This is a genomic window from Bradyrhizobium lablabi (genome assembly GCF_900141755.1).
GTDB classification, from domain to species: domain Bacteria; phylum Pseudomonadota; class Alphaproteobacteria; order Rhizobiales; family Xanthobacteraceae; genus Bradyrhizobium; species Bradyrhizobium lablabi_A.
Map to the genome: position 1 here is coordinate 1,368,270 of NZ_LT670844.1, position 57,671 is coordinate 1,425,940.

Genomic DNA, 57,671 nt, shown 5'->3' on the forward strand with positions numbered 1-57,671 from the left:
GTAGCGATAACCGGAGCGATCGGTGACCCAGCCGGCGCTGCCGCAATTTGTCATCGCCACCGACATCTGGTGGCCGCCCGGCGTCACCATGTGACGAAACGGCGCCTGCGCGACGATTGCGTGCAAGTCGGCGATCAACTCGGCTTCGAACGGCCGCGCAAACCCGCGCAGCAGCACGGCGCCCTCGGCTATCGCTTCCTGCGAGGGTTTTGTGTCGGCGGTGCTTTCAAACAAATCCGCAGTCAACGGGCCCGCGCTCACTTCGCATCATGAAAAATCACGCCGACGGTATGGCGGTGGCCGGAGCGGATCCGGCTCACGCCATGACGCAGATTAACGCGATAGACCCCGCGTGTCCCCTGCACAGGACGGTGATGCACGGCAAAGGCGACCGCATCGCCCTGGCCGAGCGGAACCACCTCGGGCCGCGACTGCATGCGCGGCCGCTGCTCGGTCAGTACAAATTCGCCGCCGGCAAAATCGCGGCCCGGTTCCGACAAGAGAATCGCGACCTGCAGCGGGAACACGTGTTCGCCATAGAGGTCCTGGTGCAGGCAGTTGTAGTCGCCGGCCTCGTATTGCAGCAACAGCGGCGTCGGCCGGGTCTGGCCGGCGGCATGGCAGCGCTTCAGGAAGGCGTCGTGGTTTTGCGGATAGCGGATATCGATGCCCATGGCCTCGTTCCAGCGATTGGCGACATCACGAAGCCGCGCATACAGCGCCGGCCGCAGTTGCGCGATCAGATCGGGCAGCGGATAGGAAAAATATTTGTACTCGCCGCGCCCAAACCCGTGGCGTCCCATCACGATGCGGCTGCGGAAATGGCTGTCGTCGGGATAGAGGGCAGCGAGTGCGTGGCACTCGTCGCGCGAAAGCAAGCTCTTCAGGACCGCGCAGCCCTGCGCGTCGAGCTCGCTCGTTGCTTGCGCCCAGTCGATCGCTTCGACGCGCGCGGCGATGTCGGGTGCGGATGGATGGATGATGTTTTTTGCGGTTGATCTCATGGCCGTGATTTTTGCAAATCGCGCCGGGTTGCGCCACCCGATTTCCGGGCAGAGCACGGGCAGACTCAACCTCTCCCCGTTCTTTTGTACGGGGAGAGGTCGGATCGTTCTTACGATCCGGGTGAGGGGCAAGGCACACTGCTAATCGCTACACCGCATTCACCGGAGAGAGGCCCCTCACCCCAACCCTCTCCCCGCGAAGAGCGGGGCGAGGGAGCGGACTGCCGTCGCAGCCACAGCTAGCACTTAGCCCAACACCGGCAGCACGATCACATCATAGGCGTGGCGGAGGCTGCGTTTCAGCACGGGGTCCTCGAGTTCGAATTCAAATCGGCTCGCCGGGCGGATGCCGCCAATGGCTGCAAAGGTGCCGCCGAACATGGCGTAGCCGTCTGGAAATCCCTTGCCGCCAAAACCGCGATGAATCAGTTCCTCGACCGGCAGCATGGCGTCGAGCGTGCCTTCCTGGTAGAGCACGCGCGCGCCGTCGATCCAGGCATGCGAACGTAGGATCATCTGGTCCCAGTGGGGGGCGACGTCCTCGTATTCCCACAATACCGACGCGATCGGCTTGTCGCACATCTGTTTTGACACGGTGACGCTGTAGGTTTCCACCTTGCGGTCGGTATGGTCGGAGCCGACGCCGACAAAGATGCGGCCCTGCCAGCCGATCAGCACGAATTCGACTTCGCCGCTCGACTCGCTGCCGCAGACTTCGATGCTGTCTTCTGTGGTCAGCCGCCGCGCCGAAACCCGGTAATAGATCGGCGTCGACGCCGGCCGGGCAATCCCGATCGCCTCCAGTTCGGCGATGTGCTTGTCGCGCGCCACCGGATCGCGGCCAGTCCAGCCGGCGATCACGGCATGATCGATCGGCAGCGTCAGCGGCACCGTCGTGTCCTGGCCGTCGATGGTGAATGTCAGATCAAACACGGATGACGCCCTCCATTGCGGCCGCAAGTTCGAAGATGCGCCGATCCGAACCGCCAGATGTCGCGAGCATCAGTCCGACCGGGACATCGCCCTCGCGATGGCAGGGGAGCGAAATTGCGCAGCCGTCGATCATGTTGATCAAGGTGCAATTGCGCAGCGAAAGCAAGTTCGCCTTGGTAAACGCCTTGTCGTCGGCAAGGTCCGCGATCCGTGGCGGCGTATTGGCGGTGGTCGGCATCACCAGCGCGTCATAGGGCGCAAGCCGAGCGGTGGTACGCGCGATCATCGAACGCCGCGTGGCCTGCAAATCGATATAGTCGGCGGCGCTAATGCTTTCCCCGCGCTGGATGCGCAGGTAGACACGGGGATCGTAGACGTCGCCATGGCTGACGATCAGGTAGCGATGCCATGCATAGCTTTCGGCGGCCGCAAAACCACCCTTGGTGTTCATGACGCCGACATCGAGGAATTCCGGCACCTCGATGCGCTCGATCAGCGCACCCCGGCGCGACAGCGTCTCCAGCGCGCGCTCAAACGTCCGCGCCACTTGATCCTCGAGTTCGTCGAGCGCGACCGTGGTCGGCACCGCCAGACGCATGCCTTTGATCGGACGCGGCTGCAGGCGAACGATGGGTTCATCGGCCAGCACGGCATCGAGCACCGCGCAGCAGCCTACCGTGCGCGCCAGCGGCCCAAAGCTGTCGAGCGTGAATGATAGCGGCACGCCACCCTCGAGCGGCACCCGCCGCTGCGTCGGCTTGAAGCCGACAATGCCGTTATAGGCCGCCGGAATCCGGCACGAACCGCCGGTGTCGGTGCCGAGCGCGCCATGCGCCATGAGGTCGACGACCGACACCGCCGCGCCCGAGGACGATCCGCCGGGCACATGGCCGACGCCGCGCTGCCAGGCGCCCTTCGGCGTGCCGTAATGCGGATTGATGCCGATCCCGGAATAGGCGAACTCGGTCATGTTGGTGCGGCCGATCACCACAAAACCGGCACGGCGCAGCCGCGCCACGACGGGCGCGTCGGCTTCCGCCGGAGCTGAATCCTCCAGCGCGCGTGAGCCGGCGCGGGTCACCTGCCCCTTGATGTCGAACAGATCCTTGATCGAGACGGGAATGCCGGCATAGCGCGACGGCGCCGCCTTCACCTCGCGGAGCCGGTCCATCGCCTCCGCCGCCTCGATGGCGGCTTCCGCATCGACATGAATGAAGGCGCGCGCGCCCTCGCCGGATGGGTCTGCGATCCGGGCCAGGCATTCGTCGACCAGCTTGCGGGCGCTGGTGCGGCCGCTCTCGAGATCATCGGCGAGTGAGGCGAGTGTTGGAACGTTCTTCGTCATCATTCTCTCCGTCATGGCCGGGCTTGTCCCGGCCATCCACGTCTTTCTCCATCCTCACGCTACTAAGACGTGGATGCCCGGGACAAGCCCGGGCATGACGACTATCTGGGCTCACCCTCAATCTCCAGATCGAGCAGCGCGGAGCTCAGCGATTTGCCGTGGGCATCGAGCGCCAGCGACCGCGTCACTCCACCGCCCAGCGTTTGGGTCATCACGAAATTCAGCGCTGATATGTTCGGTAGCTCATAGCGGACAACCTCGCCTTCGACAACACCGGCAAAATGCGCTTTGACCCTTGCGCTCGTGACTTGCGCGAGCAGCAGCGGATAATGTTTTGCCTCATAGGCGATCACCGAGATGTTGGAGGTGTTGCCCTTGTCGCCGGTGCGGGAATGGGCGATCTCGCGCAGTTTTGTCACGTCAGCCCCCCACAAACTGGATCGATGGCTTTGCCAGTTCGCGCGGCAGCAGCACCGACGCCACTGCGACGACATCGCGGGCCGATTTGAACGCGCCGCCGCCGGCCGCGGGGCCGTTGGTATAGAGCGTCTCGACCTCGTTGCCGATCCGTACCGCCTCGCGCAGGTTTTCGGTACGGCCGGTGACGCGGATGCGCACCTCATACGGCTCGTTGGCGTGGGCGGAGATTTGCGCGCCGTGCAGGGAATCGACGCCGATCAGGTCGAAGCGCAACTCGCTCGCCGCAACGCCTGTCAGCTTCAGCCGTTCACGAACGATTTCCAGCGCCAATTTTGCGCGCGCGAGCGCGCCGGGGCCGGCATAGGACATCTGCCCCTCGCCGATAAAACTGTCGACATAGCCGACCGAAACCTTCAGCGTCTCCGTGCGTTTTGTCCCGCGCCCGCCGCTGACGCGCACGCGATTTCGCGCAATCTCCGCGACCGCAACTTGCGAAAAATCCGCGACCACATCGGGCTGTAAATACTGTCTGGGATCGTGCACCTCGTAGAGCAGTTGCTCCTTGCAGGTCTGCGCCGTCACCGCGCCGCCGGACCCTTCGACTTTGGTGATGACAAGACTGCCGTCCTCACCGACTTCGCCGATCGGAAAGCCGAGCCGGGCCATGTCGGGAATGTCCTTGAAGCCGGGATCGGCAAAATAGCCGCCGGTGATTTGGCCCGCGCATTCGAGCAAATGCCCCGCGACGGTGCCCTTCCCCAAAAGATTCCAATCATCCATCGCCCAGCCGAAAGCGTGAATCATCGGCGCCAGGAACAGCGCGGGATCTGACGCCCGTCCGGTGATCACTATATCGGCGCCGGCCAAAAACGCTTCCGCCATCGGTTCGGCGCCGAGATACGCATTGGCCGACAACAGCCGGTTGCCAAGCTGCTTTATCGTGCCGTCGAATTCCATGATCGGCAGATCGCGCTCTTTGCAGGCGTCGAGCACGTCGTCGCCGACGATGGCCGCGATCTTCGGCGACGAAAGTCCCATCGACTTCGCGATCTCGGCGGTCTTGCGCGCCGCGGCGACCGGATTGGCCGCGCCCATATTGGTGACGATCTTGATTCCCTTGGCGGCGCAGGCCGGCAGTACCGCGCGCATCCGCTCTTCCAGCAGCGGATCGTAGCCGCTGTCGGGGTTTTTCATCCGCGCCTGCTGCGCCAGTGCGACGGTGCGCTCGCCCAAGCATTCGAACACCAGATACTGGATGTCGCCCCTTTCGGCGAGCTCGACCGCAGGCTCGATGCGATCGCCCGAATAGCCGGCGCCTGATCCGATCCTGATCGTCCGCATCACTTCAGTCCGAAATAGGCGCGCCGCAGCGCTTCGTTGTCGGTCATTTCCGCAACCGTCCCGGAAAAGCGGATGCGCCCGCCTTCCAGTACAAAGACCCGCGTCGCGACTTCGAGGAACCCGATATTCTGCTCCGCGATCAAAAGCGCAAGCCCCCGCCCGCGCAAATCGCTCAGGATTCGGATGACCTCCTTGACGAACAGCGGCGACAGCCCGGCCGACGGCTCATCCATCACCAGAAGCCGTGGCTCGGCAGCAAGCGCTTTTGCGATGCCGAGCATCTTGCGCTGGCCGCCGGAGAGGCTGGACGCCGGCGCGCGGCGTTTTTCGCGCAGCACCGGGAACAGGCCATAGAGCTCCGCGGCGCGGGCGCCGGGGTTGGCATGGCCGAGCGCCTGCGCGCCGACGCGGATGTTCTCCTCGATCGACAGGTCGGGAAAGACCGCGAGTTCGGACATGTAGGTCATGCCGAGCCGCATCCGGTCGCTGGAACGCATCCGCGTCACGTCTTCGCCGCCGAGTGTGATGCTGCCTTGCCGCGCCTCGATCAGGCCGACCAGCGATTTGAGAAACGTCGTCTTGCCGGCGCCGTTGGCCCCCAGCAGCAGCACGGTTTCGCCTGAGCGCACGTCGAGATCGACGCCCCACAATACCTGCATGGTGCCGTAACCGGCGTCGACGCCTTTGGCATGCAGCAGCGGCGCGGCGTCAGGCGGCATGTTCGCCTCCCAAAAACACTTCGATCACTTGCGGCACTTGCACCGCGACCGCGAGCTTGCCCTCAAAAATCTCCTTGCCGGCATTCATGACAATGACGCGGTCGGTGATGTGTTCAATGAATCCCATCAGATGCTCGACGACGATGATCGCTATCCCGGATTGCGCTAAGGCCTTGATGCGTTCGGCGATCCAGTCGAGCTCCGCCGGATTGAGGCCGGCGGCGAGTTCATCGAGCAGCAACAGCCGCGGGCGGGTAGCGAGCGCGCGCACCAGATCGAGCATTTTCTGCTGCGCGTTGTTCAGATCGGCCGCCGGACGGTCGGCGACATCGGTCAATCGATATTCGTCGAGCAGCGCGGCCATGGTCGGCGGCGCCACCGCAGCGCGCCCATAGGCCAGCGCGACCTCGATATTCTGGCGCACCGTCAGCGACAGAAATGGTTTTGGGATTTGAAAAGTGCGGTTGATGCCGCGATGGACCAGTTTGTGTGACGCAACCCCGCCGATCGACGTCCCGTCCAGCACCACCTCGCCGCCATCGGGCGCATAGAGGCCGGAGATCACGTTGATCGCGGTGGTCTTGCCGGAGCCGTTGGGGCCGACGAGTCCCAAAATTTCGCCGGATGCGACATGGAAGCTTAAACCGTCGAGCGCATGAAAACCGCCGAAGCGTTTTACCAGGTTCGTCACCTTGAGAATGGGCGCGGTTTCACGGGACATTCCAACCCCTCCGCGTTGCGAGCGAAACGAGGCCGGCGGGGAGAAACAGCACCAGCCCCATGATCAGCAGCCCGTAGATCAATTGAAAATATTGCGGCGTGGTGAAGCCGATCAGATTGTAGATGCCATAGAGGATGATGACGCCGACGATCGGACCGGTGATCGTGGCGACGCCGCCGAACAGCGCAAACACGATGGCGAAAATACTGAAATCGCCGGAAAAGACGTTGTCGGGATAGAACACCGAGACGTACCAAGCATAGACGCCGCCGGCGAGCCCGGCCACCAGCGCGGACGCCAGCCACGCGATCACACGCATCCTGACCACATTGACGCCAGCCATCGAGGCTGACACCGCATCCTCCCGCACCGCCTGCAGCGCCAGACCGAAGCGCGAGTTCTTCAGGAACACGACGGTTAAAAGCGTCAGCGCCAGCACGACGAGTGCGGCCGTATAAGCCTGCGTCGGATTGAAGGTGCCGGTGAGCGAGACGCCATAGGGCCCGCGCGTGATGTTTTCGAGCGCCGGATTGGCGACGAAGTGCAGCACCGCCAGCGAGGCCGCAAGATTGGCAATCGCAAAATAGGCGCCGGACAGACGCAGCAGCGGCGTCAGCAACAGCCCGAGCGCGACACCGACCAATCCAGCAACGAGCACCGCCACCACCGCGGGCGCCTGATAGTGCATGACAAGGATCGCAAAACCATAGGCGCCGGCGCCGAAGAAGCCGACATAGCCGAACGGCAGATAGCCGGTAAAACCGTAGATGATGTTCACGCCCTGGGCGAGAATGAGGAAGATGACAAAATTGAACAGCAGCAGATGGTTTTGATAGACGCCGGGCAGCACCGCGAAGAGTACGAGCAGCGGCACGGCGATGAACAGCGTGTGTCTCAAAGCGCTAGGCAACGCGCACCCGCCTTCCAAGCAGACCGCTCGGACGGAGCAGCAGGATGAAGATCAACAGCACATAGGGCAAAAGATCGGCCCACGAGCTGAGATAAGTTTGCACCACCATGTAGCAGATGCCGTAGACCACGCCGCCCAGCGCGGTGCCTAAGGGATTGCCGAGCGATCCCAGCACCACGATGGCAAAGGAGGTCACGGTGGCATCGGCGCCGAAGGCCGGCGTCACCGATCCGAACATGAAGGGCGCGAACACGCCGGCGACTGCCGCTAGGCCCAGCCCGACGCCGAAAGCGGCGGCCGAGACGCGATCGACATCGATGCCCGTCGCGAGCGCCTCGTCGCGGCGCGACATCACCGCGCGGGTCAAGGTGCCGAGCCGGGTGCGATAGAGATAGACATATACCAGCGCGATCGCGATCAGGCTGGTGACCGCCGCGATCACCCAGGGCATCGGGAACCCCTGCCCCAATATCTGGACCGGCCCCGCTGCGCCGGGCTTGCCGCCGAACAGTTTTAGTCTGATGGTCGTAAAGACGGTGCCGAGCGCACGGCTCTGGATCGAACGCTCGCTGGTGCCCGCGAAGATCGTGGTGATCGCCTCGATCACCTGCGACAGGCCGAAGAACAGGATGATCGACAGCATTTCCGGGTTCACAGAACCCTGCAGCCGCGGCACCAGCACCCAATAGAGCAGCAGGCCTGCGACGACGAAGATCACGAAGGCGAGCGGCACCGCGAACAAGGGATCAATGCCGGCCAAGGTCACCACGCCGAAGGCGACGAAGGCGCCGAGCATCAGGATATCGCCATGCGCAAGGTTGACGATGCGCATGACGCCGAACACGAGACTGAGACCGATCCCGACCAGGCTGAAATACAAACCGAACAGGACGCCGGCGACGAGCGCGTAAGTCAACATGTCAGCGCCGTGCCCCCGGCTTCCCTTTCGTCAACTGCACAAGCCTCATGGAGCCGGATAGACCGGCTTGCCGGTGGCGGTTTCGTGCGGATAGATCGAGATGAATTTTATGTGCTCGTGCTCGTCGAGCACGAGCTGCCCGAGCGGCGTCAACTCGCCGATCTGGCCGCCCATTTCGTCGAGCGCGAAGGTGCCGTCGAGCGTCTTGAGCTGGCCGGACAGGCTGAACACCGCGCGCCGCAGCTCCATCTGGTCAAGCGAGGCAGCAACCGACAGCGTCTTCTCGATCACGAGCCCGGTGGTATATCCGGCGACAGCATTGAAGCCAAACTCGATCTTGCCGTCGGGATATTTCTTGTCCCAGGCGGCTTTGTAATCCTTCATGGTCATACCGAAATTGACGGGATAGTCCAATTCGGAAGGCGGCACGTAGGTCCACACGTGTTCGAGCCCCTTCTCGCCGACATTCTTCTCAAGTAGCTCGGTTTCAAGGCCGGCATAGATCGCGAACAGCATCTTGAACTTGATGCCGACGTCCTGAACGTTGCGCAGGAACGCGATGTCGTTGGGCGCGTAGCCGAAATGGATAACGGCGTCCGGATTGGTATTGTTGATGTTGTTGATGATGACGGTGTAGTTCGTGGTTTCGGTCGGAATGCCCTGGTCGTAGACGATCTCGATGGGCGCGCCGGAGTCCTTGACGAACTTGCGGAACGCGTTGGCCTGCGTGCCCGTGAATTCGTTGGTCGAGTAAAGAATGGCGATTTTCTTGATGCCCAGTCCCGGCCCGTCATGGGTGATAAAATCCGCGACCGGTTTCGGCCAGATGGTCGATACCGGGTCCGCCATCAGCGCGATATAAGGATTGTCCTTGGAGAAGAAGCTCGCCCCGGTCCCGGTCTGGTCGAACAGGAAGAACTTGTGGTCGCGGGCGATCGCAACCGCCGGCGCGGTCAGCACCGAGCCGGAATCCGCAACCAACAGATCGACCTTGTCCTGGGTGATGAGCTGGTTGTAGAGCGTCGAGGCAGTCGCGGTGTTGCTCTGGTCGTCATAGGCGACAAGCTTTACGGGAATCTTCTTGTCGAACGCCTTCACATAGACGCCGCCCTCGGCGTTTTTCTGGTCGGCCCAGAGTTTCAGCGCGCTGTGGACCGGCATCGAGATCGAGGCATAGCGCCCGGACGACGCATAGAGCGTGCCGATCTTGATCTCCGCCGGCGCGTCCGCGGCAAATGCCGGTGCGGCAAGCGCAAAACCCGCCGCCAGCAGCGCGCCCGTGATCTTGAACATGAATTCCTCCCGATTTTCTTCACTTTGTCGCGGGCAATCTAGCCCGGCGCCTTGCGGTCATACAAGCGTTCCAGCCTTAGCAATAGTTCGTATGCCGGAATACGCGGCATGCAAGAAGCGTTGCTGGACCGTTGACGGGCGATAGTCAAATGTCGCATCAAGATCGATACAGCCGGGCCACGCGGCCCGGAGTTCGGGAGGCAACAAAGACATGGCAGAGCCAGCGCGCGCGCGACCGAAACCGACGCCGGAGACCCAGCATTTCTGGGATGGCACAAAGGCCGGCGAATTGCGCCTGCAGCGCTGCGACGCCTGTGCCAACGTCTACTTCCCGCCGCGCCCGTTTTGTCCCTCCTGTGCCTCGCGCAAGGTCAGCGTTTTCAAGGCCTCTGGCAAGGGCAAGCTTTACAGCTACGTGATCCATCACCGCCCGGTGCCGGGTTTTACGCCGCCTTATGCCATCGCGGTGGTGGAGTTGGACGAAGGCCCGCGGATGATGAGCAACATCGTCGATTGCCCGCAGACGCCGGAGGCGCTCGAACTCGACATGAAGCTCGAAGTCGCGTTCGAAAAGCTCGACGACAATATCACCCTTCCCTTGTTCCGTCCGGCGAAGGGCTGACATCATGCGCAGGAATCAAGTTGCCGTCGTTGGCGCCGCTGAGACCACCGAACTCGGCGTTATTCCCAATGTCTCGCAGATCCAGTTGCACGCGGATGCCGCGCTCAACGCCATTGCGGACGCCGGCCTAAAACTGTCCGACATCGACGGCTTTGCCACCGCGGTCGAGACGCCGCAGCAGATCGCGCATTATCTCGGCATCACGCCGACCTGGGTCGACGGCACGTCCGTCGGCGGCTGCTCGTTCATGCTTCATGTCCGCCACGCCGCGGCTGCGATCGAGGCCGGTCTCTGCAAGACCGTGCTGATCACCCATGCCGAAAGCGGCAAGTCGAATATCGGCCGCACGCCGCGCATGGTCGGTCCCGACAGTCTTAACGGCCAGTTCGAATTGCCTTACGGCGTCTCGACCCCGGCCAGCATGTTTCCGATTCCCGTGCTGCGCTACATGAAAACCCACGGCATCACCCATGAGCAGATCGCCATGGTCGCGGTGGTGCAGCGCGAATGGGCCGCGAAGAATCCACGCGCCACCATGAAGGCGCCGATCACGGTCGAAGACGTGCTGAATTCGCGGATGATCGCCTATCCGTTCCGCATCCTGCAATGTTGTCTTGTCACCGACGGCGGCGGCGCGCTGATCCTGACCTCGGCCGACCGCGCAAAAGACTTTCCAAAGAAGCCAGTCTACATCCTCGGCACCGGCGAGAGCGTGGAAACGCCGATGGTCAGCCAGATGCAGACGTTTGATAGTTCGCGCGCGTTCAAGGTGGCGGGGCCGCTGGCGTTCAAGGAAGCCGGCATCACGCATAACGACGTCGATCATCTGATGATCTACGACGCGTTCGCGCATCTGCCGCTCTATGGTCTCGGCGATCTCGGCTTCATGCCGCATGAAGAGGCCGGCAAATTCATCGCCGACGGCAACACGCGGCCCGGCGGCAAGCTGCCGCTCAACACCAATGGCGGCGGCTTGAGCTACATGCATTCCGGCATGTACGGCATGTACGCGCTGCAGGAGAGCGTCCGGCAAATGCGCGGCATCGCCCCCGCACAGGTCAAGGATGCGAAGATCTCGGTCTGCCACGGGGTCGGCGGCATGTTCGCGGCGTCGGGGACGATTATTTTTACGAACGAGAAATGAGCATCACGTGAGAGAGAAAAAGCTCTTTCCACTCCCTCGCCCCGCCCTTCGCGGGGAGAGGGTTGGGGTGAGGGGCTCTCTCCACGCATTCAGACTCGCGGAGAGTCCCCCTCACCCGGATCGCTGAGCGATCCGACCTCTCCCCGCAGGCGGGGCGAGGTAAGAAAACGAACACCCGGGAGAACCCAAATGACAAAATCACTGGACGGCAAATCCATCATCGTCACCGGCGCAGGCCGCGGCATCGGCCGTGAGATCGCGCTATTGTGTGCCGCGGAAGGCGCGAAGGTCGTGGTCAACGATCCCGGGGTTGCCGCCGACGGTTCGGGGTCAAGCGCCTCGCCGGCCGAGGAAGTCGTTGAGGAGATCAAGAAGCGCGGCGGCACGGCGGTGGCGAATTTCGAAACCGTGGCGGAAGCGATTCCGGCGAGCCGGATCGTCAAGGCGGCGACTGATCACTTCGGCAAGCTCGACGGCGTCGTCAACAATGCCGGCATCCTGCGCGACATGATCTTCCATAAAATGAGTGTGGAAGCCTTCGAATCCGTCATCAAGGTTCATCTGATGGGGTCGTTCTATGTCTCGCACGCCGCAGCACGGCTGTTCCGCGAGCAGGAGAGCGGCTCGTTCGTTCACTTCACCTCGACCTCCGGCCTCGTCGGCAATTTCGGCCAGGCCAATTACGCTGCAGCGAAACTAGGCATCGTCGGTCTATCGAAATCGATCGCGCTCGATATGAACCGTTTCAATGTGCGGTCGAACTGCGTCTCGCCGTTCGCCTGGAGCCGCCTGATCGGCACCATTCCGACAGAAACCGAGGCGGAGAAGGCCCGCGTCGCAAAGATCCAGCAGATGGGGCCGGAAAAGATCGCGCCGATCGTGGCATTCCTGCTCAGCGATGCCGCCAAGGACGTCACCGGACAAATTTTCGCGGTGCGGATGAACGAGATCTTCCTGATGAGCCAGTCGCGCCCCTTGCGCTCGATCCATCGCGGCGAAGGCTGGACGCCGCAGACCATTGCCGAACACGGCATGCCGGCGCTGAAATCGTCATTCTACAAGCTCGACCGCTCCGCGGATGTCTTTAACTGGGACGCGATTTGAGGTCGCCGATTTTCAGCCTATCTCAGGTTGCTTTTCAAAAAACGCCTGCTTTATGCCTGATTGCTGACAAATAATTTCCTCCCAACAAAAAAATCTGGGAGGAAACCATGACAAGTCCACTGACCTTTCCCGACAACCAACCCCTCAACCGCCGCAACCTGATCAAGGGCGCGGCGGCGCTGGCCGCAACGGCCGCGACCATGAAAGCGGCCTCCGCGGCAACGGCCGTCACGCCATTGGGCCAAACGGGCGCCCTAACCCCGTCAACCGAACCGCTGCCGTTGGGACCGCTAACCGGGGGCCGCTATCCGGATTCTCACTTGGAGTCTCTCAAAAAGCCCAAGGTTTCATTCGGACCTACCGGTTTCCCGGCCTTCGCCGGCACCATGGCGGTTGAGCGCGTCGCGACCGGATTCCGCTGGGCCGAGGGCCCGGTCTACTTCCCGGCTGGCCGCTACGTGCTGTTCAGCGACATTCCCAACAACCGCATCATGCGCTTCTCGGAGGATGACGGTCACCTGAGCGTATTCCGCCAGCCGTCGATGAACTCGAACGGCAACACCATTGATCGGGAAGGACGCCTGATCACTTGCGAACATAGCGGCCGACGGGTCACCCGGACCGAACTCGACGGCTCGATCACCATCATCGCCGACAAGTACAATGGCAAGAAGCTGAACTCGCCGAACGACGCGGTTGTCGCTTCCGACGGTTCGATCTGGTTCACCGATCCCATCTACGGCATCGGCGGCTATTATGAGGGCGTCAAAGCCGAGCCTGAGCAGGAAAAGCACAACGTCTACCGGGTCGACCCGAAATCCGGTGACATCAGGGTTGTCATCGATGACTTCGTGGAGCCCAACGGCATTGCCCTCTCGCCTGACGAGAAGAAGCTCTATGTCATCGATACCGGATTCACGGACGGGCCGGATAACCCGTCGCATATCCGCGTGTTCGACCTGAATGTTGAGGTGGGAAAGGTGGGGAACAACAAAGTCTTTGCGGACATGCCCAAGCCCAGCATTACCGACGGGATACGCTGTGACACCGCCGGGCGTGTTTGGTGCTCCGTGGGTTGGGGCGATCCGAACGAGGACGGCGTGCGCTGCTACACTCCTGACGGCGATTTGCTCGGCAAGATCCACATACCGGAAACGGTCGCCAATCTGTGCTTCGGCGGTCAGCAACGAAACAGACTTTACATCTGCGGCTCGACTTCGCTCTATGCAGTCTACACGAGTGTGCAGGGCGCTCTGAAGCCATGACCAGCTCCGAGGCATCAGTGCAGAGCGCGCATAACTGCTGAAACAGGCGAATAGGAAGTGGCGAGTGGCGAATAGGGTTATTCTATTCGCCATTCGCTATTCGCGTCTCAAATCACCCGCTATTCCTCAGCCCCGCCGAAATCCCGTTGATGGTGATCTGGATGCCGCGCAGCACCTGTTCATCGGGATTTTGCGCGCGATGCTCCTTCAACAGCTCGACCTGCACGTGGTTGAGCGGATCGAGATAGGGGAAGCGGTTGCGGATCGAGCGTTCCAAGAGCGGGTTGCCCTGCAGCAGCCGCTCCTGCGCCATGATGTCGAGCAGCAAGTCGATCGAGGTTTGCCATTCCTGTCGGATGCGCCCAAAAATCTTTTCGCGCAGCGCATTGTCCGGCACCAGCTCGGCATAGCGCGAGGCGATCGCGATCGAGCTTTTCGCCAGCACCATGTCCATGTTCGACAACAGGGTGCGGAAGAACGGCCAATCGCGGTAGAGTTCTCTGAGGAACGGCATGCCCTTGTCGGGATGCTCCTTGATCCAGGCCTCCACCGCGCTGCCAAAACCGTACCATCCCGGCAGCATCAGCCGGCATTGCGCCCAGCTGAACACCCATGGGATCGCGCGGAGGTCCTCGATCTCGCGGGTTTTCTTGCGCGACGCCGGCCGGCTGCCGATGTTGAGCGTGGCGATTTCGGTGATCACGGTGGACGCCCAGAAATAATCGGCAAAGCCTTCGGTTTCATAGACCAGCCCGCGATAGGCCTTGAAGGCTAGCGCCGACAACTGGTCCATCGCTTCGAGATATTCGTGCCGCGGCGCGTTCTGCCGCGGGTGCAACAGGCTGGCCTCGAGCGTGGCGGCGGCGAGAATTTCCAGATTGTTGCGGCCGACTTCGGCGTTGGAATATTTGCTGGAGATGATTTCGCCCTGCTCGGTGATCCTGATCTGGCCGTTCACCGCGCCGCCCGGCTGCGCAATGATGGCGTCGTAGCTCGGCCCGCCGCCGCGGCCGACCGAACCGCCGCGGCCGTGAAACAGCCTTAAGCGCACATGGTGGCGCTCGAACACGTCGACGAGACCGATCTCGGCCTTGTAGAGCTCCCAGCCCGAGGTGACGAAGCCGCCGTCCTTGTTGCTGTCGGAATAGCCGAGCATTACCTCCTGCACCGAGCCGCGGCTATCCACCAAGCGGCGGTAATCGTGCATCGACAGCATCCGGTCCATGATGCCGCTCGAGGCCTGCAAATCCTCGATGGTCTCGAACAGCGGCACGATATTGATCGCGCTGCGGCCCGAGGGGTCGACCAGGCCGACCTCTTTGAGCAGCAGTGCGATTTCCAGCATGTCGGAGACCCCCTTGCACATCGAGATGATGCATTGGGGGATCACGTCGGCGCCGAACTTGGCATGCGCCTCGGCGGCGGCGTGGAACACCGCGAGCTCGCCCACGGTCTCCTCGCTGTATTTCACGAAGGCTGACGTCAGCGGCCGCGCATTGCGCAGTTCAGAGGTGAGAAGCGCGATCCGCGCCTCTTCGTTGAGCGCCAGATAGGACATGCCGGGCATGGCCGCGTCGATCAATTCCGCGACCGTACGCTCGTGCACGGCCGAATTCTGCCGCATGTCCAGACGGGCCAGGTGGAAACCGAAGCAATCCACGGCGCGGCGCAAATAGCGCAGCCGTCCGCGCGCGATCACGCGCGAATTGTTCGAGATCAGCGAACGATGCAGGACGTCGAGATCGGCCTTGAACTCCCCGACATCAGCATAGGGCGCGGCGGCGCCGACCGGCGGCCGCATGGTTTCCACATCCAGCCGCGCGGCGGTCGCGGTGAGCCGGGCGTAGATGCCGGATACCGCCAGCCGATAAGGCTCGCCGCTCCGGTGCGGCGAGGTATCAGGCGAACGCTCGGCGAGCGCGCGCAGATCCTTGGAGACATCAGCCAGATGCGCCGCCAGCGACAGTTCGGCGCCGAGCAAATGCAGTTCCTCGAGATAGAAGCGCACGATGCGGCTCGACTGCATCTTCAGCGTTCCGCGCATCACGTCTGCGGTGACGAACGGGTTGCCGTCGCGGTCGCCGCCGATCCAGCTTCCCATCTTTAAGAACGAGGCGAGCTCGGAGGCCGCGCTATCGCCCTCGTTGAGCCGGTCCTCGAGCGCGCAGTGCAGCTGCGGCACCTCATGCAGGAAGGTGTAGTCGTAGAACGACAAGCCGTTGGCGACCTCGTCGAGCACGGTGAGCTTGGTCCGGCGCAACAGATTGGTCTGCCACAAAGTCAACACAGCGCGGCGCAACTGCTCGTCGTCGGCCTCGATCTCCTGAGGGGTGAGCTGGATGCGTTCGCGCCGGTCCAACAGCGCGGCGATTTCCATTTCGCGGTCGATGGTGCTCTTGCGGCGCACTTCGGTCGGGTGCGCGGTCAGAACCGGACCGACCAGGGCGGTTGCGAAGAACTTGCGCAGGTCGGCAGTGCTGATGCCGGCGGTCCGCGCATGCGCCAAGGTCTGCGCCAAGGTTCCCGAGCGCGGCGCGCCGCCATTGTCGGAGCGCGTCCGCATCTGGCGGATGTTGTTCTGGTCCTCTGCGATATTGGCGAGATGCGAAAAATAGCTGAAGGCGCGCACGATGCGCAAGGTCTGGCTGATCGACATGCTGTCGAGGATGATTTCGAGCTCGCGCCGCGCCGGCCGGTCGTCGTCGCGGTGAAACCGGATCGAGGTCTGCCGGATGCGTTCGACCAGGTCGAACACGTCGGCGCCTTCCTGGTCGCGCACGGTGTCGCCGAGAATGCGCCCGAGCAGCCGGATGTCATTCCGCAGCCGGGCATCTTCTTCAAGCGCCTGCGCTTCGTCGGCGCGATTGGACCTGAGCTCAGTATCGGAAGGCATGATCTGGGGTGACATGGCGCGATGCTCCAGAAAGTGCCCGGCAGCCACTGAGTCGCAATTTTTTGGGTTTCGCGCAAGAGTAAGAAAAGGGCGGCCATACGGGTGGTGTTCCTCATCCTGAGGAGCGGCCCCTTGGCCGCGTCTCGAAGGATGGGCCACGGGCCTCATGGTTCGAGACGGCGCAAGGGCGCCTCCTCACCATGAGGGGCAGCTATTTATCCCGATCGTGTCAAATCCTCCTCCCCGCCCTTTCCCAATAGGGATCGCGCAGGCGGCGTTTGAAGATCTTGCCGGAATCCTCGCGGGGCAGATTTTTTTGGATTTCGACGTGTTTTGGCACTTTGTAATCGGCCAGCGACGTCTTCAATTGCGTCCTGATGTCGGTGATATCCAGTGTTACGCCGGCCTGCGGTTCGACCACCGCCATCAGCGCCTCTCCGAATTCCTCGTCAGGGATGCCGAACACCGCGCAATCGTGCACGCCGGGAAGGGCATGCAGCGCGGCCTCGATTTCGGCCGGATAGATGTTGACGCCGCCCGAGATCACCATGTCGCGCTTGCGGTCGCAGATGAAGACATAGCCGTCCGCATCGATATAGCCGACATCGCCCGAGGTGATAAAACCGTCGCGCTCGATCTCGGCGCGTTTTTCCGGCTTGTTGTGATAGGTGAAATCCGGATTTTGTACGATCTTCGAATAAATCTCGCCGATCTCGCCTTGCGGCAGCGGGTCACCGTTCTCGCCGAGAAAGCGCAGCTCGACGCCGTCAAGGATCTTGCCGACCGTGCCGGGTTTTTTCAGTGCATCCTCGGAACTGGCAAAAGTGAGGGCGGTCGCTTCGGTGCTGCCGTAATATTCAGAGATCACCGGTCCCCACCATTCGATCATTGCGCGCTTAACATCGGCGGGACAGGGCGCGGCGGCATGGACGACATGGCGCAGCGAGGAGGTGTCATATTTCCTGCGTACCGTCTCCGGCAGCTTCATGAGCCGGACGAACATCGTCGGCACCATGAACAGAGTGTCGATCCTCTCGACCTCGATCAGCCGCAGAAATTCCTCCGGATCGAAGCGCGGCATCAGCACCAGCGTGCCGCCGAGGCGGCCGGCGCGCAGGCCGAACGAATTCGGCGCCGAATGATAAAGCGGCCCCGGCAAGAGCGCCCGTACACCCGGCTTCAAGCCGTAGATCAGCGTGCGCAGGCGTTCCGCCGCAACACTCTGCTCGGGCGTCGGTGCATTGCGCCGGACGCCCTTGGGATGGCCCGTCGTGCCCGAGGTGTAGATCATGTTCTGCGGCTGCGGCAGCGCCGGGCCGTCATAGGGGGCCTGCCGCTCGAGCCAGGATTCGAGGTCGATTGCAAAATCGGGCATGCCGAGATGGTCGGGGTCTATCTTGTACTGCTTTAGGATTTCCGGCGGCGTCGGGGCGCCGAGGACGGTAATTCCGGCGGGAATCACCTCGCGCAACTGATGCAGCATGTCGGCATGGCCGATCAGCACCGACGTGCCGGAGTCCTTCAGCACGTAATTGATCTCGTCCGGCTTGAAGTGCCAGTTGATCGGCACGCCGTAGGCCCCGAGCCGCATCGCGGCATAGGCCGCCTCGATGAAGGCGATGTCGTTGCGCATCAGGATGCAGACGCTGTCGCCCGGCTTGACGCCAAGCCGGTGCAAGCCGCCGGCGATACGCTCAGTGCGACCGGCGATTTCGGCGTGGCTGCGCTTCCGCTCGCCGCTGGTAACGCCGAGGAAAGGCGATTCTCTATCGTTCATTTTTCTTTTTCATTGTGGGAGAACACTTGGTGTTTCCGTCATCACCGGGCAAAAGCGCGAAGCGCGTCTTCGCGCTGGATGTCCCGGTGATCCACGTCTTCCTTCGGTTGTCGTAAAGCGAAGACGTGGATGGCCGGGACGAGTGTACGGCCCGGGGACATGGGTAACACCGTTCGGAGACATGGGTAACACAGGTTCATTGAACATCATTTCGCAGATCGATGCATGCGATTTGGTGAGCTCCGAAGAAGACACCGAACTTGCCATCCGTGGCGAGGGGCCTGATGGCCAGAAGCTCGCCACGGAAGGCTTCCGGAGCGCGCCAGCGCCGTTTACCGAAGCGGAAGTTGGCCTTTTGCGCGCTGGCCCTGCGCACGATCGCCCCTTCCTCATATTCTGGCTCGCGCAGCTTGCCTGGCAATGAACGGGAACTTGGCCGATACCGGTTTGATGGCACGTCATAGTTCAAGGATTGGTGCGGACGCTCGGTATTATAGACGTGCCGCCAACGGTCGAATGCCTTCTGCAGCTCGCGCGCGGTTCTGAATGTCGTCATGGACAGTACTTCGGCCTTCAGTGTGCGATGGAAGCGCTCGTTCTTACCTTTGGTCTGTGGATGATGCGGGCGCGCGTAGATAACGTCGACGCCGAGCTTGAGCAACCAGACACGGAGTTTGGTCCATCGGACCTCAGAGCAAGTGCCCCAAGGCACGCCGTTGTCGACCAGGAACGCGTTCGGCAGGCCATAGCGGCGGAACGTCTGTTCGAGGTGCTGCTGGACCGTCTCACTCTGCTCATTGGTGCAGGCCTGTAGGCACAGGGCATAGCGAGAGTGGTCGTCGACCATGGTGAGCGGGTGACACATCTGTCGATCGCCCAGAGCGAAGCGTCCCTTGAAGTCCATCTGCCAGACGTCGTTGGGAGCCGGATGCTCGAAGCGGGTGTATTGCGGTGGCTGCGCAGGTGGCGGGATGCGGTCATGCCGGCTCAAAATGGCGTGGACCGTCGATGCCACCGGTACGCTCTCGAGTTCGTCCTCCAGACGGCGGCGGATCTTGCGCGCGCCCCACGCCGGATGCGCATCCCGGATCTCCAAAACTGCCGCTTCGATCCCCTGGGGGCTTCGCTTTGGAGACACGTACGGACGCCGGGAGCGATCCCGCGCCCATTCCTTCTCGTCGGCAATCGCCCTAGCCAACCATTTGTAGCCAGTCTTCGGACTGATGCCGAACCGACGGCACAGCTCCCGCCGGTTTACGTCCGGCTGCCGGAACAGCCGAACGAACTCTTTCCTCTGATCCATGAATGACACCTCGCGCCACGGCATGTCGGCCTCCTGAGCCTGTCCATGCCGCCGATGTGTTACCCATGTCTCCGAACGGTGTTACCCATGTCCCCGGGCCGTATAACGAGCCCGGCCATGACGAGAAGTGCGGCTAGAGGTCGGCGAAGCGGGGTGCGCGCTTTTCCATGTTGGCGTGCACGGCCTCCGTCTGATTGGGACTGCCCAACAGCTTCTGCTGCTCGACGGATTCGGCGAGTAGCGCAGGACCCGGATCGACGGAAAGCTTGTTCAGCATGCGTTTTGCCGCGCGGATGGCATCCGGGCTCTTGCCGGCGATCTCGCGGGCGACCTCGAAGGCGGCCGCCCGCGGATCGTCGCAGATCCGGGTCGCAAGGCCGTAAGCGAGCGCCTCCTGCGCCGAGAAGATCCGGCCGGTAAAGGTCAATTCACGCAGGATATCGTCGCGAACAAGACTGGCCAGGATCGGCGTCCCCGCCATATCCGGCACCAATCCCCATTTGATCTCCATGATCGACATTCGCGCGTCTGGGCTGAGAAACCGCATGTCGGCGCCGAGCGCGAGCTGAAAGCCGCCACCGAACGCCACGCCCTGGATCGCGGCAATCACCGGGACCGGAAGCTGGCGCCAACCCCAGACCGCCTGTTGCGGGAAATTGGCCAGCCCATGGGTGCGCACGGTCAGGTCGCGCTTCTCGCCGCCCGCTATCCCGTTACCGCCGCTTTCCTTCATGGCGGCGAACCGGCCCATATCCAAACCGGCACAAAACGCCCGGCCCTCGCCGGACAAAACCACCGCCCGCAGGCTTTTTTCGTGGGCGAGCCGCTCGGAGGTGGCGACCAGCGCGTCGAACATCGCGGCATCCAGCGCGTTCATCTTGTCCGCCCGCACCAGGCGGACGTCGGCGACGCCTGCTGAGATCGTGACCTCGACCCGCTGTTCCATCGGAAGTTCTCCCCAGTTCTTCTTCGTTGTTGCCGCTTTACAGAAAGGCGTCGGGCGGATTTAGTCAATCAACCAATTAACAGATATTTCCTTGGGACGGGAACCATCCAATGTTCAGCGAAAATCTTCTCAATGGCCGACGCATCCTTGTCACCGGTGGCGGCACTGGCTTAGGCAAATCTATGGCGGCGCGCTTCCTCGAACTGGGCGCTGAGGTCCATATTTGCGGCAGGCGGAAAATCGTCTGCGACGAGACCGCGACCGAATTGATGGACCTCCATGGCGGCCGGGTCATGAGCCACGGCGTCGATATCCGCAACCCACTCGCGGTCGACGAGATGATCGAGACCATTTTCCGCGAGGGCCCGCTCACCGACCTCATCAACAACGCCGCCGGCAATTTCATCTCGCGCACCGAGGATTTGACGCCGCGCGGTTTTGATGCGGTCGCCAATATCGTGATGCACGGCACGTTCTATGTCACCCATGCGGTGGGCAAGCGGTGGATCGCCGAAAAGCAACGCGGCAATGTGGTGTCGATCACGGTGACCTGGGTCCGCAACGGCAGCCCCTATGTGGTGCCGTCGGCAATGAGCAAGTCCGCGATCCACGCCATGACCATGTCGCTCGCGACCGAATGGGGGCGCTACGGCATCAGGCTGAACACGATCGCACCCGGCGAGATTCCGACCGAAGGCATGAGCAAGCGAATAAAGCCCGGCGACGAAGCCGGCGCGCGCACCAAAGCGATGAACCCGATGGGCCGCGTCGGCAAGATGGAAGAACTGCAAAACCTCGCGGTGTTCCTGATTTCCGGCGGCTGCGACTGGATCAACGGCGAGACCATCGCCATGGACGGCGCCCAGGCGCTCGCCATGGGCGGCAATTTCTACCAACTGCGCGACTGGTCGGACGCCGACTGGACGGCGGCGCGGGAACAGATCAAGGCGCAGAACGAAAAGGACAAGGCGGCAAGGGGATAAAGTGGTCGTCCCTGCGAAAGCAGGGACCCATAACCACCGCCGCTAATTTTACGAAGGCAACGAGCTCCATTGCCTTACCGATGGGCCGCGGCGTATGGGTCCCTGCTTTCGCAGGGACGACGTTACTGTATTGTTTTTAGCGCGAGATAACGCCAAAATCCGCGCAACGAAAACAAAACAGCGACGGGGGAAACATGTCCGAAGAACCGGCAAACCTTGCCGATATGGTGCGCGCGCGGGCGAAGAGCCGCGGCAACGCCACCGCCTTCGAATTCGAGGGACGCTCAACCAGTTTTGTCGAGTTCGATATCAAAACAAACCGCGTTGCTAACGCGCTGATCGCGCTCGGCATCGCACCGGGCGAGCGCATCGCCTATCTCGGCAAGAACAGCGACATCTATTTTGAACTGCTGTTAGGTGCGATCAAAGCCAAGGTGGTAATGGCGCCGGTGAACTGGCGGCTCGCAGGCCCCGAGGTCGCCTTCATTGTCGCCGATTGCAAGGCGCCGGTGTTGTTCGTCGGACCTGAATTGGTTACGCTGGTGCGCAATATCAAGCCGCAATTGCCGGACTTGCGCTACGTGATTGCGACCGAAGGCGGCGCGCCGGAATCGCTCGACTACACCGCCTGGCGCGATGCGCAGAACGGCGACGATCCCAAAATTCCGATCGACCGCAAGGACATCGCGATCCAGCTCTATACCTCCGGCACCACAGGCAAGCCCAAAGGCGCGATGCTGTCGCATGCCAATTTTTTCAATCTGGTGCAGACCGGTAATGAGGCCGAAAAGCCCGAATGGAATAAATGGACGACTGATGACGTCTCGCTGGTGGCGATGCCGATCTTCCACATCGGCGGCTCCGGCTGGGGCGTGATGGGCCTCTATCACGGCGCCAAGGGCGTGATCGCGAGGGAGTTCGATCCCACAAAAGTGCTGGATTTCTTCGAACAGTCCGGGATCACAAAATTGTTCATGGTGCCAGCCGCGATGCAGTTCGTGGTGCGGCAGCCGCGTGCGCGCGAGGTGGACTTTGCGAAGCTCAAATACATGCTCTATGGCGCTTCGCCGATTCCGGCGGCGCTTCTGAAGGAATGCATCGAAGTATTCAAATGCGGTTTTGTCCAAATGTACGGCATGACCGAGACCACCGGCACCATCGTGGCGCTGCCGCCGGAAGATCATGTCGAGGGATTGGAGCGGATGCGCTCGGCCGGCAAGGCGCTGCCTGGCGTCGAGCTCGCGATCGTCGATCCCAATGGCAAACGTTTGCCGCCGGGCGAAGTCGGCGAGATCGCGACGCGCTCCGGCTCCAACATGGCCGGCTACTGGAATTTGCCCGAGGCGACCGCCAGGGCGCTCGATGCCGACGGCTGGCTGCGCACTGGAGATGCCGGCTACATGGACAGCGACGGCTATCTCTACATCCACGACCGCATCAAGGACATGATCATCTCCGGCGGCGAGAACATCTATCCCGCCGAAGTCGAGAGCGCGATCTGCGACCATCCTGATGTGGCCGAAGTCGCCGTGATCGGCGTGCCCGACGACAAATGGGGCGAAGCGGTCAAGGCGATCGTGGTGATGAAGCAAGGCAAGAAAGCGGCGGCCTCCGACATCATCAACTTCACCCGCGAACGCATTGCGGGTTTTAAAACGCCGAAGACGGTGGATTTTATCGAGGCGCTGCCGCGCAACGCGTCGGGCAAGATATTGCGACGCCATCTGCGCGATCCCTATTGGGCGGGGAAAGATCGGCAGGTGAATTAAACGTCGTCGGAACGGGCGTCAGCGAGAGAGCAAATTCGGTGTCGTCCCTGCGAACGCAGGGATCCATACGCCGCGGCTTCTCGGTTTGGCATGCGGGGAGACGGCTTTCGTAACAACGACCCCTTGCGGTTATGGGTCCCTGCTTTCGCAGGGACGACGGGTTGATAAAGCGCGCGCCCCTCCCCTTCAGTGCTTCCCCGCCCCCATATATCCGAACAAGAATCCCGCCACCTTCCGCTTCTGGATTTCCTCGCTGCCTTCGGTGATGCGGTAGCGGCGGTGGTGGCGGTAGATGTGCAACGGCTTGTGTATTAGTCCGCTTTGCCCCCGATAGCGGACTCAAGCCGGTCATCGTGGCATGTCCGAAAACCTTCACAACAGCGGAAGTGTGGGCGCGATCTAATGAACGTGTGTTCAAGCACCTGTCCCTGATTTACCTGTTGCGCGGAGGAACTTAGAAGCTCCGTGATGATTAGCACTGCACACGTTTATTATTGGAGTGAGGAAATGAAAAAGTTAGCTATCGCATTTGCTGTCGGCGCAGCCGCGCTGCTCGGTGGTTCCGCTGCAAACGCGGCGGACAACACGGTGAAGGCGAAAGCCGCAACCGATGTAACGCAGCAGTCTACTGACTTCAGCTCGCGTGGTCGGCACTACCGCCACTATGGCTACCGCCACTATGGCTATCGTCACTATGGCTATCGTCACTACCGCCCATATTACGGCAACAGCTACGGCTACGCTCCGCGTCCGTACTATGGCGGTTACGGCAACAGTTATGGTTATGGCGGTCCGAGCGTAACGTTTGGCTTCGGCGGAGGTGGATACCGAGGTTGGTAATACAAAAAAGCCCGCAGCAACGCGGGCTTTTTCTTTACAACATCGCGAGGTCTCACTGATAACCGCTTCATGTCGCCTCCGATTCTTAGCAATGACCTCTGCGGCGACCCCAGTATCCGCCGCTGCCAAACAGCAGCACCAAAATAACGATAACGAGGATCAGAAGTATCCTATGCGAGTGTTTGAGGCGGCCTTACTTCTTTGGCGCTAGCCAAGACTCAGTCACAGCGCTTTCGATGAAGTGCTGCTCACTCCTGTTGCATTGTGGGCAAGCAAACGTTCGCAAGTCTTGACCCCACATGCTCGGCTCAATCGCCGTCAGTCTCATGGGAGAACCGCAAGACGTGCATTGCGGACCTTGGTTTTGTTTGTCGAGCATGGCGTTGCTCCCTTGAAGTCAGCCCTCAGCTCTGCATCCCGAGTTCGCCAGCGAGCCAACCGGTGACTCTTGAGTTTAAAGGGTCCGCTGCAATGACGCTGATCTTAGCGTGATCGCACTTGGGGCATTCGAACAACCGCTGTTCGAACCCAACAGGCCCCGTTGAAACGAGCTCCAGCATCATCCGCGCCTGGCAACGCGAACAGCGAGGGCGCTCAATAGCGGAGAATTGTTGGGGTGAGGCCACGACGCTTCCCTGCGTTGGGCGGGAGCATTACCGACTCTCTGGCACCGATGGCTGCCGATGGCGGGGCGGCGCTGGAACCATGATGATCTTCAGGTTCCAGGGCCGCTGGTCAATATTGCTCACTTTCAAAAAATCAAATGAATTAGGAGCCACGCCCGAGGAACCTATATCGGCTGACTCTATTTGCTCCCTGTCCAAATCACGGGAGGGACACCATGAAGAAGATTCTTTTAGCGACGGTCGCTAGTCTCGCATTCGCTGCACCTTCATTCGCGCAGGACAAAACTGTCGGTCAAGCGCCGCCATCAGGCGCTTCCTCGTTCTACCTGGCTCAAGATACGGGGACGATGAAATGTCAAGTTGTCAATGCCCAGCCTGCCGCTGGTGGCAACATGAAGGTTATCGGTGCTGCTCATCGGACACAGGCAGAAGCGCAAACAGCTTTGGCGGCTGACAAAACTTGCAAGTAATGAAGTGACGGCGCGAGTACAGGGGCGGGTCTATTGGTTCGGCTCGGAATCCCGAAACTACTGACCCGCCCCGCCTCTTATGCTGCCCGACGGATGGCGTTACCCAAGACGTTCGATGAATGACGGCCTCAGTAGGTACCCCCGCGCTGAGGCCGTTTCTTTGGGACCGGGATCGCTTCTAGTCACGCTCCTTTAGTAAGGGCTTCTCATGTAGGACCGCGCTTAACAGCGAGTTGTTGACCTCGATGTGTCCGTTGTAGCTGATCAGTCCAAGCTTGCGGAATTTGTTCATGAAAGCGCTAACGCGGGATCGGGTGGTGCCGATCATCTCCGCCAAAGTTTCCTGACTGATGTTGGGACTGATCGGCTGCGGGCTGCCTTCCTTGCCGAAATTGGCGAGCAACAAGAGTAGGCGCGCAAGCCGCCGCTCGCTCGAATTGAATAGCTGGTCGATCAGGTCCTCTTCAATCCGGCTGTTGCGGGTCAGAAGATAGGTCATGAATAACTCGGAAAACTTCGGCTCGTCATGAAGCGCGGCGATCATCGCGGCTTTCGCGATTGCCGTGATCAGGCAATCTTCCATCGCCGTCGTGGTAGCGATGCGAAGCGCATGACCATTCATGCAGCCTTCGCCGAAGAACTGGCCGGGCTCTAGAATTGCGACAACGGCTTCCTTGCCTTGCTCAGACATGACAGTGAGCTTGACCCTACCTTTTTGAATGTAAAACACCGTGTCCGCGACCTCGCCTTGCTCGAACACGTGCTGATTCTTGTGAAATTCGAGGATCGTTTTCCCAAATCCGACTTTGGCGAGAAAAACCTTCGCATCAAACTCGTCATTAGCTGGCTTTCCCATAGGAGCCTCCTTTGGCTCGACGAACGTCATTTAATTCTCGCGGGCTGATCGAGCAACGGCGGCGGTCGCAGCAAGGTCATTGCTTCCGAAGCCTGCCGAAGGAGATTAATCCCGGATTGCCCGCGGTTCTACAGAGAAAGCACGGCTTCTTTGAGCGCTTCAGTTCGCTCCGCGCCGGGCGACGTCTCCCCCGCTTCCTCAAGAGCATCTACCGCAATGTCATTCGGACTGAGGGTCTCGCTCAGTAACGGTTTTCCGCTAAGGTCGCTGAGGCAAAACGTCCCGCTCCGAGCGAAAGACTCGATGCACCTGGCCGAATTGCACGGCGCATTGATCTTTATCAACGGCGAGGCAGCCTTACTCGGGCGACCTAAGGCCGCCTGCCGTCCAACCCGTATTGATTGCCTTCATCGGGTCCCCGACAACCATCTTTTGGACATGCTCGCACTTCGGACATTCGAACGTCAGAAAGTCGGAATGGGCCGGACCAGGTTCGATCCGGGACAGCATCATCCGGCCCTGACACCAAGGGCAGCGGGGCCGTTGGATGGGAAGCAGAGACGGGCAGGCATGACTATAGGCTTCGGGCATGATGCTTCCCCTGCGTTGGGCGGGAGCGCAACACTCTCAGTCACCGGTAGGTGCCGATATGAGGGACGGTGATGGAACCAGCATGCTCTTCCGGTTCGCGGAGTCGGTGGTCAATATTGCTCACATCGGAAAAGTTAAATGAAGGCGAATCGCACACTCATCTCACAACTCATTCAGGTCGTCGGGCACATCGCCGAACTTCCTGATCAGCCTATGCGATGAATTTAATCTGCGTTTGGAACGTTAAACTACACAGCATGTTGTCGCTGCACACGAATGACGTTGTGGTCACCCAATCATCCCTTGGAGGGTCAGATGAGCAAACGTAAACCGGCAACGGCGTCAAAGCACGCCCACAGCACGAAAATAGCCGCCCAACGGGCCAATCAGGCTATTATTAGAAGCCCGAAAGACAGCCCCCTGCGCGCGGTTGCGGCAGGCTCGACTGAATCGCCCCCTGAGCGTCATGACGACTCAAAACAAGAGGCTCCCCTTGTTGAGAAACCGGCGACAGCCTTACAAGATGACTGCAAACAGACGATGACGGATAACGATTCAAAGAAAGGGTTTGTTTTTTCTTCAGCCACGGCAAACGTGCGGGCTTATCAAGCAAAGCTGCTGGAAATGGCACAAGCCAACATGCAATTGGCTTTTGAATTCGCCCAGAGGCTTGCGACGATTAGGTCGCCCGTTGAAATTCTCAGCGTCATTGCAGAATTCACAAGCAAGCGGATCGCCATGTTCCAGAAGTATTCGATAGAAATGGCTGAATTAGGTACCATGCGGTGAAAAAGCCTAAGACCAAGGCCGCCTAGCGAGGTCTTTTTCAAACAGTATCGGTCAATCGCTGATCTGCCGCCGTCAATACCCATAGAGTTGGTGATCGATACGCGTGGGCAAGTATCCAAGGCATCCTGGACCTTGGGGAACTGTTTTCTGAACATGTTTCTGAACATGGTGGACATCCTCGTATTAGGGGGCGGGAGTCTACCGAACTCTCACAAGCTGGCCGAACCTCGTGAGTTTGATTCACCAAGTATAACGCAGCCGGCCCATACCGGAGTATTTCGTTGAGTTCTCGGCGAATTCACCGTCGAACCGCGCGCCGACCGAAAATCCGTTCCTGAACCCGATCTCCACGCCAGCCGACACAAGTGCCAAATCGGTGGCCGGCGCTGCGCCCGTCACGACGAAGATTGATCCGGGCAGCGCCTGGAACCCGGCGGTGATGTTCGGCGCGGACCAATTGTCGTGAGCCCAGGCGGCACGGCCAAGCAGGGTCAGTCTGGTGCTGTAGTCAATCGGAATGCTCCAGTCGAGCCAAGTGCCAAGCTCGGTGCGGGTCGTGGTGATCGTCCTGGCGTCGTAGGAAAGTGCGAAAACCGACGAGCCGGAGAGCGCAGTTTCACTGTAGGACGGCGTTCGGAAGGCCTGCACCTGCACGGCGGCATAGGGAGTGAACCCGGACTGACCCGGCCAACCCACGTTCGGAATGGCGAAGCGATATCCGCCTTCGAGCCGGCCACCAATGTCATTGGCGGAGAAATCGGCGGCCAGATGGTCGGCACCCGCCACGGTCACGAACCGGTCGGTGTTAAACTGATGAAAGCCGTAGGCGATTGCGGCCGAGACATAGGCCGCATCTACGCGCGTCGTGCTGTAGATGGCCGCCTGGAACATGTCGCTACGTCCGCTGCCTAGACCTTCCGACAAGCCATAGCGGGTAGCCCCACCCGAAAGCGCGAAGCCGGCCACGGTGTAGGGCGTGACCCGATAGTCGAGGCCAGTAGCAAAGCCGGCGTCGCTCACTGATCTGTCGTGGCTTCCAACACCCAACGCGTCACCGTTTGCATTGGTTTGCCCACCATAGCCCGCAGCCCAAACGCCCCAAGGGCGCGGATCGGGGTTCAACGCGGGAGTGACCGAGATAGCCTTGACGGGCATCATCGGAGATACGGGGCGGGTCGGCGCGAACGGGCGGTTTTCGGCGTACGGATTGGTCACCAGCGACAGGAATGAGTTCATCGCCTGGGTTCCTGCCTGCGCCGGGCCGGTACCGACTTCTCCCGAAAGCTGTGTGAACGCGCTTTGCAGTTGGCTGGGGGGCAGGAACGAGAGCAGGCTGGCGAATGCAGGCGGCAGCGTACCGCCGTTTCTGACAAAGGTATCAATGGAATTTGCGACTGCGCGTTGATTTCCCGTGGCCGAGGATGGCAGCACAGACGAAGCCGAGGCCGTGGTGGTCGTGCATGTTGTAATGGTGTTGCTATCCAACGTAACCGCACCGTTTTGTGCCAAAGCATCACCGCAGATTATTTTGGCGCTGGTATTAAGGGTGATGCTCGTCAGTGCGAGAATGTCCCCAACGAACGAAGTGCTCGTGCCAAGTGTCGCCGAACTGCCAACCCTGAAAAATACATTGCCACCCTGAGCACCGTTGATCAGCGAAATGCTCGAACCGCTGGCAGTGGTCAGCGTGCTTCCGGTGTTGATGATGAAGACTGAGTTCGGGTTGCCTTGCCCATTCAGTGTGAGGGTCCCAGTCAATTGAGCTGACGTGTTAAAACCGTAGACGCCCGCTATCAGCGTTTTGCCTCCCAGGTCCTGACCTGTCAGATTAGTGGTAATTGGCTTACCTGCCAAAACGTTGTAGGCGCTAATGTTATCAATTTGAGCTTGAGCGGCAACGGCATCGGCCACACTTATCACGCCGTTTACAATGCCAGGGGGAAACCCAGTGACCGCGGAGCCAGGGCTGACGCCGACATTTCCATTGATCACAGTCGAGCCTGTGTTGGTGACCGTTGAGCCGGCCAGAACTCCGAAGCTCCCCGCCGTCAGCAGGGACGGCGCCTGCTGCGCATGGCTGGGAGAAGTCAGGGTTGCTCCCATCAGGCCCAGGACCGCCACAGCGCCCCGAACTCCGGCCCGCTTTTCCGATGATGTCCGCACCGACGCGGGGGCGAACGAAAACCTGCTCATATGACCGTTGCCACCTGGATCGGCCTCGGCACGGTCAGACTCGGTGCATCGCGAATGTGACAACCTTAATGGACGGAGCATCTTCATCGGTGCCTCACTTAAGCGGCCAATGACTCACCAACCGGGTGCTCAGAGAGAGAGATTAGTCGAAGGGGTGGAAGCCCACGAACAAAAACGCCTGTTCCAGTTGAGGAACAAAAAAACTGTTGCGGATCAGACACAAAAATGCGCGCCAGCGGGCATTAGCATCGTTTCGCGCTTCGTGCCGCTGGCCCGATCAAACGGTATTGCGATAAATCGCTTGGACGTTCGGTGAGGTCAGTGATGATAAACGCCAGTCTGGTTGGTCGCCACAAAAGTATGTCGGCGCTGATCGACCTTAGTCGGCCGTAACCGTATTGCCGCCAATGTCCGAGTTGGGTCAAAGTGAGAAGAACTCAGCATGAGCACATGTCTTCCGGGTTACCCCTGAAAGCGGACATCGCTCGGTGCAGTTGGTATGTCTCAAACGTGCCATCAGCGGATGCTCAGGTGTTTGGGTGCCACCACCCAAATATCGCTACAATGAGGCATGCAGCCAAGACAGTTATCTCGATGCCGATTGAAATCCAGTACAAGTCCGGCGCGGAATCTCTATGAACAACCAAATTCGACGGGTCTTGAACCGAGTCTAGAATCCAGTTTACAGGATCAGCACTGAAGGGCTTGATTTTTCTCTCGGTAAGGCCAAGCCAAAGTTTGCGGCTGGAATCGACGCACAAATAGATCGCGACGATGCGAGCGACGATTTCATAAAGGAAAAACTGCATTCAAACATCCATTCATCAAGTCCTGATTCGATGACCAGGCCGTATGACTCATCAATCCGCATGGTTACCGCAGTCATTGCATCGCCCCTACTTGGTTTGAGTGTGGCCGGCTTTGGTGTTGGTTCAATTGCAGGAACCATCACGGTGACGGTATTAGGGATTCCCCGGGTCCTACGATTCGCGGCAAGGTTAGTCGCCCCTAACTTCGGCTTTCGGTCATTCGCGTCGGTTTGATAGGACACCGGCGACTTCCGGTCTTCCCCTGCCGGCTCAACCGGTCGACGCAACACAGGCGTTAAATCTCTCTGCTGGGGTTTCAAATTGCAAGGTCTCACGTGGTCGTTCGTTTAGCTGACGAGCCACTTTGTTCAGGTAGGCTTGTGAGTGCACCGACAAGTCGGTGCCCTTCGGAAAGTACTGTCTCAGCAGGCCATTGGTGTTCTCGTTCGACCCGCGCTGCCACGGGCTTTGCGGATCGCAAAAATAGACGTCGATTTTGGTCGCCAACGTAAAGCGGCGATGATCCGTAAGTTCCTTTCCCCGGTCCCAGGTCAGCGACTTATACAGCTCCTTTGGTAGCTTCTTCGCCTGCTTGATGAGCGCGGTGACCACCGTTCGGGTGTCCTTACCGGCCACCTTGGCCAACATCACGTAGCGCGTATGACGCTCGACCAAGGTCGCGATGTAGCTGTTGTTCGGCCCGGACAGCAGATCGCCTTCCCAATGGCCAGGCACCGCTCGATCTTCAACCGCCGCCGGTCGCTGGCGGATTGAGACGATATCCTTGATATGCCCCCGTCTATCGCCATCCGGATCGACCGGCTTGGAGCGACGCATCGAGCGCTTCGATCGAAGATGACTAAGCAGCTCTTTCTTGAGCACGCCACGGGTTTGTACAAATAAGCTGCGGTAGATCGTCTCGTGTGACACCTGATTACACTCGTCTTCAGGATGCGTTCTCTTCAGCCAGCCGGCTATCTGCTCGGGTGACCAATCCAATCTGAGCTTCCCCGCGACAGCTCGCCGTAGCCGCGGACTGCTCGCCAATTTACAGCATTTTGGACGACGAGCTCGCGCCCAGGCATTCTCATCTGCAAGTGCCGCTCGGTAGCGGTCATAGCCGCCATTACGGTTCATTTCCCGGCTCACCGTCGAGGGTGAGCGGCCAAGCAACTTGGCGATCGATCGGGCCGATCGATGTGCCGTAACACCTCTGGAAATCACCTCGCGTTCCGCGAGCGTCAATGCCAGCCTGGAGCGACGCCGCTCGGCAGGACGAATCCCACCATGCGGAGCCACCAAAAAATAGATCGACGATGACTGCTTACCAAAAGCGCGTCCGATCGCCTTTAGCGACTCCCCGCGCTTCCAGCGATCCCATAACTCCGTTTTCTCTGCCGCAGTAAACCCTCTATGAAATTTGTGAGCCATCAAACCACACTCCATCTCTCCTTTAAGATAAAGTGTTGCGTCAACCGGTTGAGACCACCCCCGCAGAACGGACATTCTCAGGGACAGTCGGCATGTCTCAAACGTGGCCGTTGCGATTGGCAGCTGTGGCTGCGACAAAGTAACCCGACGGGCAAAATTTCCCTTTCGCTGTCGGGCAAATCACTTTTAGGACTCACGCCATCCTGTCCCCGAGGAAGGGGCGTTGGCCATCGTTACCGAACGTTGGGATGGGATGCGGTGGACGCGGCGGCATCGTGCGCGCGATGGGATCGCAGGGCGGGATAAACTCCGTGAGCGATCACAGGACGTGCCAACGAGCGGTGCCGAGGCGTACGGCAAAGTCGTGTGGTTCCGATGCCTCAGTGGTTGGCATCAAGTCTTTCGGAGGCGCGAAAGCCCAACCGGGCCGGAGCGCCGGTTTCCGGGAGGCGACGGAGGCAGGAAAGCCCGATACTCCGGGGAGAGCACGATATAAGTCGTAAAGCCATTGCGCAGGGAATGTCGGATCGCCTCCGCTGCCCTGTATGCTCGTGTGCGATTTTCTTTCACCCTTTGCACACGGGACCGCGGGTGCAGCGCGCATCCGGCATTCCCTGCTCCCTCATTATTTCGAGGGACAACGAAATGCAAACCTCGGGCGTCTCCCGCCGCGAGACCACGGACGTGTATCTGCTGTTTGAAGAGCGAGACGCCCTTTAATGCTTCCCTGCCCCCATATATCCAAACAAGAATCCCGCCACTTTCCGCTTCTGGATTTCCTCGCTGCCTTCGGTGATGCGGTAGCGGCGGTGGTGGCGGTAGATGTGTTCGAACGGCTTGTGGCGCGAATAGCCCATGCCGCCATGCACCTGCATGGCGCGGTCGGCTGCTTCGCAGCACAGCCGGTTTGCCCAGTAGTTGCACATCGACACCTTGTCGGAGAGCGTGTGCTCGACCTGCGCCTGGGTGAGCTGGTCCATCTCCCAGGCGGTCTTGCGGATCAACAGCCGCAGCATCTCGGCCTGCGTCGCAAGCTCGACCAGCGGCCACTGGATCGCCTGGTTTTCGGCGAGCGCTTTGCCGAACGGCTTTCGCTCGCGAGCATATTTTACGCTCTCATTGATGCAATAGACCGCAGCACCCAGCGAACTCGCGGCCTGCCGAATCCGGTTCTCATGCACAAAACATTGTGCCAGCGACAATCCGCGGCCGATCTCGCCGAACAGCGCGTCCTCAGCGACGAACACATCGGTAAAGCTGACGCGCGGATGATCGGTCGGCATGTTAAACGTCCACATATATTCCTCGACCTTCACGCCCGCGGCCTTGGCCGGCACCAGGAAACAGGTGATGCCGCGCGCATCGCCGTCATTGCCGGACGTGCGGGCGAACAGCGCGCAATGGGTCGCGACATGCATGCCGGTGGTCCACATCTTCTCGCCGTTGATCACCCAGCCTTTGACGTTGTCGCGCGTTGCCGGCACCGCCTTGGTTTCCATATGGGTCGCATCCGAGCCGTGCTCGGGTTCGGTGAGCCCAAACGTGATGCGGTATTTTCCCGTGATTGAGCCTTCGATCATCGCCTTCTGCTCGTCGCGGCCATAGCGGTCGAGCATCGTCACCAATGGCAGATTGCCCACGATGGAATGCTCGTTCTGCAGGTCGTTGTGCAGGCCAAGTCCCTTCGAGGCAAAATGTTCGCGGATCACCGCCATCCAGAGATTGGAACCATCCTTGCCGCCATAGCGCTTCGGGATCGCAAAGCGCAGATGCCCCGCCTCGTCGGCGAGATTTTTCACCCGTCGCAGCAGCGCTTCCCACTCATGCCGCGGCAGCCCGCCATTCTCGAAATCGGTGCGCGCCCATTCGCGGCGGTGATCGAAGAAACGGATGTTGTCATCGGCCTCTTCGATCGGTTTTATCTTTTGCGCGACGAATTGGTCGAGCTCGGCGAGATAGGCGACGAGGTCAGCCGGCAGTGCAAAATCCACGGCAATTCTCCCAGATATCGTTTTCTTGTCGTTATGTCCCCGCGCGTTCGATTAAGGTGAGAAGCCCCGACCAAGTCAAGCAAGCTTGTGGCGCGGAGGCGCCTTGCGTAATTGGATGGCGTTCGCAGGCGCGAGCGCGCTAGTATTGCCTCCAACATTCCACGCCACAGAAAAACGCACGGGAGCAAACATGGATTTGAAATTCTCAAAGGTCACGCGCAAGGGCCCGGTCACGATCGTGACGCTGTCGCGGCCCGAAGTGTACAACGCGCTGCATATCGACGCGCATTTTGAGCTGAACAAGGTGTTCGACGATTTTTCCGCCGATCCCGAGCAATGGGTCGCGATCGTCACCGGCGCCGGCGACAAGGCGTTCTGTGCGGGGAACGATTTGAAATGGCAGGCGGCGGGCGGAAAGCGCGGCTGGGACAAGGGCGGCTTTGCCGGGCTGACCTCGCGCTTCGACTGCGACAAGCCGATCATTGCGGCCGTCAACGGCGTCGCCATGGGCGGCGGTTTTGAGATTGCGCTCGCCTGCGATCTCATCATTGCCTCGGAGAATGCCACGTTCGCTCTCCCCGAACCGCGCGTCGGCCTTGCGGCGCTCGCCGGCGGCGTGCACCGGCTGCCGCGTCAGATCGGGCTGAAGCGCGCGATGGGCATGATCCTGACCGCGCGCCATGTCAGCGCCAAAGAAGGCCTTGAGCTCGGTTTCGTCAACGAGGTGGTACCGCAGGGCGAAGCGCTGGCGGCGGCGGAGCGCTGGGCCGAGACCATCTGCAAGAACTCGCCGATGTCGATCCGCGCGTCCAAGCAGGCCATTCAGAAGGGCCTCGCCGTGTCGCTGGAACAGGCCATCACCGAGCAGCGCGAATACCCGGCGGTGAAAGCGATGGCGGCGTCGCAGGATTATGTCGAGGGACCGAAAGCGTTTGCCGAAAAGCGCCCGCCGAAATGGGTGGGGAAGTGACGTAACGGGCGCAGCGCTCCCTCCCGTCATTGCGAGCGAAGCGAAGCAATCCATTATCGCCATTCGCGCAAGTAGTGGATTGCTTCGTCGCAAACGCTCCTCGCAATGACGGGTTAACCACCCTGCTCTCCCAACTCCCTCCGATACGACGCGTAATTCGGCTGATCGACGGCCAGTTTGTCCATCGTTGTCTGCCAGAGATGATCGGCGAGCCCAGGCGTTTTCAGGTCGACCTCGCCTTTTGCGATTTGATCGGCGAGCAGGCGGTTGAGCTCGGTGAGCGAGCCCTCCTTACCCAAGAGCTGCGACAGCCGGGCCAACTCCGCGGCATCACTGCCCTGCCCCAGCGCAAGGTGCCGCGTCACCAGATCGAGCATGTTGATCGCGACCCGCAGCTTGAATGCGTTGTGCCCGCTCATTTGAGGCGCGATGTCGTCGCGCAAGAAATCCGCGACCGCTTTTGTCAATTCGGTGAGTGTCGGTTCGTCCTGCATGTCATGTTCCTCGCGGGGCTAACAACCGCAACAGATCGATCTCCGTCTCCGACGCGCGGCGGCCGATCATGGCGCGTTCCATCGAATGGTCAGGCGAGAGACGAAAACGCTGCATCATGCCACAGCACATCACGCCCCAGCGCAGCGTGCCCATCACTTCCCAGAATGTCACCCGCTTTGCATCGACGCGGCGGCCGGCCGCCTCGTATCCCGCGAACAACTCTTCGCGTGTCCCAAAGCCTCCGACGGGCTTGTCGATCTCGCCAAAACGCCAGGAATTGACACAGACCCAGCCGAGATCCTCCATGGGATCGCCAGTATGCGCGAGCTCCCAGTCCAGCACCGCGCGCACGCCATCGGGGCCAATGATCAGATTGCCGTGGCGGAAATCGCCATGCACCAGCGTCACCTCGTCGGACGGGCCGGGATCGTGGTCGGCGAGCCAGCGCAGCGCCAATTCGAACACCGGCCGCGGCCAGTCAAAGCTGCGATAATCCTGCTGCAGTTCGGCAATTTCCTTCGCCGCCGTCATGCGGCGAAGCTTTGGCAATTCCGACAGCGGCAATCCATGGATGCAAGCCGCGACCGTGCCGAGCTGACGCGCCAGTTTCGGACGGGCACTCGCAAATTTGTCATCGCGAAGAATTTTGCGCGCGATGGTTTCGCCATCGACCCGCGCCATGACGAATCCGGTGCCGAGCTCGTCCTGCGGCTGCAAGACATGCAGCACGCGCGGCGAAGGTACGCCGGCGTCATAAGCAAGCTGCATCAGCCTTGCCTCGGCATCGAGCCCGGCCGCACGCCCAGGTGCTGCGCCGTAACCTAACGGCGCCCGCCGCAGGATCGCGCCGATGTTGCCGTCGGGATGCACGATATCGAACGACCAGGTTTCCTGGCTGGCGCCGCCGGAAAGCCTGACGACGCCAGCCACGCCGGTCGCGCCGTGGCACCACGCGGCGACGCTGCGCCCGAGCAGCGCCTCCATCATCTGCCCTTGAATTTGGCCGGACGCTTTTCGAGGAAGGCGGTGACGCCCTCCTTGAAATCTTCCGCAGCACCGGCAATCCGCTGCGACTCGAATTCGAGGTTGAGCTGGTCCTCGAACGAATTGTCCGGGCTTTCCCAATAGAGTTTCCGGATCAGCGACAGCGCAATGGTCGGGCCGTTGGCAAGCTCATGCGCGAGCTTCATGGCCTCTTCCATCAGCGCAGCATCGTCGTACACGCGATTGACGAGCCCCCATTCCAGCGCCTTTTCCGCCGACAGTCTCTCACCCATCAGCGACAATTCGACCGAGCGCGCTCTTCCGATCAGCCGCGGCAACAGCCAGGTCGAGCCGCAGTCTGGCACCAGGCCGATGCGCCGGAACGCCTGCAGGAAATAGGACGAGCGCGCGCACAAGATCATGTCGCCCATCATTGCAAAACTCATCCCGGCGCCGGCGGCCGGGCCGTTGACCGCCGTCACCAGCGGGCAATGCAGGTTGCGCAACCGCCGCAGGAACGGATGAAAGCCGATCTCGAGCGAAGCGCCGGCATTGCTCTTGCCCGGCTTCTGGTTATTCCGGCCCTGCAAATTGGCGCCGGTGCAGAAGGCGCGGCCCGCGCCGGTCAAAACCACGCAACGGACCTCGGCCTTGTTCTCGTCGATGGCGTCGAGCGCCTCGGCAAGGCCGCCCAGCATATCCATCGACACCGCGTTCATCACCTCCTGATGGTCGAGCTTCAGGATGGCCACAGGGCCGTCGAAATCGAGCGTGACGTGTTTGAGCTGCATTTGTTTCCTCATCTGCTTTGGCCCGCGTGTTCTTCCGCGGCACGGAAAGTCTTCAATCTCGGACCCATATTTGATTTTTAGACGCAGCTTGTCCATGGTTGTGACGGGAACATCTGCCTGCCAGCGGACGCGCGGCCTAACGCGCGCCAAACCAAATGGAAACGCTCATGAGCATATTTGACCTCTCCGGCCGCGTCGCGGTCGTCACCGGCGGCAATGGCGGCATCGGGCTCGGCATCGCGCAGGCACTCGCCGCAGCCGGCTGCAATGTCTCGATCTGGGGCCGCAATGCCGAGAAGAACAAAAATGCTGCCGCATCCATGGCCGGCTCGCCCGGCAAGGTCGATAGCAGGATTTGCGATGTCAGCGATGCCGCCTCGGTGAAAGCGGCGATGGCGGCGACGCTCGGGCACTTCGGCCGGGTCGACGGCTGCTTTGCCAATGCCGGCATCGGCGGCGGCGGACGGCACGCTTTCATCGACCGCACCGAGGAGCAATGGCGGACCATGTTCGCGACCAATCTCGACGGCGTGTTCCACGTGTTCCAGGCGGCCGCCCGCCACATGACCGAGCGCGCCACTGCCGGCGACGGTTTTGGTCGTCTGGTCGCAACCTCGAGCCTCGCCTCGCTGTTCGGCACCGCGCGCAACGAGCATTATGCCGCGACCAAAGCCGCCATCAACGCGCTGGTCCGCGCGGTCGCGGTCGAGCTCGCACGCCACGGCGTCACCGCCAACGCCATCCTGCCCGGCTGGATCAAGAGCGACATGACCGCCGGCGTGCTGGCGAATGAAAAATTCGTCGGCGCGGTGATGCCGCGGATTCCGATGCGCCGGTTCGGCGAACCCACCGATTTCGGCGGCATCGCGGTCTATTTGATGAGCAAGGCGTCGTCCTATCACACGGCGGATTGTTTTGTCATTGACGGCGGCTACACGGCGTTCTGACATCGCTCGCAACGTTGATGCGGTTTCTTTGCGCTACCCAGCTTGCTCGAAAACACGATAGAGTGCCGATGACACGGGTTTCAGACAGATCGTCCGGACGATGACGGGAAAAATCGATCTGAGCCATTGGGAGGACTACAAATGAAACACGCCTACGTGCCGCGAACGACGACCTACACCCTGAACCCGGAAGACGAGCTCAACGACCTCAGAATGTCGGAGCAGGTCCGGCCGCTCTACGATCACGTGAGGAAATTCATCCGGGAGACGGTCGATCCGATGTCGGCGGAGTTTTATCGGCTCGGCGAGAAGAAGACCGACCGCTGGAGCTTTACGCCGGAGCAGCTCGAGGTTCTCGGCAAGGCGAAGGCAAAGGCCAAGGAAGTCGGCCTGTGGAACTTCTTCCTGCCCGATGCCGAGACCGGCGAGGGCCTGAAGAATCTCGACTACGCCTATATCGCCGCCGAGCTCGGCAAAAGCCCGCTTGCCTCCGAAACCATGAACTGCTCGGCGCCGGATACCGGCAACATGGAAGTGCTCGAGCGCGTCGGCACCAAGGAGCAGAAGGAGAAGTGGCTGAAGCCGCTTCTCAACGGCGAAATCCGCTCCGCCTATGCCATGACCGAACCGAATGTCGCCTCTTCGGATGCCAAGAATATCTCGACGACGGCAAAGCTCGTCGGCGACGAATGGGTGATTAACGGCGAGAAATATTACATCTCCGGGCTCGGCGATCCCCGCTGCAAGATCATGATCGTGATGGTGAAGACCAATCCGGACGCGCCGCCGAGCAAGCAGCAGTCGCAAATCCTGGTGCCGAAGGATACCCCGGGCGTCGAGATCCTCGGGCCGATGCACGTGTTCGGGCACGACCATGCGCCGCGCGGACACATGCACCTGCGCTTCAACAATGTCCGGGTACCCAAGGAGAACATGCTGCTCGGCGAAGGCCGCGGCTTCGAGATCTCGCAGGTCCGGCTCGGGCCGGGCCGCATCCATCACTGCATGCGCACCATCGGCAAGGCGGAAAAGGCGCTCGACATGATGGTGTCGCGCGGACTGACCCGCGAAGCCTTCGGCAAGAAGATCGCCCATCTCGGCGGCAATCTCCAGATCATCGCGCAGGCGCGCTGCGAGATCGAGGCGATGCGGTTGATGGTGCTGAAAGCCGCCAAAGCGATGGACGTGCTCGGCAACAAGGAAGCGCGCATCTGGGTCAGCATGGTGAAAGCCATGGTGCCCGAGCGCGCCTGCAAGATCATCGACCAGGCGATCCAGATGCACGGCGCGACCGGCATCTCGCAATGGACCCCGCTCGCCGAAATGTACCAGGACGTGCGCCATCTGCGCTTCGCCGACGGCCCCGATGAAGTGCACTGGATGGTGGTCGGCCGGCACGAGCTGAGCATGCCGTAGCCCTGTTGAGCGCGCACCTTACTTGGAGTCCCCGAGGGGCGCCCCCACCCCAACCCTCCCCCGCAAGCGCGGGAGAGGGAGCTGAGCGCGACGCATGGCAAGCAGCATGGTCGACAAAACAGACGTGGCCTGCATCGTAGCCATTGTTAAATTAATATCGTTCAGCACACGCTGATGCGCCCCCTCTCCCGCTTGCGGGGGAGGGTTGGGGTGGGGTGCCTCCGCATACTCACTCGTGGAACGTAGAAAACCCCGGTCAAAAGGGAACGCACCATGCAATACGCGCCAAACGATCTCACGCGCCGCGAGCGCTACAAGGTGCTGACGGGATTCGTCCTGCCGCGGCCGATCGCCTGGGTGACGACGGTTGGCCCGACCGGCGTGGTCAATGCCGCGCCCTTCAGCTTCTTCAACGTGTTCTGCGAGGATCCCCCGCTCTGCATGTTCGCCGTCAATTTGCGGCCCGACGGCCGAACCAAGGACACGCTGACCAACATCCAGCGCACCAGCGAATTCGTGGTCAACCTCGCCGATGAACCGCTGGCGCGTGCGATGCACGATTCCAGCGGCGATTTTCCGCCCGAAATCGGCGAGCCCAATTATCTCGGCCTGAAACTGGCGCCCTCGACAAATGTCGCGGTGCCGCGGCTTGCCGATGCGCCGTGGGCGATGGAGTGCAAGACTTGGCAAACCATCGATGTGAACGGCGACCGCCAGCTCATCATCGGCGAAGGCGTCAATTTCCACATCCGCGACGAATTGTGGGATCCCGCCTCCATGCGGGTGCACATGGACCGCTATCATCCGGTAGGCCGCATGTTCGCCGACCGCTATTGCCGGACCGACGACCGAATCGTGTTCCCGCCGGCGGAGGGAGCACAGGGTGCGTAGCCCGTAGGTGAACGGCTGATGGACAAAAATTCATTTTTCTCTCTTCGGCCATAGCGCGCGTTCCAACCCTAGAACGTTCTTCCGCCGCGTGCCGCGTTGCATGGTACTTTTTGTCCCCTGCAGCCACGGCATACACCCATGCAGAAACCTTTTTGCCGATGCCTCGTACCCATGCTCGTGACGGGACTGGGGACACTGCATGAATTCATTTCGGCCTACGGAAATCGAACAATTAGCGATTGAAGCGAAACTGAATCTGATTTTTGGAGCAAAACTCTACGACAATTTATTTCTTGGTTTCGAGGTTCTGGAGGTCGTCAACGACGAGCTGCGCGCCTGGGCTCCCTCCGAGCATCGGGCGGCGCTGATCGACGTCCAGTATTCAAGCAAGGTCGCCTGGATCGCTCAGACCGTGTTCAACCGGCCGGTCCGGCGGGTCAACGTGCTCTTGCGCGGCATGAAGCACGACATCTGCGAGCAGCCCGCTTGCGGGACGGACCGGCGGCAATCCGGGGGCACAAAGGGACTTCACGAGGACCACAGGTAGTCAGGCGTTCGGGTGTCGTGCACGGACGCTATGTGCCGCGGCAGCATCGATCGACATCAAAAGTCAGCCGGCACGGTTTGTGCCGGTTGACGAGTGACTGCAAGAGCCCGTTGATTATCAGTCGGCGTCGGCGTGTCGGTCGTGATCATGACCATCGTGATCGTGCTCATGATCGTCATCATCGGCCAGGTGGTCACGATCGGTTCCCGGCGTGAACAAAATGCCGCGCAGGACTTCGCCAAAGCGCGCGGTTCGGAGAGCGGTAAAGGCTTCGCCCGCGGGAAGGCTGGTTGCGGCCAGATTATCCCTGATCATGACCAGTTGATTCGGATCGGCACCCTGGTCGCCGTTTCCGCTGACGGTCGAGGTGATCGCCCAGATCGTCGCGGTACCATCGTGATTGACGCGGCCCATGAGGTTTCGAAGGCCGTCGCTGGCGGGCGACCAGGGAAGCCCGGTTTTGGGATTTTGGCCGGTCGGATAACCCGTCACCGTGTATGGCACGCCGAGATTAAGCCCAGCCTGCAGCACGTAGGCCAGTTTCCACGCGCCAAGGCTTGCGTCGAACACCCACTTCTGCAGCCCCGCCCCGGTTTGCGCGGCGGCCGCGGTATACTTGCCCGATACCGGATCGAAGGTGGTGGTGCCGTTGCCTTCATCGGTGACATAGAGCGTCTTCGCGTCGGCGAACCAGACGCCGAACGGGAACGATGTCGTTTTTTTTGCGAGATTCGTCGGAAAGCCCGCAAGGACGCACATGTTGTAGGGGACGACACCCTTGGTCTGCAGTTGCGTGGCGTCGTAAAAGATCGGCGTGGTGGGCAGGGCTGCGGTCGCCCCGGGGATGCCGACGCCGTTCGAGCACGCTAAGGGCTTGCCGTTCGAATCAAAGCCGGTGGTATCGATGAAGTAGACCGCGTTGATGCCGTTGCCGCCGCTGCCCTTGGTCGTATAGATCACCTTGTTGAAGATCGAGAGGCCTCGGAAATTCGTGTCCTTGCCGATCTTGTCCGCGGTCAGCCCCAGTTGCGTGATATTGAAGCTGCCGACCGGCGTCGGCTGGCCCGGGTTTTGGGCTGCGAGTTTGGTCCGTTCCTCGGTCAGGATTTGCAATCCGGCGCCGACGATGACCCCGTTTGGCTGAGGATTTGCGCCGTTGCCGGCATTTCCGGACATGTAGACGATGTTGGCGTCGTCCTTGTCGTTTCGGATCGCGACGCGTCCGTTGTTGCCGCTGTATGCATTGGTCTTGGTGAAGCGAAACCGGCCGTGTTCGTCGACTTCCGCGACCACCCGCGAATAGCTGCCGGAGACGGGGTTGGTGGGATCAAACACCGCGGGCGTATTGGAATTCGAGACATCGAGCGCATCGATGGGCGCAAGGTATCCCATGAACGTCACGACCCGGCCGTCGGTCGAAAGGTTCAGTGCGATCTCCGATTTGGACGGGAAGCTGGTCACCATCTGATCCCGGGTCGGCGGGATCCCGTCGGCGCTGTTGGGCACCTCGAGCGAGTTGACCAGCTCGCCGGACGGCTTGAGTTGATCGAGCACGATTTTCGCGGTGATGCCGAAGCTGCCGTCAACGAGCGAATTATCCCAGATAAAGGGATAAGAGCCGTCGGCCGTCGCGGTCACGCAATTGGGAGCGACGCAATTGGGCGGCAGTTGCGTCCCCACCGCGATATTGGCCGGATTGTTGTCATATACGGAACGGCTGAGCAGCAGATTTCCCGGTCTGAAGTCGACGCCGTCGTCGTCGGCGCGAGCGACATTGGCGCCCACGACGCCCGATAAAAGGACCGTCACGGCCAAACCCGATCGAAAAACCGGCAGACTGGCAAGAAAACGCTGTTCTGCAACCTTCATCGAAAACATCCCCCCTCATATTTCACCTTGAGCCACGGGTGCTTAAGTCGTGGCGAATGCGGGGGACCTTGCCCATGCTCCATTACAATCATACGAACGCGATGCGAACAGATATTGAAGGTTAAGCGACGCCGTCATCCGGCTTCGGAACGGATGTGTCCGCCGACGGCTCTCGCATGGGTGCGAAAAACGATGTCCCAAAAGATCGTCGTCACGCCAAAATTGCAATTCTCGAGATGATGATGCGTGAGGTGTCGTATCTTGGCCGAATAGAGCCATGAATTCGGCCCTATCGGCCAGCGATGCACGGCATAGTGGACAACGATGAAGACCAGATAGCCCGAGAGCAGTCCGGCGAAAATCGCCGAGCCGTCTTCCAACCCCGCAGCGCCAATCAAGAGAAATCCGACCGGCAGCGCGAGCAGCGGCGTAGTGAGGCTCGATCGTTCCGCGTCCGGATCGCTCGGGTTGTCGTGATGAAGCTGATGCAGGCGCCGGCCCTGGGAATGAATATGGAAGACAAACCGGTGGACCAGATATTCCAGAAGCGTCCAGGCCGCGATGCCGGCGAGCATCAGAGGCAGGCGATCCAGGCCGGCCAGGCCTGCGAAAATCACGATGGCAAGCGGTACCGTGACAAAGTCGCCGAAGTGACGAAGTCGCCGCATCATGTCCGCGGAAAGGCTCGTCATGAACGCTATTCGCCTCATTGGATCACCCTCGCCGGCGCCAGCCGCGGTCTACCCCGGCATTCTGGATCTGCGGGCCAGCGATTGGAACAGATTTGCATGACGAAATTGCTGACGGATATCAGCTTCGTGGTTGCCAATGGTAAAGGCCGCGGGCGATGGGATATGGTCATAGGCAACACCCGATGCAAACGCGGCAGGAATCCGAACATGCGGACGATCTCTACCGAGCGGCGTAGGTTGATCCACCTCTCTGCCATCTTGAGGCAATCTTGCGTCATCGCTTGTTGCGGCCTGGCGCTGTGGTCTGGACGGGCACTGGCGCAAACCGCTGACATCAGCGGGCCCTACCCCGTCGGAATGAAACAGATGGAATATGTCGACCCGACCGACGGCCGGCATCTGGCATTCGCGCTGTTCTATCCGGCCGCGCTGCCGGACAGTTCCGCGACGCCTGACAAGATGACCTTCTTCACCAACCTGCATCTGTATGTGGATGCTCCAGTCGTGGCCGATACGCAAAAGCGTCCCCTGATCATGTTCTCGCACGGCGCCGGCAGCAACGGGTTGTATTATGCGTGGTTCGGCGAATATTTGGCCGCGCGCGGCTATCTCGTCGCCATGCTCTTTCATTATCGCGCCAACACCTATGATGCGACGGTGATGTACACGCGCAGCAAGCTCTGGCAGCGGCCGCGCGACATCACGCTCGACATCACCGGCCTGCTGCAGGACACAGTGTGGGGGCCACATATCGACCCGAACCGGATTGGCGTGGCCGGACACTCGCAGGGCGGATTCACCTCGTTCTGGATCGGCGGCGCCAGGATCAATCCCGACCTTTATCTGGCTTATCAGACGAACTGGAAAAACAACCCGGTGGTGCCGGCCTATCTGCGCGCGGAATTGCCGCTGGACTCAGGCCCGGCGCGCGACGTGCAGGACAATCGCATCAAGGCCGCCTTTGCGATGGCGCCCGGAGACCTGCCGGGATTCGGCATGGAGGCGGACGGGCTCAAGCAATTGACGATCCCGACCTACATCATCGTCGGCGCCCGCGACACCCAGGCTCCGGTCAAGGAAAACTCGGAGTTCGCGGCAAAATATATCGCGCATGTCAAACTCGACGTGCTGCCCGGCCTGGTCGACCACGAGATCTTCGTCAACGAATGCGATGCGTTCGGACGCGATACCTGGCCGGAAGCCTGTATCGATGCGCCCGGCATCGATCGACGCCAGTTGCACGAATATATCGGCAAGACCGCCGTGAAGTTTTTCGATCTCAATCTGGGTGTGCAGCGGGGCAGCGCGAACTAGCCCCGCAAGGCGGGTTAGCCGATTCCCGAATATCGCTTCGCTTATCCGGGCTCCGCCTGCGAGCGCTTATTTTCGAATGGATCGCGGCTTTAGCGTCATCTCGCGAGCGACATCCACCGTTCCGTTGCATTGATCGCCGACGCCCACAGGCCATCTGTGGGCTGGCCGCGATGCAGCGCCTTTCCGATTTCGCAGATTGCCAGGAATGCGCTGGATCGTGCCTCTTCAACTTCCAGTCTCTGTTCGCCGCCTCCCTGAACCAGCCCGACTAAACCGTTCAGCAGCGGCAACGCAGTCTGCGCCGGCTCACGCTCGGCCGCCTTCAAGGCTTCGATTACTTTTGCGGCTTTCTCGGAGTCAGTCATTTGCGCCGGTTACCCCTGACCCTCAATCACCTCCAGCACCTTCGGCGGCGACATCGGCAGGCTGTAGAAGCGCTTTCCCAATGCGTTGTGGACCGCGTTGGCGACCGCCGCCATCACCGGCACCAGCGGCACTTCGCCGACGCCCTTGACGCCCTGCGGATGTTTCGGGTTCGGCACTTCGACCATCACCGTGTCGAGCATCGGCAGGTCCGAGCACACCGGCATGCGATAATCGAGGAAGCCGGGGTTATCGACCTTGCCGTCTTTGTTGTAGATGTACTCTTCGTTCAGCGCCCAGCCGATGCCCTGCGCGACGCCGCCCTGCATCTGGCCCTCGACATAGCCGGGATGAATGGCACGGCCGACATCCTGCACCGCGGTGTAGCGGATCACGCGGACGATGCCGAGCTCTACATCGACTTCGACGTCGCAGATATGGGTGCCAAAACCGCCTTCGGCGCCTTCGGTGTTGAGCTGCACGCCGGCGCCGATCGGCCCGCCCATCTGCGGGGCCTTTGCGGCAAGCTCGGCTAAGGTCAAAGGCTCGAACTGGCCAGCATTGGGGCTCGCCGGATGCGCCGCGCCGTTTTCCCATTTCACCGCCTCGGGATCGATCTCCCAGATTTTTGCGGCACGTTCGCGCAAGGTGCTGATGACCTTGTCCGCCGACTGCGTCACCACCATCGCGGACGCGAACAGCACGCGGCTGCCGCCGGTCAGATTGGAAAAGCCGACGGTTGCAGTGTCGCCGATCAGGACTGACACGCGGCGATAATCAATGCCGAGCAGCTCGGCGCAGATGTTGGCGATCGCGGCGCGCGAGCCGCCGATATCCGGATGGCCTGTCGTGACGACAACATTACCGTCTTCGGTGATGTTGACCTGCGCGCTCGATTCACCACCGGCGTTGAACCAGAAGCCGGAGGCTATGCCCCTGCCCTGCAATTTGCCGAGCGGCGCCGTGTAATGCGGATGGGCTTTTGCAGCTTCCAGCGTCTCGATATAGCCGATCCGCGGAAACACCGGGCCATGCGCGGCTTTTGTCCCCTGTTTTGCGGCGTTCTTCAGCCGCAGCTCCAGCGGATCCATCTTCAGCGCTTCAGCGAGCTCGTCGAGCACGCATTCCACCGCAAAGGCGCCTATCGGCGCGCCCGGCGCGCGATAGGCCGCGACCTTGGAGCGGTTGGAGAGCACATCGTAGCCGACCGACAGCACGTTCGGGATGTCGTAAGGCGAAAAACTGCAGCCGACCGCGCCGCGGATCGGCGAGCCCGGCAGCGCGCCGGCCTGCAGATAGAAGGTGCCTTGCGCCGCGACGATGGTGCCATCCTTTTTCGCACCGATCTTGACCGTACTCTTCGAGCCGGACGTGGGGCCCGTCGCCCGCATCACTTCCTCGCGGGTCATTACCATCTTCACCGGGCGGCCGGATTTTTTCGCGAGCAGCGTCGCCAGCGGCTCGAGATAGACGATGGTCTTGCCGCCAAAGCCGCCGCCGATCTCGGCCGGGATGGCGCGGATGTCGCTCTGCGGGATGCCGGTCAGATACGAGGTCATGGCGCGGACCATGAACTGGCCCTGGCTCGAGCTCCAGATCGTGGTCTTGTTGTCAGGCGCGACGCTGATCAGGCAGGCGTGCGGCTCGATATAGCCCTGATGCACCGGGCGGGTGGTAAAGGTGCGCTCGATGACGATCTCGGCGTCTTTGAATCCTTGCGCGATGTCGCCCTTCTTGACTTCCAGCTTGCCGGCGATATTGGACGGTTTGCCCTCGAACTTGTTGAACTCGTGCAGAATCGGCGCGTCCGGTTTCAGCGCGTCGTCGATCTCGATCGACCACGGCAGCACCTCGTAATCGACCTCGATCAATTCGCAGGCCTTTGCTGCGATCGCCTCGGACGTGGCGGCGACTGCAGCGACGGGGTGGCCGGGGAACAGCGCCTTCTCGCGCGCCATCACGTTGCGGCACATCCAGCGCATGTCCTGGATGCCGAGCATGACCGACTTATCAATCGGGAAATCAACGATGTCGCGCGCGGTCACCACCGCTTTGACGCCCGGCAGCGCCTCCGCTTTCGAGGTGTCGATCGACTTGATGCGGGCGTGCGGATGCGGGCTGCGCTTGATCTTGCCCCAGATCATGCCGGGCATGGTGGTGTCGGCGGCGAACGCCGCGCGGCCGGTGACCTTGTCGGCGCCGTCAGGGCGAATGGTGCGCTGGCCGATCCACTTGTTGTTGGTGATGATGTTCATTGTGCTGTCTCCCGTATTTCGGCCGCGGTCTCAAGAACCGCGCGGACAATCTTGTCGTAACCCGTGCACCGGCAGAGATTGCCGGCGAGCCAGAAGCGGACCTCTTCCTCGCTCGGCTGAGGGTTCTTCTTCAACAGCGCGTCGGAGGCGACCAGCATGCCTGAGGTGCAGATGCCACATTGCAGCGCCGCCATTTCCAGGAATTTTTGCTGTAGCGGATGCAGCTTCTCGCCCTTCGCCATGCCTTCGATGGTGCGCAACTGATGGCCTTCGGCCTCGACGGCGAGCATCAAACACGAACAGACCAGCCGATCATCCAGCATGATGCTGCAGGCGCCGCAATCGCCGGAGGCGCAGCCTTCCTTGGAGCCGGTCAGGGCCAGCGGCCCGCGCAAGGCGTCGAGCATGGTGTCGCTGGGCTCGCACAAAAACTCCATCGGCTCGCCGTTGATGGTGGTGGAAACGTGCAGTTTTGCCATGGTCTTCAATTCCCCAACTCAATTTTCTCTTGCGCGCTTCGCCGCGATAGAGGCCGTGCGCTTGAGCAGCACGCCGGCGATTTTGGTGCGATAGGCAATGGTGCCGCGCTTGTCGTCGATCGGACGGCAGGCGGCGGAGCAGGCGGCAGCGGCCGCGTTCAGCGCCGCATCGTCGAGTTTGCTGCCGATCAGCGCTTTCGCCGCCGCCTCGACCAGCAGCACGATCGGCGCCACTGCGCCAAGCCCAACCCGGGCGGCGGTGCAGGTGCCGTCCTTGAGCGTGAGGCTGACGCCGCAGCCGACCACGGCGATGTCCATTTCGGTGCGCGGGATCATGCGCAAATACGCATCGCTGGAACCCGGCGGCCGCGGCGGCAGTGCAAAACTGACCAGGATTTCGCCGGGTTTTAGATTGGTGCGGCCCGGGCCGGCGGGCACTTGTTCCACCGGCATCTCGCGGCGCCCGTTCGGCCCCTGCACCGTGACCGTGGCGCCGGCGGCGATCATGGCCGGCACGCTGTCGCCGGCGGGAGAGCCATTGCAGAGATTGCCGCCCGCCGAGGCCCGGCCCTGGACCTGGGTGGAACCGATCAGATTGACGGCCTCCAGCACGCCGGGCCAGATTTTTCCGAAGCGCGGATGCTCGGCCAGCACCGCGCCCGGAACCGCGGCACCGATCCGAAAGCCGCCATCGGCGGTTTGCTCGATCGCGGTCATTTCAGATATTTTCTTGATGTCGACGATCAGGCCCGGCCGCACCGCGCCGGAGCGCATCTGCACCAACAAATCAGTGCCGCCGGCCAAGATGCGCGCCGCACTTCCGGCGGCCGCAAAGGCGCTAACCGCCTCGTCGAGCGTACCCGGGCTTACATATCGGATGTCCGTCATGATGGTTCGCCGTCTCCCCTCACTGCGCGCCCCGTTGGTTAATGGCCTGCTTTTTTGGGATGCGAGAGCGGAGAGACTACACGGGCAACGGCGATTGGAACAGCCTCCGGGGACGGCATGCTCCTATGCGAGAAGCGGCTTTGCGCAGCCAAAACATCTCATAATGTGAGATGGTGGGCTAGTTTCCGCTCTAACCCCGTCATTGCGAGGAGCGCAGCGACGAAGCAATCCATACCGCCGGCGCGGGACTATGGATTGCTTCGCGGAGCCTGTCATCGGGCGGCGCTTCGCGCCGACCCGTTGGCTCGCAATGACGGTGGTGGGTTACGACGACGCCGCCATCTTCTGCGCCCGCTCCGCCGCAATCATCACAAATCCTTCATAGCCCTTCGCAGCGACGTCGTTGCAGATCTGGCGATAGACGCCGACGCCGCCGATATAGGGCATGAAGATCTGCGGTTTGCCCGGAATGTTGGCGCCCATGTACCAGGAATTGGCCTGCGGATAGAGCGTGGTGTGCGCGACTTCATTGACATGCGCGACCCATTTGTCCTCCGCCTCGCGCATCGCTTCCATGGCCTCAAAGCCGCGCTCGCGCATAAAGCCAAGGCAGTCGGTGATCCAGTCGACATGCTGCTCGATCGAGACCATCATGTTGGACAGCACCGACGGGCTGCCGGGTCCGGTGACGATGAAGAGATTTGGAAAGCCCGCGCTCATCAGGCCGAGATAGGTTTTCGGCCCCTCCGCCCATTTCTGATTTAGCGTCCGTCCGTTGCGGCCGCGAATATCTATTTTTGCGACCGAGCCCGTCATCGCATCGAAGCCGGTGGCCAGCACCAGCGCGTCGACCTCATAGTCCTGGCCGACGACGCGCACGGCGTTCGGCAATATCTCCTCGATCGGATTGGATTTGATGTCTACCAGCGTCACGTTCGGCCGATTGAAGGTGACAAAATAATCGGTGTCGACGCAAATGCGCTTCGAGCCGATCGGGTGATTGTTGGGCTGCAGCAGTTTTGCCGTTTGCGGGTCTTTCACGATCTCCGCGATCTTGTCGCGGACAAAATTGGCGGCGGTGTCGTTGGCCGACTTGTCGAGCGCAAGATTGTTGTAGACCGACATGAAGGTGAGGCCGCCGCGGCTCCAGCGCGCCTCATATTTGGCGCGGCGCTCGTTGTCGCCGTCATCGAGCGCGCCGCGATCGGGCGGCTCGGTATAGATGCCGTTGCGCGCCTCTTCGCGGGCAAAGCGCCGGATCTCCGGATATTTTGCGCGGAACGCCTCGCGCTCCTCCTCCGTCAGTGGCGCGTTGCGGGCGGGAATGGAAAAATTCGCGGTGCGCTGGAATACTGTCAGATGGCTGGCCTGCTCGGCGATGACGGGCACCGACTGGATGCCCGACGATCCCGTGCCGATCACGCCGACGCGCAAGCCCGTGAAATCGACCGGCTCATGCGGCCAATGGCCGGTATGAAAAACCTTGCCCTTGAAATCGGAGAGGCCCTTGATGTCGGGCATCCGCGCGTTGGAGAGGCAGCCGGTGGCGAGCACCACGTATTTTGCGGTGATAGTGTTGCCTTCGGACGTCGTGACCAACCACGAATTGGTGTTTTCATCAAAGACTGCGCCATCGACGCGGGTGTTGAGCTGAATGTCGCTGCGCAGGTTAAACCGGTCGGCGACGTGGTTGGCGTATCGCAAAATTTCGGGCTGCGGCGCGTAGCGCTCGCTCCAGTTCCATTCCTGCTGCAGTTCATCGGAGAACGAGTAGGAATACTGCATGCTCTCGACGTCGCAGCGCGCGCCGGGATAGCGGTTCCAGTACCAGGTGCCGCCGACATCGCCGCCCTGCTCGTAGACCCGGGCCGACAATCCGATCCCGCGCAGCCGGTGCAGCATGTACATTCCGGCAAAGCCGGCGCCGACCACGACGACATCGTAAGTGAGCGCGCCGGGCGCTTGCTTCCTGGGCGAAACGGATTTCAACGCGGACATTCGAACTCCCTTGAGATCTTTGGCGTGTTGGCGCCAGCATTCTCTCCGAGGCGCCAAAGCGCAAGAGACAAAAAGGCGCGTCCGCAGCCGTATATTTTGCCACGCGGAATGCGCGTCCGTCATGGTGAGGTCACCGCCCGCTTGGCATGCGCACCCCTGATGGGCTAGCGTCATTAGCGCATCCTCAAACCAAGAATGAGCAGCACCAACGCTGCCGCAGGGAGTGAACAGATGAAATCGCCGATCTGCGACATGCTGGGAATAGAATTCCCCTTGCTGGCATTCAGCCATTGCCGCGACGTGGTCGCCGCCGTCAGCCGCGCCGGAGGTTTTGGGGTGCTAGGCGCGACCTCGCATTCGCCTGAATCGATCGAGCAGGAACTGAAATGGATCGACGATCACGTCGACGGCAAGCCCTATGGGCTCGACGTGCTGATCCCGGAAAACATCTCGACCGCGGGCGAGAAGGATGTCACCTGGAAAAGCCTGGAGGCGCGGATTTCGGACGAGCATCGCGCCTTCACCAAAAACCTGCTGAACAAATACGGCATCGAACTGACGACGACTGATGTCGCCGACAACCAGCCGCAGCCATTTGACGGCCAATGCGCGCTGGAAGTGCTCGATGCGTCGTTCAAGCATCCGATCCGGCTGATTGCCAACGCGCTCGGCGTGCCGCCGAAGGCGATGATCGATATGGGCAAGGCGCATGGCGTGCCGGTGGCGGCGCTGGTCGGCGCCAAGGAGCATGCGCTTCGTCAAGTGGCGGCCGGCGTCGATATCCTGGTGGTGCAAGGCACGGAAGCCGGCGGCCATTGCGGCGAAGTTTCCACGATGGTGCTCGTGCCCGAGGTGATCAAGGCGATAAAGCCGATCCGCGACGTGCCGGTGCTGGCGGCAGGCGGCATCATGACCGGGCGGCAGATGGCGGCCTGCATGGCGATGGGTGCGGCCGGGGTCTGGACCGGCTCGGTGTGGCTTGCAACCGTTGAATCCGAGACGTCAGAGATTTTCCGCGAAAAAATGATCGCGGCTTCTTCGCGCGATGCGGTGCGCTCCAAGGGCCGCACGGGAAAGCCGGCGCGGCAATTGCGTTCGGTCTGGACCGACGCGTGGGATCGCGGGCCCGACAGCCCCGGCGCGCTGCCGATGCCGCTGCAGAGCATCATCAGCCGCGACGCCTTCAACTCGATCGATCGGTCCGCCGCCGCCGGCAATGCGAAAGCGCGCGACCTCGTGAGTTATTTTGTCGGCCAGGGCGTCGGCCTGATCGACAGCGTGAAATCCGCCGGCGCCGTGGTGCAGGAATTCAAGGAAGAGTTCGTCGAGGCCGTGGAGCACATGAACGCGCTGGTGGCGGAATGAGCGACCCTCATGGTGAGGAGCGCGGCTTCGCGCGTCTCGAACCATGAGGCCCGTGGCCCATCCTTCGAGACGCGGCCAAGAGGCCGCTCCTCAGGATGAGGTCTCTCTGTGTTGAGAAAGCGAAAAGATAACGATGTCGAATACCTCCTCTTCCACCCCCGACGACCGCATCCCCGTCATCGTCGGCGTCGGCGAAATCACCGATCGTCCGAAAGAAATTGCCGAAGGCCTTGAGCCCCTCACTTTGCTCGAAGAAGCGCTAAAACGCGCCGAGCAGGACAGTGGCGGCAAGTTGCTTGCCGATATCGGCTCGCTCGACGTCGTCAATTTTCTGAGCTGGCGCTATCGCGATCCGGAAAAGCAACTCGCCCAACGTCTCGGCATCCAGCCGAAACATGCCTATTACGGCCCGGTCGGCGGCGAGAGCCCGATCCGCTATCTGCACGAGGCGGCGCAGCGCATTGCACGCGGCGAATGCAGCGTCGCCGCGGTCTGTGGCGCCGAGGCCCAATCCAGCGCGACCAAGGCCGAGCGCGCCGGCGTCACCCTGCCGTGGACGCCGTTCGCCCATGATGTCGAGGAGCCGAAACGCGGCGCGGCGTTCCAGAAGCCGATGGCCGTCAAACTCGGCGTGTTCAGGCCGGTGACGGTTTATCCGTTTTACGAGGTAGCCTCGTCGGCGCGTTGGGGCCAGACCCCGCGCGAGGCGATGGCCGAGTCCGGCCAATTATGGTCGACCTATTCCGGCGTCGCGTCGCAAAATCCCAATGCCTGGCTGAAGCGGCGTTTTGCGCCGAACGAGATCACGACGCCGACCGCCGACAATCGCCTGATCGCCTGGCCCTACACAAAACTGATGGTGGCCAATCCGACCGTCAACATGGGCGGAGCGGTGCTCTTGACCAGCCTCGCCAAGGCCAGGGCCGCGGGCGTGCCGGAGGATCGCCTCATTCATGTCTGGGGCGGCGCATCGGCGGAAGAGCCGCGCGACTACCTGCTCCGCGACCAGTTTTTCGAAAGCCATCCGCAGAACGCGGTGCTCAAAGCCGTGATGGATCTCGTCGGCGGCGACGGCAGGGCGTTCGACGCCATCGAGCTCTATAGTTGCTTTCCCTGCGTCCCAAAAATGGCGCGGCGGACGCTGGGGCTTTCCGCCGACGTGCAGCCGACGGTAACCGGCGGCCTGACATTCTTCGGCGCGCCGCTCAACACCTACATGACGCACGCCGCCTGCGCGATGGTGCGCAAGCTGCGCAACGGCGCGCAGCTTGGCTTGCTCTACGGCCAAGGCGGTTTTGTCACCAAACATCACGCGCTGGTGCTGTCGCGCCGGGCGCCGCGAGAACCGCTGGCGCAGGATACGAGCGTCCAGGCCGAGGCCGACCGCCATCGCCGGGAAGTGCCGGAGTTCGTCACCGAAGCCAACGGCAAGAGCTCGGTCGAGAGTTTTACCATCATCTACGGACGCAACGGCGAGGTCGAACACGGCGTGGTGATGCTGCGGACGCCAGACAACGCGCGCGCGCTGGCGCGGGTGCCCGCGCAGGATAGAGCGACACTGGCGCATCTTCTCAACATGGACCGCACACCGGTGGGGTCGTCAGGGAACATCGTTAGCGCGGAGGATGGCGTCCTGGAGTGGCGACACCCGTAGCCCGTCATACCCGCGAAAGCGGGTATCCAGTAGTCGCAGGCGCCTGAGTTCGAATATGTCCGCCGCGGCGTACTGGATCGTCCGGTCAAGCCGGACGATGACCGCAGAAAGAGCCCGCCCTAGCCCTTGCCGTCCGGCCGCTCCGAGATCCGCGCCGGCTTGGCACCCTTGGCGCCGGCGATGCGGACCTGGTCGCCGTCGGCGATGCCGTCGGGCGGCGCGACAATGACGCGATCCGTCGGGGAGATACCCGACCCCAGCTCGATTTCCTTGCCGAGATCGCGGGCGATGGTCACGGTCTTGAACAGCACCTTGTCGTCATTGCCTACGGTCGCGACCCGCAGACCATTCTGGTTGAAGATCAGGGCGCTGGCCGGAATATGCAGCGGCACGGTGTCGCGCTGCAGGCTGAGGCGCACATTGGCGTAGCCGCCCGGCATCAACTCGCTCTTGGAATTGTCGAGCGCAAGCTGCATCCGCGTGGTGCCGGAGGAAACATCGACCGATTGCGAGGAGGCTTCGACCGTGGCGTCGAAGGTGCGGTTCGGATATTCCGGCATCGAAATGACCGCCTTGGCGCCGATCTTGATCGCGGGCACGTAGGTCTGGGGCACGTTGACATAGACCCGCAGTTTGCTGATGTCTGATATCACGAACATCGCAGGGCCGCTTCCGCCGCCTGCATTGATCAGCGCGCCGACGTCGGTATCGCGGGCGGTGACCACGCCGTCGAACGGCACGGTAATCTTCTTGTAGCCGGCCAGCGCCTCCAGCCGCTCGACATTGGCCTGGCCGGATTTGACCGCGGCCTTCTTGTTGGAGAGATCGGCGGAGCGCTCGTCGATCTCCTGCATCGAGACGAAATTCGAGGCGATCAACGTCTTGCGCCGGGTTAGCGTCGCTTCGGACAGTTTGGCGCTCGCCTCGGCGCTGGCGAGATCGGCACGGGCCTGCAGCAATTGCTGGTCGAGATCGGGCGCCTCGATTTCGGCGATCACTTCGCCGGCCTTGACCTTGGCGCCGATGTCGACGCTCCAGCTTTTCAGATAACCGCTGACCCGCGCCAGGATCGGCGCGCGATAATAGGCTTCCAGCCGCCCCGGCAGATCGATCGTCGCATTCAGCACCCGGGCGTCGGGCAGCACCACGGCGACCGTCGGGATCGCCTGGTTGTCGGTCCATTCACGCAGCTTTTCGCTGGAGTCCTCGCGCGCCCGAATTCCCGTCACCACGACCAGAACCGCGGCGATACCGGCGACGACGGCAAGGATGCCCAACTTCCGGCGGGAGACCGGCGAGTTTTGGTCAGTGGGCATGCGAAGTCTCCGTTACGGCGGCAGCTTTGGCGCCTTGCTTCTTGTGTACCATACTAAAGACCACGGGAACGAACATCAGGGTAGCTACGGTTGCGAATATCAGCCCTCCGACCACGGCACGTCCGAGCGGCGCGTTCTGTTCGCCGCCCTCGCCAAGCGCCAGCGCCATCGGCGTCATGCCGATGATCATCGCCAGCGCCGTCATCAGCACGGGACGAAAACGCACAAAACCGGCTTCGATCGCGGCCGCCACCGGATCGCCCAGTTCTTCATAGCGCTCGCGGGCAAAGCTGATCACCAGCACGCTGTTCGCGGTCGCAACGCCCATGCACATGATCGCGCCAGTCAATGCCGGAACCGACAGCGTGGTCTCCGTCGTGAACAGCATCCAGACGATGCCGGCGAGCGCGGATGGCAGTGCAGTGATGATCACGAACGGGTCGGACCAGGACTGGAAGTTCACCACGATCAGGAGATAGATCAGCACGACCGCCGCGAGCAGTCCGAACAACAGTCCGGAGAACGCGCTGTTCATGGTCTGCACCTGGCCGAGCAAAACCACGGATGAGCCCTTCGGCACCTCTTTCGCGGTATCCGCGATCACAGCCCTGACGTCGGCCGCCACCGCGCCGAGATCGCGCCCTTGCGGGGTCGCGTAGATCTGCACCATCGGCTGGATGTCGTATTGGGAAACCACCGCGCTCGAGGTCGATCGCTTGATGTCGGCGATGCCGCCGAGGATCGGCGGCACAGCGGTGCTGGCGGCGGTGATCGGCAGGGTTTCCAGCGCGCTCAAGGAATCGATCTGGAATTGCGGCGTCTGCATCACGATCGAATAGGAAACGCCGTTGTCCGGGTTGAGATAATAAGTCGGCGCGACCTGGGAGCTGCCGGCCAGATTGACGACGAGGCTGTTGGTGACGTCGCGCTCGGTCAAGCCGACATATTGCGCGCGGGTGCGGTCGACATCGATATTGAAGCTCGGATTGTTCGGCGACTGCTGGATCCGGGCATCGGCAATGCCGGGAATTTTGCGAATCCGGCTCAGCAATCTGTTGGCATAGGCAAAGTTCGCATTCACATCGGCGCCGCGCACCTGAAGGTCGATCGGTGCCGGCGCGCCGAAATTGAGGATCTGGCTGACGATGTCGGCCGGCAGGAACGCGAACGTCATCCCCGGAAAGGCGCGCGGCAGCTGCTCGCGCATGGCCTGGACGTATTCGCTGGTCGGCCGGTGGCCCTCCTTCAGCTTGATCTGGATATCGCCGTCCTGCGAGCCGATCAGGCCGGTGTTGTTGTAGGTCATGTTGATGCCGGAGATCGGCATGCCGATGTTGTCGGCAAGCGTGTCGATCTCGCCGGGTGGAATGATCTTGCGGATCGCCTTCTGCACCTCGGCGAACTGGTTGGCGCTTTCCTCGACGCGGGTACCGACCTGGGTGCGGACATGCATCAGGATCGAGCCGGCATCGACTGCGGGAAAGAAGTTTCGGCCGAGATAAGGCACCAGCAGAAACGAAGCTCCGACGAGGCCTAAAAACCCAATGACAAAAATCGGCCGCCGCTGCATCGCCAGCGTCAGGAGATCGCGGTAGCCGCCGCGGATGCGCTCGAACCGCGCCTCGAAGCCGCGCTGAAACCACACCAGCGGATTGCGCGTCGGCGGCGCCTCGCCCTCATGGTGCTCATGCGGCTGCAACAAGTACTTCGCCATCGTCGGCACCAGCGTGCGCGACAGGATGAACGACCATATCATGGCGAACATCACGGCTTCGGCCATCGGCACGAACAGAAACCGCGCCACGCCGGTCAGGAAGAACATCGGCACGAACACGATGCAGATACACAACAGCGAGACGAAGGCCGGCGTCACGATCTGGTTGGCGCCGTCCATGATCGATTGCTCGACCTGTTTGCCCTGCTCCAGATGGTAGTTGATGTTCTCGATGGTGACGGTGGCGTCGTCGACGAGGATGCCGACCGCGAGCGCGAGGCCGCCGAGCGTCATGATGTTGAGGGTCTCGCCGATCGCCGACAACATCACGATCGCGCCGAGCACCGAGAGCGGGATCGAGACCGCGATGATAACGGTCGAGCGCCAGCTGCCGAGGAACAACAGGATCATCACGCTGGTCAATAACGCGGCGATGACCCCTTCAAAGGCAACGCCGGTGATGGCGCCGCGCACGAAAAGGGACTGATCGCCGATGAAGCCGATCTTGAGCGCGTCGGGGAGCTGGTCCTTGACGTCGATCACCTTCTGCTTGATGCCGGCGATGATATCGAGCGTCGAGATCGATCCCGCCTTCAGCACCATCATCAAGACCGAACGGTTGCCGTCGACATGAACGATATTGGTTTGCGGCGGATTGCCGTCGCGCACGCTGGCGACGTCGCGGACATAGACCATCGCGCCGTTCACTGTCTTGA

At 61.4% G+C, this 57,671-nt stretch carries 49 protein-coding genes (2 of these 49 cut by a window edge); 17 read left to right on the forward strand and 32 right to left on the reverse strand.

What is annotated here, in order from left to right; translation table 11 throughout:
* From alkB to B5526_RS06615, 11 genes are all read right to left on the reverse strand, one after another.
* Nucleotides 1–246, reverse strand: the start of a protein-coding gene (alkB, locus tag B5526_RS06565; protein ID WP_079544741.1) for a DNA oxidative demethylase AlkB. It extends 408 nt beyond the left edge of the window; only the first 246 of its 654 coding nucleotides appear in the window; it begins with the start codon at nucleotides 244–246; its stop codon lies beyond the left edge, outside the window.
* Between the two features lie 11 nt (nucleotides 247–257).
* A complete protein-coding gene (locus tag B5526_RS06570) occupies nucleotides 258–1,004 on the reverse strand; it encodes a 2OG-Fe(II) oxygenase (RefSeq protein WP_079537485.1) in 747 nt (248 codons plus the stop codon).
* A gap of 246 nt (nucleotides 1,005–1,250) precedes the next feature.
* Nucleotides 1,251–1,937, reverse strand: coding sequence for a DUF2848 domain-containing protein (locus B5526_RS06575; RefSeq protein WP_079537486.1), 687 nt, complete (start codon nucleotides 1,935–1,937; stop codon nucleotides 1,251–1,253).
* The gene (locus B5526_RS06580) at nucleotides 1,930–3,282 is read right to left on the reverse strand and encodes an amidase (RefSeq protein WP_079544742.1); all 1,353 of its coding nucleotides are present in this window, start codon (nucleotides 3,280–3,282) and stop codon (nucleotides 1,930–1,932) included. The genes B5526_RS06575 and B5526_RS06580 overlap by 8 nt, the downstream gene beginning before the upstream one ends.
* A 101-nt stretch (nucleotides 3,283–3,383) precedes the next feature.
* Complete coding sequence (locus tag B5526_RS06585) at nucleotides 3,384–3,701, reverse strand: AtuA-related protein (protein ID WP_154071172.1); 318 nt, start codon at nucleotides 3,699–3,701, stop codon at nucleotides 3,384–3,386.
* 1 nt (nucleotide 3,702) lies between these two features.
* Complete coding sequence (locus B5526_RS06590) at nucleotides 3,703–5,043, reverse strand: acyclic terpene utilization AtuA family protein (protein ID WP_079537488.1); 1,341 nt, start codon at nucleotides 5,041–5,043, stop codon at nucleotides 3,703–3,705.
* The gene (locus B5526_RS06595) at nucleotides 5,043–5,762 is read right to left on the reverse strand and encodes an ABC transporter ATP-binding protein (protein ID WP_079537489.1); all 720 of its coding nucleotides are present in this window, start codon (nucleotides 5,760–5,762) and stop codon (nucleotides 5,043–5,045) included. The genes B5526_RS06590 and B5526_RS06595 overlap by 1 nt, the downstream gene beginning before the upstream one ends.
* Nucleotides 5,752–6,483: an ABC transporter ATP-binding protein gene (locus B5526_RS06600; protein WP_079537490.1), complete on the reverse strand. Its 732-nt coding sequence runs from the start codon at nucleotides 6,481–6,483 to the stop codon at nucleotides 5,752–5,754. The genes B5526_RS06595 and B5526_RS06600 overlap by 11 nt, the downstream gene beginning before the upstream one ends.
* Nucleotides 6,473–7,393 (reverse strand): branched-chain amino acid ABC transporter permease, encoded by a 921-nt coding sequence (locus tag B5526_RS06605; protein ID WP_079544743.1) that lies wholly within the window; start codon nucleotides 7,391–7,393, stop codon nucleotides 6,473–6,475. The genes B5526_RS06600 and B5526_RS06605 overlap by 11 nt, the downstream gene beginning before the upstream one ends.
* Nucleotides 7,386–8,312 carry a branched-chain amino acid ABC transporter permease gene (locus tag B5526_RS06610; protein ID WP_079537491.1) on the reverse strand — a complete coding sequence of 309 codons (927 nt, stop codon included), beginning with the start codon at nucleotides 8,310–8,312 and terminating at the stop codon, nucleotides 7,386–7,388. Before B5526_RS06610 ends, B5526_RS06605 begins: the two co-directional genes overlap by 8 nt.
* 45 nt (nucleotides 8,313–8,357) lie before the next feature.
* Complete coding sequence (locus B5526_RS06615; protein ID WP_079537492.1) at nucleotides 8,358–9,605, reverse strand: ABC transporter substrate-binding protein; 1,248 nt, start codon at nucleotides 9,603–9,605, stop codon at nucleotides 8,358–8,360.
* 211 nt (nucleotides 9,606–9,816) lie between these two features.
* On the opposite strand from B5526_RS06615, the gene B5526_RS06620 reads away from it, so the two are divergent.
* From B5526_RS06620 to B5526_RS06635, 4 genes are all read left to right on the forward strand, one after another.
* Nucleotides 9,817–10,227 carry a Zn-ribbon domain-containing OB-fold protein gene (locus B5526_RS06620; RefSeq protein ID WP_079537493.1) on the forward strand — a complete coding sequence of 137 codons (411 nt, stop codon included), beginning with the start codon at nucleotides 9,817–9,819 and terminating at the stop codon, nucleotides 10,225–10,227.
* Nucleotides 10,228–10,231: 4 nt separating this feature from the next.
* A complete protein-coding gene (locus B5526_RS06625) occupies nucleotides 10,232–11,371 on the forward strand; it encodes a thiolase C-terminal domain-containing protein (RefSeq protein ID WP_079537494.1) in 1,140 nt (379 codons plus the stop codon).
* A gap of 189 nt (nucleotides 11,372–11,560) precedes the next feature.
* A complete protein-coding gene (locus B5526_RS06630) occupies nucleotides 11,561–12,475 on the forward strand; it encodes an SDR family oxidoreductase (protein ID WP_079537495.1) in 915 nt (304 codons plus the stop codon).
* A 107-nt stretch (nucleotides 12,476–12,582) separates the two neighbouring features.
* Nucleotides 12,583–13,740 (forward strand): SMP-30/gluconolactonase/LRE family protein, encoded by a 1,158-nt coding sequence (locus tag B5526_RS06635; protein ID WP_154071173.1) that lies wholly within the window; start codon nucleotides 12,583–12,585, stop codon nucleotides 13,738–13,740.
* 112 nt (nucleotides 13,741–13,852) lie between these two features.
* On the opposite strand, the gene ppc is transcribed toward B5526_RS06635, so the two are convergent.
* The 4 genes from ppc to B5526_RS06655 form a co-directional block, all read right to left on the reverse strand.
* On the reverse strand, nucleotides 13,853–16,648 hold the full coding sequence (gene ppc / locus B5526_RS06640) for a phosphoenolpyruvate carboxylase (RefSeq protein ID WP_079537496.1): 2,796 nt from the start codon (nucleotides 16,646–16,648) through the stop codon (nucleotides 13,853–13,855).
* A gap of 214 nt (nucleotides 16,649–16,862) precedes the next feature.
* On the reverse strand, nucleotides 16,863–18,410 hold the full coding sequence (locus tag B5526_RS06645; RefSeq protein ID WP_079537497.1) for an acyl-CoA synthetase: 1,548 nt from the start codon (nucleotides 18,408–18,410) through the stop codon (nucleotides 16,863–16,865).
* 196 nt (nucleotides 18,411–18,606) lie between these two features.
* A complete protein-coding gene (locus B5526_RS06650; protein ID WP_079537498.1) occupies nucleotides 18,607–19,737 on the reverse strand; it encodes an IS481 family transposase in 1,131 nt (376 codons plus the stop codon).
* Nucleotides 19,738–19,846: 109 nt separating this feature from the next.
* Nucleotides 19,847–20,659 carry a crotonase/enoyl-CoA hydratase family protein gene (locus B5526_RS06655; RefSeq protein WP_079537499.1) on the reverse strand — a complete coding sequence of 271 codons (813 nt, stop codon included), beginning with the start codon at nucleotides 20,657–20,659 and terminating at the stop codon, nucleotides 19,847–19,849.
* Between the two features lie 110 nt (nucleotides 20,660–20,769).
* Between B5526_RS06655 and B5526_RS06660 the strand changes: the two genes are divergently transcribed.
* The 4 genes from B5526_RS06660 to B5526_RS06675 all read left to right on the forward strand — a co-directional run bounded on the left by B5526_RS06660 (nucleotide 20,770) and on the right by B5526_RS06675 (nucleotide 25,347).
* A complete protein-coding gene (locus B5526_RS06660; RefSeq protein WP_079537500.1) occupies nucleotides 20,770–21,642 on the forward strand; it encodes an SDR family oxidoreductase in 873 nt (290 codons plus the stop codon).
* Between the two features lie 194 nt (nucleotides 21,643–21,836).
* On the forward strand, nucleotides 21,837–23,411 hold the full coding sequence (locus tag B5526_RS06665) for a fatty acid--CoA ligase (RefSeq protein ID WP_079537501.1): 1,575 nt from the start codon (nucleotides 21,837–21,839) through the stop codon (nucleotides 23,409–23,411).
* 507 nt (nucleotides 23,412–23,918) lie between these two features.
* Nucleotides 23,919–24,251, forward strand: coding sequence for a hypothetical protein (locus B5526_RS06670; protein ID WP_079537502.1), 333 nt, complete (start codon nucleotides 23,919–23,921; stop codon nucleotides 24,249–24,251).
* Nucleotides 24,252–25,092: 841 nt separating this feature from the next.
* Nucleotides 25,093–25,347 carry a hypothetical protein gene (locus B5526_RS06675; protein WP_079537503.1) on the forward strand — a complete coding sequence of 85 codons (255 nt, stop codon included), beginning with the start codon at nucleotides 25,093–25,095 and terminating at the stop codon, nucleotides 25,345–25,347.
* A 178-nt stretch (nucleotides 25,348–25,525) separates the two neighbouring features.
* Here the strand turns inward: B5526_RS06675 and B5526_RS06680 are convergent, their stop codons facing one another.
* Nucleotides 25,526–26,203 (reverse strand): Crp/Fnr family transcriptional regulator, encoded by a 678-nt coding sequence (locus B5526_RS06680; RefSeq protein ID WP_079537504.1) that lies wholly within the window; start codon nucleotides 26,201–26,203, stop codon nucleotides 25,526–25,528.
* 906 nt (nucleotides 26,204–27,109) lie between these two features.
* Between B5526_RS06680 and B5526_RS06685 the strand changes: the two genes are divergently transcribed.
* Complete coding sequence (locus B5526_RS06685) at nucleotides 27,110–27,583, forward strand: phasin family protein (RefSeq protein WP_079544745.1); 474 nt, start codon at nucleotides 27,110–27,112, stop codon at nucleotides 27,581–27,583.
* A gap of 240 nt (nucleotides 27,584–27,823) precedes the next feature.
* Here the strand turns inward: B5526_RS06685 and B5526_RS06690 are convergent, their stop codons facing one another.
* The 4 genes from B5526_RS06690 to B5526_RS06705 form a co-directional block, all read right to left on the reverse strand.
* Nucleotides 27,824–29,776, reverse strand: coding sequence for an ice-binding family protein (locus B5526_RS06690; protein ID WP_172841986.1), 1,953 nt, complete (start codon nucleotides 29,774–29,776; stop codon nucleotides 27,824–27,826).
* 682 nt (nucleotides 29,777–30,458) lie between these two features.
* Nucleotides 30,459–30,827, reverse strand: a complete 369-nt coding sequence (locus tag B5526_RS37445) for a hypothetical protein (protein ID WP_154071174.1) — start codon at nucleotides 30,825–30,827, stop codon at nucleotides 30,459–30,461.
* A 28-nt stretch (nucleotides 30,828–30,855) separates the two neighbouring features.
* Complete coding sequence (locus B5526_RS06700) at nucleotides 30,856–32,016, reverse strand: IS30 family transposase (RefSeq protein WP_079544746.1); 1,161 nt, start codon at nucleotides 32,014–32,016, stop codon at nucleotides 30,856–30,858.
* Between the two features lie 716 nt (nucleotides 32,017–32,732).
* On the reverse strand, nucleotides 32,733–34,007 hold the full coding sequence (locus tag B5526_RS06705) for an acyl-CoA dehydrogenase family protein (RefSeq protein ID WP_079537507.1): 1,275 nt from the start codon (nucleotides 34,005–34,007) through the stop codon (nucleotides 32,733–32,735).
* A gap of 190 nt (nucleotides 34,008–34,197) precedes the next feature.
* On the opposite strand from B5526_RS06705, the gene B5526_RS06710 reads away from it, so the two are divergent.
* Nucleotides 34,198–34,977: an enoyl-CoA hydratase-related protein gene (locus B5526_RS06710; protein WP_079537508.1), complete on the forward strand. Its 780-nt coding sequence runs from the start codon at nucleotides 34,198–34,200 to the stop codon at nucleotides 34,975–34,977.
* 113 nt (nucleotides 34,978–35,090) lie between these two features.
* Here B5526_RS06710 and B5526_RS06715 read toward each other — a convergent pair whose 3' ends face one another.
* The 3 genes from B5526_RS06715 to B5526_RS06725 are packed head-to-tail and all read right to left on the reverse strand — an operon-like array spanning nucleotide 35,091 to nucleotide 37,247.
* Nucleotides 35,091–35,471 (reverse strand): DUF6285 domain-containing protein, encoded by a 381-nt coding sequence (locus B5526_RS06715; RefSeq protein ID WP_079537509.1) that lies wholly within the window; start codon nucleotides 35,469–35,471, stop codon nucleotides 35,091–35,093.
* 1 nt (nucleotide 35,472) lies between these two features.
* Nucleotides 35,473–36,459 carry a phosphotransferase family protein gene (locus B5526_RS06720; protein ID WP_079537510.1) on the reverse strand — a complete coding sequence of 329 codons (987 nt, stop codon included), beginning with the start codon at nucleotides 36,457–36,459 and terminating at the stop codon, nucleotides 35,473–35,475.
* Nucleotides 36,456–37,247, reverse strand: coding sequence for an enoyl-CoA hydratase/isomerase (locus tag B5526_RS06725; protein ID WP_079544747.1), 792 nt, complete (start codon nucleotides 37,245–37,247; stop codon nucleotides 36,456–36,458). Before B5526_RS06725 ends, B5526_RS06720 begins: the two co-directional genes overlap by 4 nt.
* 167 nt (nucleotides 37,248–37,414) lie before the next feature.
* On the opposite strand from B5526_RS06725, the gene B5526_RS06730 reads away from it, so the two are divergent.
* The 4 genes from B5526_RS06730 to B5526_RS06745 all read left to right on the forward strand — a co-directional run bounded on the left by B5526_RS06730 (nucleotide 37,415) and on the right by B5526_RS06745 (nucleotide 41,048).
* Nucleotides 37,415–38,194 (forward strand): SDR family NAD(P)-dependent oxidoreductase, encoded by a 780-nt coding sequence (locus B5526_RS06730; protein WP_079544748.1) that lies wholly within the window; start codon nucleotides 37,415–37,417, stop codon nucleotides 38,192–38,194.
* Between the two features lie 141 nt (nucleotides 38,195–38,335).
* On the forward strand, nucleotides 38,336–39,610 hold the full coding sequence (locus B5526_RS06735; RefSeq protein ID WP_079537511.1) for an acyl-CoA dehydrogenase family protein: 1,275 nt from the start codon (nucleotides 38,336–38,338) through the stop codon (nucleotides 39,608–39,610).
* A 273-nt stretch (nucleotides 39,611–39,883) separates the two neighbouring features.
* Complete coding sequence (locus tag B5526_RS06740) at nucleotides 39,884–40,501, forward strand: flavin reductase family protein (RefSeq protein ID WP_079537512.1); 618 nt, start codon at nucleotides 39,884–39,886, stop codon at nucleotides 40,499–40,501.
* A gap of 199 nt (nucleotides 40,502–40,700) precedes the next feature.
* Nucleotides 40,701–41,048 (forward strand): hypothetical protein, encoded by a 348-nt coding sequence (locus B5526_RS06745; protein WP_079537513.1) that lies wholly within the window; start codon nucleotides 40,701–40,703, stop codon nucleotides 41,046–41,048.
* Nucleotides 41,049–41,165: 117 nt separating this feature from the next.
* Here B5526_RS06745 and B5526_RS06750 read toward each other — a convergent pair whose 3' ends face one another.
* Nucleotides 41,166–42,917, reverse strand: coding sequence for a hypothetical protein (locus tag B5526_RS06750; protein ID WP_197688420.1), 1,752 nt, complete (start codon nucleotides 42,915–42,917; stop codon nucleotides 41,166–41,168).
* A 134-nt stretch (nucleotides 42,918–43,051) separates the two neighbouring features.
* Nucleotides 43,052–43,609, reverse strand: a complete 558-nt coding sequence (locus B5526_RS06755; RefSeq protein ID WP_172841987.1) for a sterol desaturase family protein — start codon at nucleotides 43,607–43,609, stop codon at nucleotides 43,052–43,054.
* A gap of 366 nt (nucleotides 43,610–43,975) precedes the next feature.
* Between B5526_RS06755 and B5526_RS06760 the strand changes: the two genes are divergently transcribed.
* Complete coding sequence (locus B5526_RS06760) at nucleotides 43,976–44,923, forward strand: alpha/beta hydrolase family protein (protein ID WP_197688421.1); 948 nt, start codon at nucleotides 43,976–43,978, stop codon at nucleotides 44,921–44,923.
* 95 nt (nucleotides 44,924–45,018) lie between these two features.
* Here the strand turns inward: B5526_RS06760 and B5526_RS06765 are convergent, their stop codons facing one another.
* The 5 genes from B5526_RS06765 to B5526_RS06785 form a co-directional block, all read right to left on the reverse strand.
* Nucleotides 45,019–45,288: a hypothetical protein gene (locus B5526_RS06765; protein WP_079537515.1), complete on the reverse strand. Its 270-nt coding sequence runs from the start codon at nucleotides 45,286–45,288 to the stop codon at nucleotides 45,019–45,021.
* Nucleotides 45,289–45,297: 9 nt separating this feature from the next.
* Nucleotides 45,298–47,541 (reverse strand): xanthine dehydrogenase family protein molybdopterin-binding subunit, encoded by a 2,244-nt coding sequence (locus tag B5526_RS06770; RefSeq protein ID WP_079537516.1) that lies wholly within the window; start codon nucleotides 47,539–47,541, stop codon nucleotides 45,298–45,300.
* Nucleotides 47,538–48,020, reverse strand: a complete 483-nt coding sequence (locus B5526_RS06775) for a (2Fe-2S)-binding protein (RefSeq protein WP_079537517.1) — start codon at nucleotides 48,018–48,020, stop codon at nucleotides 47,538–47,540. The genes B5526_RS06770 and B5526_RS06775 overlap by 4 nt, the downstream gene beginning before the upstream one ends.
* An 18-nt stretch (nucleotides 48,021–48,038) precedes the next feature.
* Nucleotides 48,039–48,899, reverse strand: a complete 861-nt coding sequence (locus tag B5526_RS06780) for an FAD binding domain-containing protein (protein WP_079544750.1) — start codon at nucleotides 48,897–48,899, stop codon at nucleotides 48,039–48,041.
* A 333-nt stretch (nucleotides 48,900–49,232) separates the two neighbouring features.
* Nucleotides 49,233–50,906 (reverse strand): flavin-containing monooxygenase, encoded by a 1,674-nt coding sequence (locus B5526_RS06785; RefSeq protein WP_079537518.1) that lies wholly within the window; start codon nucleotides 50,904–50,906, stop codon nucleotides 49,233–49,235.
* 231 nt (nucleotides 50,907–51,137) lie between these two features.
* Between B5526_RS06785 and B5526_RS06790 the strand changes: the two genes are divergently transcribed.
* Both B5526_RS06790 and B5526_RS06795 read left to right on the forward strand, forming a co-directional pair.
* Nucleotides 51,138–52,271, forward strand: a complete 1,134-nt coding sequence (locus B5526_RS06790; RefSeq protein ID WP_079537519.1) for a nitronate monooxygenase — start codon at nucleotides 51,138–51,140, stop codon at nucleotides 52,269–52,271.
* 133 nt (nucleotides 52,272–52,404) lie between these two features.
* Nucleotides 52,405–53,925, forward strand: a complete 1,521-nt coding sequence (locus B5526_RS06795; RefSeq protein ID WP_079537520.1) for an acetyl-CoA acetyltransferase — start codon at nucleotides 52,405–52,407, stop codon at nucleotides 53,923–53,925.
* A gap of 119 nt (nucleotides 53,926–54,044) precedes the next feature.
* Here B5526_RS06795 and B5526_RS06800 read toward each other — a convergent pair whose 3' ends face one another.
* Both B5526_RS06800 and B5526_RS06805 read right to left on the reverse strand, forming a co-directional pair.
* Nucleotides 54,045–55,241 carry an efflux RND transporter periplasmic adaptor subunit gene (locus B5526_RS06800; RefSeq protein WP_079537521.1) on the reverse strand — a complete coding sequence of 399 codons (1,197 nt, stop codon included), beginning with the start codon at nucleotides 55,239–55,241 and terminating at the stop codon, nucleotides 54,045–54,047.
* Nucleotides 55,231–57,671, reverse strand: partial view of an efflux RND transporter permease subunit gene (locus tag B5526_RS06805; protein ID WP_079537522.1) — the 3' portion only. Its footprint extends 739 nt past the window's final position; 2,441 of the gene's 3,180 nt are visible here — the last part of the coding sequence; its start codon lies off the right edge, out of view; its stop codon occupies nucleotides 55,231–55,233. The genes B5526_RS06800 and B5526_RS06805 overlap by 11 nt, the downstream gene beginning before the upstream one ends.

What these genes read in the sequence shown, in the direction of transcription:
- B5526_RS06775 (WP_079537517.1), bottom strand. Translation starts at nt 48,020, where the DNA reads ATGGCAAAACTGCACGTTTCCACCACCATCAACGGCGAGCCGATGGAG.
- B5526_RS06715 (WP_079537509.1), bottom strand. Translation starts at nt 35,471, where the DNA reads ATGCAGGACGAACCGACACTCACCGAATTGACAAAAGCGGTCGCGGAT.
- B5526_RS06670 (WP_079537502.1), top strand. Translation starts at nt 23,919, where the DNA reads ATGAAAAAGTTAGCTATCGCATTTGCTGTCGGCGCAGCCGCGCTGCTC.
- B5526_RS06595 (WP_079537489.1), bottom strand. Translation starts at nt 5,762, where the DNA reads ATGCCGCCTGACGCCGCGCCGCTGCTGCATGCCAAAGGCGTCGACGCC.
- B5526_RS06760 (WP_197688421.1), top strand. Translation starts at nt 43,976, where the DNA reads ATGGAATATGTCGACCCGACCGACGGCCGGCATCTGGCATTCGCGCTG.
- B5526_RS06725 (WP_079544747.1), bottom strand. Translation starts at nt 37,247, where the DNA reads ATGCAGCTCAAACACGTCACGCTCGATTTCGACGGCCCTGTGGCCATC.
- B5526_RS06755 (WP_172841987.1), bottom strand. Translation starts at nt 43,609, where the DNA reads ATGACGAGCCTTTCCGCGGACATGATGCGGCGACTTCGTCACTTCGGC.
- B5526_RS06600 (WP_079537490.1), bottom strand. Translation starts at nt 6,483, where the DNA reads ATGTCCCGTGAAACCGCGCCCATTCTCAAGGTGACGAACCTGGTAAAA.
- B5526_RS06770 (WP_079537516.1), bottom strand. Translation starts at nt 47,541, where the DNA reads ATGAACATCATCACCAACAACAAGTGGATCGGCCAGCGCACCATTCGC.
- B5526_RS06665 (WP_079537501.1), top strand. Translation starts at nt 21,837, where the DNA reads ATGTCCGAAGAACCGGCAAACCTTGCCGATATGGTGCGCGCGCGGGCG.
- B5526_RS06710 (WP_079537508.1), top strand. Translation starts at nt 34,198, where the DNA reads ATGGATTTGAAATTCTCAAAGGTCACGCGCAAGGGCCCGGTCACGATC.
- B5526_RS06675 (WP_079537503.1), top strand. Translation starts at nt 25,093, where the DNA reads ATGAAGAAGATTCTTTTAGCGACGGTCGCTAGTCTCGCATTCGCTGCA.
- B5526_RS06785 (WP_079537518.1), bottom strand. Translation starts at nt 50,906, where the DNA reads ATGTCCGCGTTGAAATCCGTTTCGCCCAGGAAGCAAGCGCCCGGCGCG.
- B5526_RS06700 (WP_079544746.1), bottom strand. Translation starts at nt 32,016, where the DNA reads ATGGCTCACAAATTTCATAGAGGGTTTACTGCGGCAGAGAAAACGGAG.
- B5526_RS06590 (WP_079537488.1), bottom strand. Translation starts at nt 5,043, where the DNA reads ATGCGGACGATCAGGATCGGATCAGGCGCCGGCTATTCGGGCGATCGC.
- B5526_RS06800 (WP_079537521.1), bottom strand. Translation starts at nt 55,241, where the DNA reads ATGCCCACTGACCAAAACTCGCCGGTCTCCCGCCGGAAGTTGGGCATC.
- B5526_RS06690 (WP_172841986.1), bottom strand. Translation starts at nt 29,776, where the DNA reads ATGAGCAGGTTTTCGTTCGCCCCCGCGTCGGTGCGGACATCATCGGAA.
- B5526_RS06630 (WP_079537495.1), top strand. Translation starts at nt 11,561, where the DNA reads ATGACAAAATCACTGGACGGCAAATCCATCATCGTCACCGGCGCAGGC.
- B5526_RS06720 (WP_079537510.1), bottom strand. Translation starts at nt 36,459, where the DNA reads ATGATGGAGGCGCTGCTCGGGCGCAGCGTCGCCGCGTGGTGCCACGGC.
- B5526_RS06680 (WP_079537504.1), bottom strand. Translation starts at nt 26,203, where the DNA reads ATGGGAAAGCCAGCTAATGACGAGTTTGATGCGAAGGTTTTTCTCGCC.
- B5526_RS06635 (WP_154071173.1), top strand. Translation starts at nt 12,583, where the DNA reads ATGACAAGTCCACTGACCTTTCCCGACAACCAACCCCTCAACCGCCGC.
- B5526_RS06735 (WP_079537511.1), top strand. Translation starts at nt 38,336, where the DNA reads ATGAAACACGCCTACGTGCCGCGAACGACGACCTACACCCTGAACCCG.
- B5526_RS06795 (WP_079537520.1), top strand. Translation starts at nt 52,405, where the DNA reads ATGTCGAATACCTCCTCTTCCACCCCCGACGACCGCATCCCCGTCATC.
- ppc (WP_079537496.1), bottom strand. Translation starts at nt 16,648, where the DNA reads ATGTCACCCCAGATCATGCCTTCCGATACTGAGCTCAGGTCCAATCGC.
- B5526_RS06615 (WP_079537492.1), bottom strand. Translation starts at nt 9,605, where the DNA reads ATGTTCAAGATCACGGGCGCGCTGCTGGCGGCGGGTTTTGCGCTTGCC.
- B5526_RS06765 (WP_079537515.1), bottom strand. Translation starts at nt 45,288, where the DNA reads ATGACTGACTCCGAGAAAGCCGCAAAAGTAATCGAAGCCTTGAAGGCG.
- B5526_RS06685 (WP_079544745.1), top strand. Translation starts at nt 27,110, where the DNA reads ATGAGCAAACGTAAACCGGCAACGGCGTCAAAGCACGCCCACAGCACG.
- B5526_RS06745 (WP_079537513.1), top strand. Translation starts at nt 40,701, where the DNA reads ATGAATTCATTTCGGCCTACGGAAATCGAACAATTAGCGATTGAAGCG.
- B5526_RS06570 (WP_079537485.1), bottom strand. Translation starts at nt 1,004, where the DNA reads ATGAGATCAACCGCAAAAAACATCATCCATCCATCCGCACCCGACATC.
- B5526_RS06730 (WP_079544748.1), top strand. Translation starts at nt 37,415, where the DNA reads ATGAGCATATTTGACCTCTCCGGCCGCGTCGCGGTCGTCACCGGCGGC.
- B5526_RS06655 (WP_079537499.1), bottom strand. Translation starts at nt 20,659, where the DNA reads ATGGAACAGCGGGTCGAGGTCACGATCTCAGCAGGCGTCGCCGACGTC.
- B5526_RS06620 (WP_079537493.1), top strand. Translation starts at nt 9,817, where the DNA reads ATGGCAGAGCCAGCGCGCGCGCGACCGAAACCGACGCCGGAGACCCAG.
- B5526_RS06650 (WP_079537498.1), bottom strand. Translation starts at nt 19,737, where the DNA reads ATGCCGTGGCGCGAGGTGTCATTCATGGATCAGAGGAAAGAGTTCGTT.
- B5526_RS06625 (WP_079537494.1), top strand. Translation starts at nt 10,232, where the DNA reads ATGCGCAGGAATCAAGTTGCCGTCGTTGGCGCCGCTGAGACCACCGAA.
- B5526_RS06660 (WP_079537500.1), top strand. Translation starts at nt 20,770, where the DNA reads ATGTTCAGCGAAAATCTTCTCAATGGCCGACGCATCCTTGTCACCGGT.
- B5526_RS06790 (WP_079537519.1), top strand. Translation starts at nt 51,138, where the DNA reads ATGAAATCGCCGATCTGCGACATGCTGGGAATAGAATTCCCCTTGCTG.
- B5526_RS06645 (WP_079537497.1), bottom strand. Translation starts at nt 18,410, where the DNA reads ATGAACGATAGAGAATCGCCTTTCCTCGGCGTTACCAGCGGCGAGCGG.
- B5526_RS06750 (WP_197688420.1), bottom strand. Translation starts at nt 42,917, where the DNA reads ATGAAGGTTGCAGAACAGCGTTTTCTTGCCAGTCTGCCGGTTTTTCGA.
- B5526_RS06610 (WP_079537491.1), bottom strand. Translation starts at nt 8,312, where the DNA reads ATGTTGACTTACGCGCTCGTCGCCGGCGTCCTGTTCGGTTTGTATTTC.
- B5526_RS06740 (WP_079537512.1), top strand. Translation starts at nt 39,884, where the DNA reads ATGCAATACGCGCCAAACGATCTCACGCGCCGCGAGCGCTACAAGGTG.
- B5526_RS06580 (WP_079544742.1), bottom strand. Translation starts at nt 3,282, where the DNA reads ATGACGAAGAACGTTCCAACACTCGCCTCACTCGCCGATGATCTCGAG.